Origin of the sequence: Streptomyces sp. TP-A0874 (assembly GCF_001748085.1) — a bacterium.
Lineage (GTDB): Bacteria > Actinomycetota > Actinomycetes > Streptomycetales > Streptomycetaceae > Streptomyces.
This window is the reverse complement of record NZ_BBZK01000007.1, coordinates 395670-451344: the sequence shown is the minus strand read 5'-3', so window position 1 is coordinate 451344 and position 55675 is coordinate 395670. Positions and strand designations below refer to the sequence as shown.

Here is a 55675-nt window from a genome sequence, read left to right as displayed (position 1 = left end):
CGTGAACTGCTTGTGCATGTTCTTCATCAGCAGCCACACCGCCCCGGCGATCAGTGCGAAGACGACGAAGCCGAGGATTCCGGGGGTCACACTGTACTTGTCCAGCTCCTCGGCGAGCGGGACGAGGGGCGCCATACCGAGATCAGTGGTCGCGATGGTCATGCTGTCAATCCTCCCGGATGCCTGCGAAGAGGTCGTCCTCGGGGAGGGTGGTCTCCACGAGCGACTTCGCGAGCTCGTACTCCTCGGTCGGCCAGATCTCCTGCTGGACGTCGAGCGGCACCTGGAACCAGCCGCCGTCCGGATCGATCTGGGTGGCGTGCGCGATCAGCGCCTTGTCCCGGATCGGGAAGAACTCCGCGCACGGTACGTGGGTCGTCAGCTTCCGGTCGGACCGCCCACCGCTCTTCCAGCGCTCCAGCCACTCCCCGTACGGCGACTCCAGGCCGCGTGCCACCAGGCCGTCGTGGAGCGCCTGGGTGCGTTGGCGGTTGAAACCCTGGTTGTAGTAGAGCTTCAGCGGCTGCCAGGCCGGCCCCGCCTCCGGGTAGCGTGCGGCGTCGCCCGCGGCCTCGAACGCCACCATCGAGATCTTGTGCGTCATGATGTGGTCGGGGTGGGGATAGCCGCCGTTCTCGTCGTACGTGGTGATCACGTGCGGCTTGAACTCCCGGATCAACCGGACGAGCGGGCCGGCCGCCTCCTCGACGTCCTGCAGCGCGAAGCAGCCGTCCGGCAGCGGCGGCAGCGGATCGCCTTCTGGGAGGCCGGAGTCGACGTAGCCGAGCCAGGCCTGCTTCACCCCCAGGATCTGCCGGGCCTCGTCCATCTCCTTCGCCCGCACCTCGTGAATGTGCTCCTCGATGTACGGGTCGCCCTGGAGCTTGGGGTTGAGGATGGAGCCGCGCTCCCCACCCGTGCATGTCGCGACCAGCACGTCCACCCCCTCGGACACGTACTTCGCCATGGTCGCCGCACCCTTGCTCGACTCGTCGTCGGGATGGGCGTGGACTGCCATCAGTCGCAGTTGCTCGGTCAAGACTCGGTCCTCAGTCACTTGGTCGGGCCCCCTCGACCCAGTTGGCCCCCTCGCCCCGGTTGGGGAGGGCGCCTTCTATAGTGACCGAAAGCAGGGGCCGATTGATTCCATGGCCCCGATTCCAGGAGGTTCGTCCATGACCGCCACGCGCGAGGGCTTGCCTGAGGGTCGCTACGGGAGGTCGGCCGACGAACGGTCGGACCGCACACTGAAGATCGTCGGCGCGGTGCTCGGCGCGGTCTTCCTCGGAGTGATCGCCTGGATCGGCATCTCGTATGTGAGCGGCCAGACGGTCAGCGGCGAGTTGATCAAGTTCAAGGTGGTCTCGGACGAAACCGTCGAGGGCCATCTGGAGGTCCGCAAGGACGCCGGCGCCCCCGGTGTGTGCACCGTACGGGCCCTGGCCTCCGGGGACGTGGTCGGCCGCAAGGATGTCCGTTTCGAACAAAAACAAGGTAGGCTGGACGCAATCGTCACCGTTCGCACCACCGAACGGGCTGACGCCTTGGAACTGGTCGGCTGCAAGCCCGCGACGGAGAGCTGACCTACTCACTCATCCCACGGCCTGAGCATCGGCCCAGGTGAGGCGGGTGCGGAGGTTTTCCTCCTCCCCCTTTTCCACCGGAATTGTTAGGCTCGTGGTTTCGCCCACCCGTGAAGGCGCATCCTTCTGGGTAGGGCGTACTTTGTATCCCAGTACGGAACGAGGAGCACCTGTGACCCAGACCAGCGACAACGTCACCTGGCTCACCCAGGAGGCGTACGACCAGCTCAAGAACGAGCTGGAGTACCTGTCGGGTCCCGCGCGTATCGAGATCGCCAAGAAGATCGAGGCGGCCCGGGAAGAGGGTGACCTGCGGGAGAACGGCGGCTACCACGCCGCCAAGGAGGAGCAGGGCAAGCAGGAGCTTCGAGTGCGCCAGCTCACCCAGCTGCTGCAGCACGCGAAGGTCGGCGAAACCCCGCCCGACGACGGTGTGGTCGAGCCCGGCATGGTGGTCACCATCGCGTTCGACGGGGACCCGGACGACACCACCACATTCCTACTGGCATCCCGGGAGTACGCGACCGGGGAAATCGAGACGTATTCTCCGCAGTCACCGCTGGGCATCGGCGTGAGCGGAAAGAAGGTCGGCGACAACGCCGAATACGAGCTGCCGAACGGCCGCACCGCGACGGTCAAGATTCTTGAGGCCAAGCCGTACAAGGGCTGAGCGCCCGATACCGCGAGGAGAGACCCCCGGCGTTCACCGGGGGTCTCCTGCATGGTGGAGCGGAAACGGCCGCCCGGGGCCGGTGGGGCTCAGGCAGCGGGCGAGCGGGACCTGTGCACCGCCCAGCTCCGGAAGACCCCGGTGATCAGAGCCGGCCAGAGGACCGAGGCCAGCACGAGGTGCCGCATCGGCCACGCGTCCGAGACGGCCGTCGCGGCACCGGGGCCGGCGAAGAGTTCGCGTCGGGCCGCGGCCACGACGGTAGACAGCTCCCGGCATGGATCTCCCATTTCCCAACGGACGGGTACGAATGTCCCGAGAGCCCCAGGTCGGGAATCGTAGGCGTCGGCCGGGCCGAGGGGCATGGCGGCGAACATTTCACGGTATGACCGTGTAGTCCGCCTCCTCCAGCGCCTTCCGCACCTCTGCGCAGTGCTCCGGCCCCTTGGTCTCCAGCCGCAGCTCCACCTCGGCCTCCGCGATGCCCAGCCGCGGGTCGGTGCGCACGTGGCTCACGTCGAGGACGTTGGCGTCAACCGCCGACAGCACCTTCAGCAGGGTGGCCAGCGCGCCCGGCCGGTCCGTCAGCCGCAGCCTGAGCAGCAGGTAGCGGCCCGCGGCGGCCATACCGTGCCGCAGGATCCGCTGCATCAGCAGCGGATCGACGTTCCCTCCCGAGAGCACCGCCACCACCGGCCCCCGGAACGACTCGGGCGCCGACATCAGAGCCGCCACCGGGCTCGCCCCAGCCGGCTCCACGACCATCTTGGCCCGTTCCAGGCAGAGCAGCAGCGCGCCGGCGAGGGCGTCCTCGGAGACCGTGCGCACCTCGGTCACCAGCTCGTCGATGACGGCGAACGGCACGTTCCCGGGCCGGCCCACCAGGATGCCGTCGGCCATCGTGGACATCTTCTCCAGCGTCACCGGTCCCCCGGCCGCCAGCGACGGCGGGTAGGCCGCCGCCCCCGCCGCCTGCACCCCCACCACCCGCACCTCGGGACGGAGCGCCTTGGCGGCGAGCGCGATGCCCGCCGCCAGCCCTCCGCCGCCGACGCCGACCACGATCGTGGCCACCTCCGGGCACTGCTCCAGGATCTCCAGGCCCACCGTCGCCTGCCCGAGCACCACGTCCCGGTGGTCGAAGGGGTGGATGAAGACGGCACCCGTCTCCGCCGCGTACCGCTGCGCCGCCTCCAGCGACTCGTCGACCACCTGCCCGTGCAGCCGCACCCGGGCGCCGTAGTCCCGGGTCGCCGCGATCTTCGGCAGCGGCGCCCCGACCGGCATGAAGACCGTCGACTCCACACCGAGCAGCGAGGCCGCGAGGGCGACCCCCTGGGCGTGGTTCCCCGCGCTGGCGGCGACCACCCCCGCCGAGCGCTCCGCGACGCTCAGGCCGGCGATGCGCACATAGGCCCCGCGGATCTTGAACGAGCCGGTGCGCTGCAGGTTCTCGCACTTGAGATGGACCGGGGCGCCGACGAGCCCGGTCAGGTACCGGCTCCCCTCCAGCGGAGTGGTCCCGGCCACTTCGGAGAGCATGTCCCGCGCCGCCCGCATGTCGTCCAGGGTGATGGGCGGGAAAGCAGCGGGTCGGCGGTCGGCGGTGGGGCCTGAGGTGTCAGCCATGACGCCAGTCTGGCAGCTCGGTCCCCGGCCCCCGCGGAGCGCGTCGGCACATCGCCTGCCGCCCGCAGGGGGGCACCGGGCGCTCCGGGGAGTAGGGTGAGGCGGTCCGAAAGCTGGTAGCCGGAGGGCTCCCGGGCACGTCGGACGTCCCCGTGGCGCATCCGACGCACCACGGTCGCACCGCCACGGACGCGGCGTGACGCCCGGTGTCCACCCGGTGCCGCCTCCCACCGACACCACGGAGATAGCTCAGGCCATGGCCCCCACCGCGGACATGACGAGTGGACCCGACAACCGACTGCTCGACGATCTCCAGCACCAGGTAGCGGTATTCGCCCGACGCGCGGAGCAGACCCGGCTCGGCGGTGTGGGCCAGGCCCGCAATTCCATGGATCGGGCCGCCTACCTGCTCCTCAACCGTCTGGACCAGGAAGGCCCGATGGGGGTCAAGGCGCTCGCCGCGGGCATGGGGATCGACTCATCGACCGTCACCCGGCAGGTCGCCCCGCTGGTCGAGGGCGGCCTGGTCAGCCGGGAGTCGGACCCGCAGGACGGCCGCGCCGTCGTCCTGGCCCTCTCCGAACTCGGTCGGAGCCGGCTGCTCGAAGTACGCTCCTCCCGGCGCCAACTCATGGCGCTGTTGACCGAGGACTGGGCCGCTGACGAACGTGAGGCCTTCTGCACGCTGCTGACGCGCTTCAACTCCGCCCTCTCCGCCCGGCAGGCCGCCGCTCCGGCGCCCGGGAAGCCGGGCTCCGCCCCGGAGGCCGACCGCCCCGGCTCCTGAGCGTCGCGCGCCCTTTCCCCGATCGGCCCGGTACACCCCCTTGACCCGCTCCACTCCGCTGCCGTCCCATTTCTGTGCGGGAGCTCGGAAGCACTGAAGCTCGGAAGCACTGGAGCTGGGGGAGGCGCGGTGCAAGGGCGGCTGGCAGCGCGGAACCACCATCGGGCCCGGGAGTTCGAGGCGTTCGTCGCGGGCTCGGGCGGCCGGCTGCTGCGCGTCGCCACCCTCCTGACCGGCGATCCGGCAGCAGCCGAAGGCCTGCTGGTCGCCGCGCTGGCCGACACCTACGCCGCCTGGGACCGCCGCGCCGCGGAGGACCCTTACGCCCACGCCCGCGAGCGGTTGGCCAACCGCTTCGCCGGCACCGCCTGGCGCCACCGTGCCCCGGGCGGCGGCCTGCTGGGCGGTCTCACCGCGAGGGAGCGGCTCGTCCTGGTGCTCCGTGTCTACGAGGGGGTGGCCGAGGAGCAGGCGGCGGCCCAGCTGGGCGTGGCGCCGGACCGGGTCAACGCGGCCTGCCTGCGGGCGATGGCCGCCCTGCGCAGCCGGGGCGGAGCCGCCTCGTGACCCCGCCGGACCGCAAGGAGACGGAGGTGCGGCGGATGCTCGAAGGGCCGTACCCCCCGGTGCCGGCGGATCTGGTGGCGCGGGCGGTGGCCCGCGGCGAGCGACTGCTGGTCCGCCGCCGGGTCGCCCTGGCGGCGCTCTGCCTGCTGCTCGCCGTCGGCCTCGCCGCCTTGCTGGTGTGGGCGCTGCGGGCCCACCCGTGGGAGGTGCCGGCCGACACCACTCCGCCCGTGGACACCTGGTGACACGCCGACGCCCACGGGCGGAGCCCGGCAGCGGTCAGCCGAGCGCGGCCGACAGGTCGGCGAGCAGGTCGTCGCAGGCCTCGATGCCGACCGAGAGCCGGACGAGGTCGGCCGGCACCTCGAGCGCCGACCCGACGACCGAGGCGTGCGTCATCCGTCCCGGGTGCTCGATCAGCGACTCGACACCCCCCAGCGACTCGCCCAGGGTGAACAGCTCGGTCCGGTCGCACACCTCGATCGCCGCCTGCTCGCCCCCGGCGACCCGGAAGGAGACCATGCCGCCGAAGGACCGCATCTGCTTGGCTGCGACCTCGTGGCCGGGGTGCTCCGGCAGACCGGGGTAGTAGACCTCGGCAACCTTCGGGTGCGCGGCCAGCATCTCGGCGACCCGGGTCGCGTTGGCGCTGTGCCGGTCCATCCGGACGGCGAGCGTCTTCACGCCCCGCATCACCAGCCAGGCGTCGAAGGGGCCGGCGATGGCGCCCATCGCGTTCTGGTGGAAGGCCAGCTCCTCACCGAGCTGGTCGTCGCCGACCACCAGCGCACCGCCGACCACGTCGGAGTGGCCGCCCATGTACTTCGTGGTGGAGTGCACCACGGCGTCCGCGCCCAGCGCCAGCGGCTGCTGCAGGTACGGGCTGGCGAAGGTGTTGTCGACCACCAGCCGCACGCCCGCTCCCCGGGCCACGTCGGCGAGCGCGGCGATGTCCGTGATCCCGAGCAGCGGGTTCGACGGCGTCTCCACCCAGATGACCTTGGTACGGCCGTTGATGGCCTCGCGGACCGCGACCGGGTCCGAGGAGTCGGCGACCGACCACTCCACCCCCCAGCGCTCCACCACCTTGGCGAACAGCCGGAAGGTGCCGCCGTAGGCGTCGTTCGGGATGACCACGTGGTCACCGGGGGACAGCAGGGTGCGCAGGAGGCAGTCCTCGGCCGCCAGTCCGGAGGCGAAGGCGAGTCCCCGGCGGCCGCCTTCGAGGGCTGCCAGGTTCTCCTCCAGGGCGGTGCGGGTGGGGTTCGCCGAACGGCTGTATTCGTAACCGCCTCGGAGGCCGCCGACGCCGTCCTGCTTGTAGGTGGACACTTGGTAGATCGGCGGCACGACGGCACCGGTACTGGCGTCCGCCTCCTGACCCGCGTGGATCGCCAGAGTCTCGAAGCTCTGGTGGGCATGCTGCTGGTGCTGATCGCTCATGAGGCCCGAGAGTAGTACCACTCGGCGCGGAACTCTTCCGTGCGCCGGGCAGTAGAACTGGTGGGAGGCGAACCCCGCCGCGGCCGTGCCACCGGACCGACACCCATCCGCACGAGAGACGACACAGGACACCTCCATGGAGCTACTGATCATCCTGCTCGGCCTGACCATCATCGGGGGCGTTCTGATCCTGCCCGCCCTGCGCAGGATGCGTGCCGGGCAGGCGGCCGCACGGGGCCACCGGGCCACCGTCGACCCGCAGCAGTACGGCTTCGCGCCGGTGGACCGGCTCGACGTACGGCTCCCCGGCCCGGATCCGGAGCTCATGGAGGCGCTGGAGGAGGTCCACCGGACCCAGGACTGGCGGCCTGCCGCCCAGTTGCTCGCGCTCACCGTCGACGACCGGGAGCTCCGGTGGCAGCGGGTGCAGACCCTGGCCGGGGCCGCCGCCGTGGAACTGGCGCAGACCCCGGGCGAGGGCGGCAGATGGCTGCGGAACTGGCGGATGGAACAGCCGAAGGAGGCCGGCGGCGCGGTGGTGCACGCCGAGTTCCTGGTCCTCCAGGCACGTCAGACCGCCGCCCGGTCGGGGACCGGCTCGGACGAGCACCGGATCATCCTGGAGGAGGCGGACTCGGTCTGCGCCACCGCGGCGCTGCTCGCCCCCGGAGACCCGACGCCGTACGTGGTGCGGCTGGGTGTGGCGCGCGGACTGGGGTACCCGCAGGAGGACTTCCAGGCGCTGTGGAACGAGGTCGCCAAACGGGCCCCCGGCCACATGGGCGCGCACCTGGCGGCGCTGCACTACTGGTGCGAGAAGTGGCACGGGTCGAAGGAACTCGCCGAGGGGTTCGCGCAGGCCGCCGCCGGCTCGGCGCCGCCGGAGAGCCTGCTGCCCGCCCTCCCGCTCTTCGCGGTCTACGAACACCTCCCCGAGGCGAACCTGGTCAGCGGCCTCTACCAGAGCGAGGTGGTGACCCGGGCGATCGAGGGTGCCCTGTACGCGGTGCACACCGCCCCCGTGGACCACCCGGTGCTGCCGCACGTCCGCCATCTGCTGCTCTGCTTCCTCGTGCGGGCCGAGCGCTACCCGGAGGCGATGGAGCAGCTGAGCATCGTCGACGGTCATGTGGGCGCGGTGCCGTGGTCGTACAGCTCGCGTCCCGCCGCGGAGTACGCCGCCTACCGGGCCCTGGCGGTGGCCGGCTGGGAGCGCCAGGGCGGCAGCCCGGCGAGCATGCCCCGCTGACCGGCCGCCGGGCCGCTGGCCCGTCCGGCGGCCCGGGCGGGAATCCCGGCACGGCCCCTCGATGTTCCCTTCACGGGTCCTGTATCCCTTGCCCAGACCCTTGTCCGACACGTGAACTCACGGAGATCTCATGTTCCCCAACCGCCACCGGAACCGACTTCCGACCGCGGAGGAGGCCCTCCCGGGCCGGGCCGCTCCGGGGTTCTCACTGCCCGACCGCCACACGGTGCTCGACACCCCGCTGGCCGGTCCCTACCCGCAGGGGCTGGAGGTCGCCGACTTCGCCCTCGGCTGTTTCTGGGGCGCCGAGCGGAACTTCTGGCAGACCCCGGGGGTGTGGACCACGCTCGTGGGCTACCAGGGCGGACACACCCCGAACCCGACGTACGAGGAGGTCTGCAGCGGGCTGACCGGCCACACGGAGGCCGTCCGCGTGGTCTTCGACCCGGCGAAGCGCTCCTACGAGTCGCTGTTGAAGGTCTTCTGGGAGTCGCACGACCCGACGCAGGGTTTCCGGCAGGGCAACGACGTCGGCACCCAGTACCGGTCGGCGATCTACACCCACTCCCCCGAGCAGCGGGCGGCGGCCGAGGCGTCCCGGAACGCCTACCAGTCGGTGCTCACCGAGGCGGGCTACGGCGCCATCACCACCGAGCTGCGGCCGGCTGAGGAGCGGCCCTTCTATCCGGCTGAGCCCTACCACCAGCAGTACCTTTCGGAGAGCAAGAACCCGAACGGCTACTGCGGCATCGGCGGGACGGGCGTCTCCTGCCCGGTCGGTGTCGCCCCCGCCCAGGAGTAACCGGTCTCAACGCCCTCCCGGCAGCGAAACCCGCGAAGCCCCGAGCCCCGGCGCTCGGGGCTTCGAGGCTTTCCAAGGGCGGTCCCGGGCTAGGCCAGAAGCCCCGGCTCCGGATTGCGTACTTATATAAGCTGCCTATACATTTAGGTGGTGGATACATCTAGCGAGCCCGGGGCACCCTCCGGGTCTGCCGGGAACAACCCCGCTCTCGCCGAGCTGAGCGTGGCGTTGGAGCGGACCACCAGCTGGCTGCGGCGCATCACCCCGCGCGGCGAGTTCAACAGTGTCGCCATGTCGACACTGGACGCCGTGGTGTCCGAGGGCCCCCAGCGCGTCTCCGACCTCGCGGCGCGCGAACGGATCAGCCAGCCCGGGATGACCGGACTGGTCACCCGGCTCGCCGAAGCGGGCCTCGTCGAACGGCGCTCCGACCCGCTGGACGGCCGGGTGGCGCTCATCGCCGCGACCGATACCGGCCGCGCACATCTGCGCAGGCGGCGCGCGGCCCGCGCGGCGGTCCTCGCCGAGCACATCGCCCGGCTGCCGGAGGAACGGCAGCAGGCGCTCCTGGCCGCCGTCGACGCCCTCACCGCGCTGCCGACGGATCCGCCGCCCGACCCCACGCCTCCCGCGCCCCCGACCGAAGCCGGAGTCCCCGGCAGCCCCCGCCCGACCGCTGACCGGCCGACCGGCCGTCCCGCAGCCCCGAAGGGAACCCCCGCATGAGTCGATCGGAGACCGACATGTCCGAAGGAGCACCACCGGCCGAGCAGGTGGTCGAGAGCCCGCCCGCAGCGGCCCCAGCGAGCCCCTTCCGGCAGCCGAAGGCCGTCTGGGCGGTGGCCTTCGCCTGCGTGATCTCCTTCATGGGCATCGGCCTGGTGGACCCGATCCTGCCCGCGCTCTCCAGTCAGCTGGACGCCTCGCCCAGCCAGGTCACCCTGCTGTTCACCAGCTACCTGGTCGTCACCGCCGTGGCGATGCTGGTGACGGGCTGGGTGTCCAGCCGACTGGGAGCCAAACGGACCCTGGTGAGCGGCCTGGTGCTCATCGTCGTCTTCGCCGCCCTGGCCGGCTCCAGCAGCGGAATCGGCGGGATCATCGGCTTCCGGGCCGGTTGGGGGCTCGGAAACGCCCTGTTCATCGCCACCTCGCTCGCCGTGATCGTCGGATCGGCCAGTGGCGGGTTCGCCGGCGCGATCGTGCTGTACGAGACGGCGCTGGGGGTCGGCATCGCGACCGGGCCGCTCCTGGGCGGGCTGCTCGGCGAGGTCAGCTGGCGCGGGCCGTTCTTCGGCGTGGCCGCCCTCATGCTGATCGCACTGGTCGCCACCGTGGTCCTGCTGCCCGCCACCCCGGGATCGGAGCGCCCCGAGTCGCTGCGGGAGCCGCTGCTGGCGTTGCGCCACCGACCGCTCGCGGTCACCAGCGTCACGGGGCTGCTGTACAACTGGGGCTTCTTCACCATGCTCGGGTACGCGCCGTTCCTGATGCACCTCTCGGCGCTCGAACTCGGCTGGGTCTTCTTCGGCTGGGGACTGCTGGTCGCCTTCTTCGCGGTGTTCGGCGCCCCGGCCCTGCGCCGCTGGTTCGGCACCCCCCGCACCCTGTACGGAAACCTGACCCTGATGGCCGCCGACCTCGCGGTGATCGGCATCTTCCCGGACCACCAGGCGGTGGTCGTCGGCGCGGTGATCCTCGCCGGCGCCTTCATCGGGGTGAACAACACGCTGGTCACCACGGCCGTGATGTCGATCGCCCCGGTGCCCCGTCCCGTCGCCTCCGCGACCTACGGCTTCGTGCGCTTCATCGGCGGCGGGCTCGCACCGTTCGCCGCGGGCAAACTGGCCGAGCACTACAACGTCCATGTGCCCTTCCTGCTGGGGGCGGTGGCGGTGGTCGCCGGAGCCGTGCTGCTCTCCACCGCGCACCGCGAGCTCGACCTCGCGGACCGGGCCTGACCCCCTTGGGAAGCCTGCGGTGCCCACCCACCCGCAGGGACCGAAAGTCGCCCTGCGGACCGCGGCCCCCAGCGGGCCGCGGTCGGTGGGGCGTCCAGGGTGAGACCGCCGGCCAGACAAGCTGCCGATGCGACATAACACCCGCTCGGCGTAATGGCCGGCGGAACAGGGTTACCCATGGGCCATTCGGGCGTTGTCGTCAGCATGGAGCCCCGGGAGTGGTGGGACCGAAACACCGTCTTGGCAGAAGCGTTTTGCCTCAGCGATGAACAGGTGCGTTCAGCGCAGAGCGCGCTGGACGAAGCGCAGGCGCACCGATCGCGGCTGCTGGCCGCCTTCGCGGTCACGGTGGGCAGCGACGGCGCGGTGGCCGGCGTGCTCGGTCTGCCGGAGCGGGAGGTGCGCCTGGCACGGCGCACCGTCGGCAAGGAGGACGCCCGGAACGTCGCGGACGAACTGCTCTCCGCCGCCAGCCGTTTCGCGGTCGACGACGGATCGGACCCGCAGGCGTCCTCCACCGCCTCCGAGCAGTCGGCCGGCTACCACGCCTCGCAGTTCGACTCCGCCGGTTCCCCGGAGGGCGCGACGGCGAAGGGCTCGGAGTCGCGGACCGGCCGCGAGCCGAGGTGGACCGGGGCGATGGACGCGCTGCTCGTCGGCAGCTGGCAGACCGGGGTCGACCTCCAGGTGGTGGCCGCGGAGTTCGGACTCGACCTGATGAGGCTGGTCTCCCGGGCCCAACAGCTGTCCGCGGAGGGGCGTCTCTCCCCTCCGTGGGCGGCCCAGAGCCCGGCCACCGAGCCCCGTTCCGGCCGCCACCGCCGCAGCCCGAACGACATGGACTACCCCTACGACTTCTACGACTGCTACGGCGGGCACCCCGCCTCGGGCAGCAGCTGGGAAGTGCCCTCCACCGTCCCCGAGGACATGATCAACTCGATGCCGCAGCAGCACTCCTGGCCGCAGTACACGACCAGCGGGTCCTGAGCAGACTCCCCCCGATACGCCGATCGGCGGCCGGTGGGCACCGGCCGCCGATCAGGGCGGGGAGGGCGGGAGAACCGTCCGACTGCGGTGGGCGCGTGTCGTCCCCGGTCAGCCCGGGACGACACGGGACCGGGCGTCAGCCGCCGACGGCGCTACCGGCGATCCACTGGTCCCAGTTGAGGTTCCAGCCGTTGAGGCCGTTGTCCGCCTTTATCGTCTGGTCCGGCGAGTTCTTCACGATCACCACGTCGCCGATCAGGGAGTTGGAGAAGAACCAGGCACCGTCCTGCTTGCCGTCGTTGGCGCCCTTGACGTCCCGCAGCCCGATGCAGCCGTGGCTGGTGTTGGCGTTGCCGAAGGCTCCGCCGCCCCAGTAGTTGCCGTGGATGAAGGTGCCCGAGGTGGACAGCCGCATCGCGTGCGGCACGTCCTTGATGTCGTACTCGCCCTTGCCGTCGTCATCGGTGAAGCCGACGGTCGCGCCGTTCATCCGGGTCTCCTTGAACTTCTCGGAGATCACCATCTGACCGTTGTAGGTCGGGGTCTGGTTGCTGCCGGCCGTGATCGGGATGGTCTTGACCGTCTTACCGTCCCGCTCAACCGTCATCTTCTTGCTCTTGACGTCGACGGTGCTGACCTGGCTACGACCGATCTTGAACGTGATGCTCTTCTGCTGGACACCCTTGATCCCCGGCGCGCCCTCGACCCCGTCGAGCCGGAGGTCGAGGGTGACCGTGGAACCGGCCTTCCAGTAGTCCTTGGGGCGGAAGTCGAGGCGGTTCCCGTTGAACCAGTGGCCGACGACCTGCTGGCCGCTGTCCGAGCTGACCTTGATCGCGGACTCGACTTCCTTCCGGTTGCTGATCGCCTTGTCGAAGTTGATCGTCACCGGCATGCCCACGCCGACCGTCGAACCGGCCTCAGGGGAGAAGTTTCCGATGAAGCTGTGCTCCGGCGAGACGGTGGTGAAACTGGAGTTCTCGGTGGCGCCGCGCCCCTTCGCGTCCTCCGCCTCCGCCATCAGCTTGTACTTCCGGGAGCGCTGGAGCTGCCCGTCGGGCTTCCAGGACTTCCCGTCCGCGGAGGTGGTGCCGGCCACCTCCGAGCCGGTCACGGTGTCCGTCATGGTCACCTTGATGAGCTTGCCGCCGGCGACGGAGACCTTGACGTCGCTGAGGATGCCGGTGTTGTCGGCACCGTTCTTCGGGGTGATGGTTATTCGCGCGTCGGAGGCGTCCTTCGCGGCGGCTTCGTCCACCTTTGCCTGGGAGTTCTCCTTGCCACCGGGCTTGTCGTCGTCCTGGCCGCTCTCCCCGCCGCACGCCGAGAGGGTCAGCACTCCCCCCAGCAGCGCGGCCAGCACCGTCAGGCGCTTGCGCCGCTTACCGTCCGTCATCACAGGCTTCTCCATTGCCTACTGCCCCCCTGCCCTGGGCCGGGGAGCCGAGCATCAGCACTCCCAGCTCAGTGGAGGACCTCTCTGCGTGCCCAGCGGTTCCACCGTGGGAAAAATTGTGGTGAAGACCACTGCGAGTGAGGCGTCCCGACGGGGTCTCGCCGTGTGCGCGCCAAAACTCCGCGGGCCCTCCGAAGCCGCCCGGGCGAAGGGCTGCCCGACGCGGGGCGCCGTCCGGCGACCCTGCCGGCCGGACCCCGGTCGACCGGGCGGTTCCTGCGCTCGCTTCCCTCATCTGCCCAGTCACGCCGTCTTCATCCACCTCGCGGGCGCCGTTTCCGCTCATCGCCCGCTCCCGTCCGTGCGTCCCCCTGCCCAAGGAGGCCGTACCGCCCGCGCGGACCATCATCCCCCCGCCCCCGAGGACGTCGGCACCCGGGGGCGGCCCCGAGCACCAGACGATCTTAAAGCGCGTGGAACCAGGATGTTTCCGAAGTGTTCTCAGCGCAGAGTTTGACGTGCTCCCTCGTCTAAAGTCCAGGGATTCCGCCTGGGTCCTCTGACGCTTCCGGGCTTCGCCGAGCCAGGCGCTCGGTTCGCTTGGTCTGGGTGACGCGAAGCCGGGATGAAGGAGTTCGGCGCGCGAACGCGGTCACGTCCACCTCCTGGTGCACTACCGCCCCAAGGTCGCCGTCTCGAAGCCGGCCAACAGTCTCCAGGGTGTTCCCGCTCGCCGGATACGGCTAGGGGGGGCAGCTCCCGGCCGAAGGCGAGGGGAGAGTTCACCGGCCAGGTCGACCGCGCCGTCATGCACGGGCACCCGTGGTCCGCCCGCGCACTTCTCCGCATCGTGCGGCCACGGAGCACCGTTGACGACCGTCCACCAGCACCTCGATCAGTAACGACCTCCACTCTGAAGTGCCCGTCAGCGCACTCCCGAGACGCACTCACCCCTGGCACGCACCCCGGGGCCTTCCGCAAGACCGGTAAGGGGCGAATCACCCAGGTCTTTTCCCTGGACCACAGGTGTTACTAACATCTGGTCCGACAGCCAATCCGCCTGCGCCACAAGGGGGTCCGGGACGTGTCCGCACGCCGACCACTGCTCACAGCCTCCGCCGCCGGGACCCTGCTGTGCGCACTGTGGTTCATGCCCTCCGCCAACGCCGCCCCGGAGCCGGCGGACGGCGGTTCCGCCGAGCGGCAGGAGCAGTCGGCCGAAACCGGGCCGGCGCCGTCCGACCCGCGGCCGGCCGCCGAGACCGACGGGGACCCCGTCCTGGCCAACACCGGCAGTATGAACACCACTCCGTACCTGCTCGGTGGTGCGGCGTTCCTCGGCTGCGGCGCCGGACTGGTCGCGCTGGCCGCGCGCCGGGCCCGCGAGACCGCCCGCTGAGGAGCGACCGCCCGGCCCGCCTCAGCGCGAGCCGGGTGCGCTGAGCACGGCGCGAGGACGAAGCCCCCGCGGGGCTCCCCGTCCGCCGGGCCGGGTGCGGGCCCTCAGGCGAGCGGTCCGGTCACCGACTCCGCCGCCGCCACCAGCCCTCCGGAGCTGACCAGCGCTTCCGCGGCCGCCAGGTCCGGGGCGAGGAAGCGGTCCGGCCCCGGCCCGCCGACCCCGGCCTCACGGGTGGCCGTGAGCACGGCCCGGGTGGCCGGCGCGGGGGTCAGACCCCGGCGCAGCTCGATCGCCCTGCTCGCGGCCACCAGCTCGATGGCGATGACCCGGGCCAGGTGGTCCAGGCCGGTACGGAGCTTCCGCGCCGCCGACCAGCCCATCGAGACGTGGTCCTCCTGCATCGCGGAGGACGGGATCGAGTCGACGGAGGCCGGGACGGCCAGCCGCTTCAACTCGCTGACCAGCGCGGCCTGGGTGTACTGGGCGATCATCAGCCCGGAGTCCACGCCCGGGTCGTCGGCGAGGAAGGGCGGCAGGCCGTGCGAGCGGTTCTTGTCCAGCAGCCGGTCGGTGCGGCGCTCGGCGATGGAGGCCAGGTCGGCGACGGCCACGGCCAGGAAGTCGAGGACGTAGGCCACGGGCGCGCCGTGGAAGTTGCCGTTGGACTCCACCCGGCCGTCGGGCAGGACGACCGGGTTGTCCACCGCGGCGGCCAGCTCCCGCTCCGCCACCAGGCGGGCGTGCGCGAGGGTGTCCCGGCCGGCGCCCGCGACCTGGGGCGCGCAGCGGACGGAGTAGGCGTCCTGGACCCGCGGCGCCTCGTCCAGGTGGTGCCCGGTGAGACCGGAACCGGCCAGCACCCGCAGCATGTTGTCGGCGCTGGCGGCCTGGCCGGGGTGCGGGCGGATGGCGTGCAGTTCCGGGGCGAGCACCCGGTCGGTGCCGAGCAGGGCCTCCAGCGAGAGCGCGGCGGTGATGTCGGCGGAGCTGATGAGTCGGCCGAGGTCGGCGCAGGCCATCAGCAGCATGCCGAGCATCCCGTCGGTGCCGTTGAGGAGCGCCAGCCCCTCCTTCTCCCGCAGTTCCACCGGCTCGATGCCGTGTACGGCGAGCAGTTCGCCGGCCGGGCGGACGGTGCCGTCCGGCCCCTCCGCCTCCCCTTCGCCGAGCAGGGTCAGCGCGCAGTGCGACAGCGGGGCGAGATCCCCCGAGCAGCCGAGGGAGCCGTACTCGTGGACGACCGGGGTGATCCCGGCGTTGAGGACGGCCGCGATCGTCTGGGCGACCTGCGGGCGCACCCCGGTGTGGCCGGAGGCCAGGGTCTTCAGGCGGAGGAACATCAGGGCCCGGACGACCTCGCGCTCCACACGGGGCCCGGTGCCCGCCGCGTGCGAGCGGACGATGTTGCGCTGGAGGCGGCCGCGGAGGTCCGGGTCGATATGGCGCACGGCGAGGGCACCGAAGCCGGTCGAGACGCCGTAGACCGGCTCGGGCTTGGCCGCGAGGGCGTCGATGACCTCGCGGGCGGCGGCGAGGGCGGTGAGGGCGGCCTCGGAGAGCTCCACCCGCGCTCCGTCGCGCGCCACGGCGACGACGTCCGCGGCCTGCAGACCGGTCGGCTCCACCACCACTGTTTGCATATTCATATTCACGGACCCTAGACACTGAATGGTTCTGCTGTCATCACTGGCACCCCGCCGGGATCCATCGCCGCCCCGCCGAGCCGGCGGCGGCAGTACCTCGACCGAGCCGCCGGGGCGCGCACCAGGGGCTCACTCCCGTCCCCGGAAACGGCGGCGCTCCCCGGGCGGCGGCGGTGCGGCGTCGGCCAACCGCACCACCGGGTCGTCCGGACCCTCCCGGCCGGCGACCACCGGTGACCTCGCCCCGGCCGCCTTCGCCCGGTACTGGGCGGCGTCCGCGAGGCGGAAGAGCCTGCGCGCCGACCGCACCGGCCCGATCGGCTCGTCCGTCGAGGCGACCCCGCAGGCCACCCCGTCGCCCAACTCCAGCGCCGCGGCCCGCTGGCAGAGCTCCTCGGCGGCCCGGATCACCTCCTCGACCGGCGGTCCCACCGCGAGCAGGCAGAACTCGTCACCGCCCAGCCGGGCGGCCAGCGCGTCCGAGAGCATCGCCCCGCACATCGAGAGCACCGAGCCGAAACGTTCCAGCAGCCGGTCGCCGACCGAGTGCCCCCAGGTGTCGTTGACGCGCTTGAGGCCGTTGACATCACAGACCACCAGGCTCACCACCACCGCCTCGGCCCGGTGCCGCTCCAGTGCGCAGTCCAGCTGGATGTCCACCGCCCGGCGGTTGGCGAGTCCGGTGAGCGGGTCGGTGAAGGCCAGTCGCCGGGCCTCGGCCAGCCGCTCGGTCTGTGCGATCCCGGCTGCCGCCACGGCGGCCAGCACGGTGGCGAACTCGGCGTCCGCCCGGTCGAAGACCGGCCGCCCCACCCTCCTGGCCACGTACAGCTCGCCCCAGGCCCGCCCGTGCAGCACCAGCGGTGCCACCACGCAGCAGCCGCGGCCGCGCCGGCGCAGCGCCGCGACCCGCTGGTGCCGGTAGGCGCCGTTCTCGTCCCCCCCGGCCGTCTCCACCCAGGCGCTCGGTTCCCCGCCGCCGGTCCAGCTCTGGTGGAGGAAGTCGGCGATCTCCGGGAAGTCCCGCACCGGGTACGACTCGTCCTCGGGGAACTCCTCCTCCCCCGGCGCCAGCTCTCCGACGTTGACGAGCACCCGCAGCCGGCCCAGTCCCCGCTCCCACTCCGAGACCGCCGCGAAGTCGCCGGACAACGCCCGGCAGGCGCCCAGCGCGGCGGCCCGCCCGGACTCCCGGGGGCTCTGTGCGGCCGCCATCGCCCGGGTCAGCGCCACCACGGCGGTCATCCGGGCGTCCTCGCCGTACCGGACCTGGCCTGCCACCTGGCACCTCGCAGCCCTCGCCGTGTGCACGTAAGTGAGCACAGCCTAAGGGCTGTCCCGTGTTCACCGGCGGGGACGCAAGGCCGGTTAGGGCCATTCGCGGCTCCGCCGAGTTGGCCGGGCCCCACTGGGGAGGCGGGGCCCGGCGAGGGCCTCGACGTCGAGGGGCGGAGTGCGGGATTCACTCCCCCGGCCAGTCCGGGGTCCGCTTCTCGTTGAACGCGGCAACCCCCTCGGCCCGGTCTCCGGAGAAGGCGACCGCCCGCCAGGCGGCGTCCTCCACCTCCAGACCGGTGGGCAGGTCCTTGCCGTGGCCCAGGCGCAACGCCCGTTTGGCGGCCCGCAGCCCCACCGGCGAGTTCGCCGCGATCCGCCCGGCGAGCGCCAGCGCCTCCGCGGTGTCCGCTCCCTCGCCGACCAGTACGTCGACCAGACCGAGCCCGGCCGCCTCCTCGGCGGGCACCCGGCGTGCGGTGAAGATCAGCTCCGCCGCGCGGGCCGCTCCGACCCGGCGGGGCAGCAGTTGGGTTCCGCCGCCGCCCGGGATCACCCCGACCGACACCTCGGGCAACCCGACCACGGCCGTACGGTCGGCGACGATCAGATCGCACGAGAGCGCGATCTCGAACCCGCCGCCCAGGGCGAAGCCGTGCACCGCGGCGACGGTCGGCATCGGCAGTTGCAGCACCCCGGTGTACGCGGCGCGCGCCTGCGGGCGCTGCCGGACGAGCTCGGCGTCGCTCAATGAGTTCCGCTCCTTCAGGTCGGCCCCCACGCAGAAGGCCCGCGGGTGGGTGGAGGTCACCACCACCGCGCGGACCGAGGGGTCGGCGCCGAGCGCGGCACAAGCCTCGGCGAGGCTCAACGCCATCCCGGTCGACACGGCGTTCATGGCCTTGGGCCGGTCCAGTACCAACTCGGCCACATGGCGCTCGGGCCGCCGCACCACGACCCACTCGCCGTACCGGTGCTCCGCATCGCTCACGCTCTTCGCCCTCCGTCGGATCGACAACCGTGCAGCGATCATGCCAACGCGACCGGGTCCGGCAAAGGGCACCGGCCCGGCCGGAGCGCGGCCGGGGCGCTCAGCCTCGGTGGGTGAGCAACCAGGGTTCGACCATGCCGAGGCCGCGCACCGGCCGCTGCCACATCGGCTGGAGCGCGAAGCGGTACGGGGTGGCGGGCCCCTCGCCCTCCTTCTCCGCCGCCGCGGCCTGGGCCTCGGACTCGGGCGCCTCGCCCGAACGCATCAGCTCTTCGGCGAAGGCCTCGTCGACGAGCACCGCGTTCCTCGGGGCGATGGAGGTGAGCCGGCTCGCCAGGTTGACCGTGGTGCCGAAGACATCCCCCATCCGGGTGGTCACGGTGCCGAAGGCGAGGCCCACCCGCAGCTCCGGCATGGTCTCGTCGTTGCTCATGGTCTCTATCAGCCGCAGCCCGATCTCGGCCGCGGTACCGGCGTCGTCGGCCGCGTACAGCACCTCGTCGCCGAGCGTCTTGATCAGCCGTCCGCCGCGCGCGGCCACCAGGTCGGCGGCGGTGGTCTCGAAGGCCTCCACCAGCTCGCCGAGCTCCTCCTCCTCCAGGCGGCGGGTCAGCCGGGTGAAGCCGACCAGGTCGGCGAAGCCGACCGCCAGCCGCCGGTCCACCATCTCCTCGTCGTCGGCCGCCTGCACCACCCGGCCGGTGGCGGCCGCCAACTGCCGCCGCCACACGTAGACCAGGAACTCCTCCAGCTCCGGCAGCAGCAGCTCCACCAGCGGATAGGCGACCTCGGTGCGGGTCATTCCCGGCTCGGGCGGCTCGGTCAGCCCCTCGAGGAAGGAGTCGATCTGCCACTCCGCGAGGCGCGCCGTGGTCTGGCCGGTGGACCGCGCCACCTGCACCGCCATCGGTTCGCTCAGCAGACCGGCCTCCACCAGCCCGGCGAGCCGCCGCAGCGCCAGCACGTCGGCCTCGGTCAGCGCCTTGGCCTGGCCGATGTCGGCGAAGCCCATGGCACGCCAGAAACGGGCGGCCAGCTCCATCGGGACGCCGGCGCTCCGGGCGGCCTGAAAGGGGGTGTAACGCCGCTCGGCGCCCAGGATCAGCTGCTCGATCCGGATCGCCAGTGGGTCGTCGTCCTCGGCGCCCGCCGCACCGGCCGGTTCCTCGCCGGCCGCGCCCGTTCTCCCGGGCCCGGGCGGTCCCGCCGGATCGGGGCGCGAGGACGCGCCGGAGCCAGAGTCTTCGACGGTCACTGGCCGCCCCCTGTCCGATCCCTGCGCACAACCCTTCCGATCACTTCTCGTCCCGCGGCTCCGGGCCGGAGCCGCGAGGTGGGCTCCGGTCGGCACAACGATACGGCAGGTGTGCCCTATCTCACTCTTCCGTGCCGGGGCGCAGGTGGACGATGTCGCCCGCGCCGACCGCCCGCCGTTCGCCGTCCGCGAGAGCCAACACGAGCTGCCCCGATCCGTCGATCGCCTCCGCCTCGCCCACCAGCGCGCGACCCGCGGGCAGCTCCGCTCTGACCGTCCTGCCGAGGGTGGCGCAGCCGGCCGCGTAGGCCTCCTGGAGCCGGCCGGCGGCGGGGTCCCCGTCGGCCGCCCGCCACTCCTGGTACCGCTGCTCCAGCGACCGCAGCACGGCCCTCAGCAGCGGGTCCCGGTCGAGGGAGCCGGCGCCGGCCAGCGCCAGCGACCCGGCGCTCGGCACCGGCAGCTCCTCGGCGCGGAGCGACACGTTCACCCCGATGCCGACGACCGCGGCGTCCCCGACCCGCTCGACGAGGATGCCGCCGGCCTTCCGCTCCTCCCCGTCCATCCGCAGCAGCAGGTCGTTGGGCCACTTCAGCGCGGTGTCCACCCCGGCGGTCCGGGAGAGGGCGGTGGCCGTCGCGACGCCCGCGAGCAGGGGCAGCCACCCCCAGCTTTCGACCGGCACCGAACCGGGCCGCAGCAGCACCGAGAAGAAGATCCCGGAGCGCGGCGGCGCCGACCACCTGCGGTCCAACCGGCCCCGGCCGGCGGTCTGCTCCTCGGCGATCAGCACGGCACCCTCGGGGGCGCCCTCCGCCGCCCGGCGCGCCAGATCGCCGTTGGTGGAACCGGTGGCCGGGACCACCTCCAGCGAACTCCAGAGCCCTTCCGGCCGCACCAGCGCGCGCCGCAGGGCCGGGGCGTTCAGCGGCGGGCGTTCCAGGTCGGACCAGGGGCCCGGCGGCGTCCCGGGCTGCTTCGACGGGGGTGTCATGGGACAACCCTATGGTTCACGGCGGAACGGGCATCCCGCGCACCCCGGCCGGGTACCCACGCAGGGGGACGGCCCGCCGGGAGTCCAGCACGCCGCGATGTGGTCAACGACGCACTGCCAGTGCGCAGTGGCGCCGATACGCTACGACTCGGTAGCCCCCACCCGAGGACGAGCAGGAGCCGCATCCCGTGTCCGAGCCGGAAATCGCCACCCCCGACCACCCGAGCAGCAGCCACACCACCGCCGGAAAGATCGCGGACCTACGGCGACGGCTCGGCGAGGCCACCCACGCCGGCTCCGCACGCGCGGTGGAGAAGCAGCACGCCAAGGGCAAGCTGACCGCTCGCGAACGCGTCGACCTGCTGCTGGACGAGGGCTCGTTCGTCGAGTTGGACGAGCTGGCCCGGCACCGGTCGACCAACTTCGGCATAGAGAAGAACCGTCCCTACGGCGACGGTGTGGTGACCGGCTACGGGACCGTGGACGGTCGCCCGGTCTGCGTCTACTCGCAGGACTTCACCGTCTTCGGCGGCGCGCTCGGCGAGGTCTACGGCGAGAAGATCGTCAAGGTGATGGACTTCGCCTTGAAGAACGGCTGTCCGATCATCGGCATCAACGACGGCGGCGGGGCGCGCATCCAGGAGGGCGTGGCAGCGCTCGGCCTCTTCGCGGAGATCTTCCGGCGAAACGTCCACGCCTCCGGGGTCGTCCCGCAGATCAGCCTGATCCTCGGCCCGTGTGCGGGGGGCGCGGTGTACTCCCCCGCCATCACCGACTTCACCGTGATGGCGGACCAGAGTTCGCACATGTTCATCACCGGCCCCGACGTCATCAAGACGGTCACCGGTGAGGACGTCGGCTTCGAGGAGCTCGGCGGCGCCCGGACGCACAACTCGACATCCGGTGTGGCCCACCACATGGCCGGCGACGAGAAGGACGCCATCGACTACGTCAAGTCCCTGCTCTCGTACCTCCCGTCGAACAACCTCAGCGAGCCTCCGGCCTTCCCCGAGGAGGCGGACCTGACGGTCTCGGAGGAGGACCTGGAGCTCGACTCGGTCATCCCGGACTCCCCGAACCAGCCGTACGACATGCACCGGGTCGTCGAACTCGTACTCGACGACGGCGAGTTCCTGGAGACCCAGGCGCTGTTCGCACCGAACATCATCACCGGGTTCGGCCGGGTCGAGGGCCATGCGGTCGGCATCGTCGGCAACCAGCCCATGCAGCTCGCCGGCTGTCTGGACATCGACGCCTCGGAGAAGGCCGCGCGTTTCGTCCGCACCTGCGACGCCTTCAACGTGCCGGTGCTGACCTTCGTGGACGTGCCGGGGTTCCTGCCCGGGGTGGACCAGGAGTACGGCGGCATCATCCGCCGGGGCGCGAAGCTGATCTACGCCTACGCCGAGGCGACCGTGCCGCTGATCACCGTCATCACCCGGAAGGCGTTCGGCGGCGCCTACGACGTCATGGGCTCCAAGCACCTCGGCGCCGACCTCAACCTCGCCTGGCCCACCGCCCAGGTGGCGGTGATGGGCGCGCAGGGCGCGGTGAACGTCCTGCACCGCCGCCGGATCGCCGCCGCCGGGACGCCGGAGGAACAGGAGGCGCTGCGGCAGGAGTTGATCGAGGAGTACGAGGAGACGCTGCTCAACCCGTACTCCGCCGCCGAGCGCGGCTACGTCGACTCGGTGATCGTGCCCGCGGAGACCCGCCGGCACATCGTCCGGGGGCTGCGCACCCTCCGCACCAAGCGGGAGGCGCTGCCGCCGAAGAAGCACGGGAACATCCCGCTGTAGGCCGCCGTGGATTCCGGGGAAAGGAGCCCGAGCGTGTTCAGGGTCGTACGGGGCAACCCGTCCGCAGAGGAGTTGGCCGCCGCACTCGCGGTGGTACGGGCCCGGGCGGCGGCGGCCTGGTCCAGCGCACCGGCGCCGCAACCGCTGGACGAGTGGGCGGACCCGGCGCGCAACGTGCCGCGCCGGGGGCTGCCGCATCCCGGCCCCAAGGCCTGGCGGAGCACCTACTGGCCGCGCTGAGGCACCGGCCGCCGCGCGGTGGTCGGTGGGCGGGTGGCCGGCGGGCTTCTATACGCTGACGGCATGCCGACCAGCCAGCCCGCCGCCCGCCGCAAGCTCGTCCTCGCCTCCGCCTCGCCGGCCCGCCTGGGCCTGCTCCGGCAGGCCGGCCTCACGCCCCAGGTGCTGGTGAGCGGTGTGGACGAGGACGCGCTCAGCGCGGACTCACCGGAGCAGCTGGCGCTGCTGCTGGCCGAGGCGAAGGCCGAAGCCGTGGCCGGGCGCCCGGAGGCCGCCGACGCGCTGGTGATCGGCTGCGACTCGGTGCTGGAACTGGACGGGCAGGCGCTGGGCAAGCCGCTGGACGCCGCGGAGGCCGAAGCGCGTTGGAAGTCCATGCGGGGGCGCTCCGGGGTGCTGCGCACCGGCCACTGCCTGATCGACACCGCCGACGGCCGGCGGGCCTCCGCGACCGCCTCCACCACCGTCCGCTTCGGTGAGCCCTCCGACGCCGAGGTCGCCGCGTACGTGGCCAGCGGCGAACCGCTGCACGTCGCCGGGGCGTTCACGCTGGACGGCCGCTCGGCGCCGTTCGTCGACGGGGTGGACGGCGACCCGGGCAACGTCATCGGGCTCTCGCTGCCGCTGCTGCGCCGACTGCTCGCCCAGGTGGGGACGGAGATCACCGCGCTGTGGAGCTGACCGGGCGGGCGGGCGCGACCTGAGCCGCCGCGCTCAGGCGGGGTCGGCCTCCGGGCCGACGGCGGGTGCGGGGGCCCTCGTGGACGTCCCGCGGTGCCGGCCGCCGGTGCGGCCGGGCAGCCGCTCGTCGTAGCCGACCAGCACCAGCACCAGAAGGGCCAGCACGACCATCATGAACCCGTAGACACCCCAACCGACCAGACTCGCCGTCAGCGCACCGAGCAGCCCGTGCAGCACCGCGCAGCCGATCAGGACCCACCGGCCGAGCCGGCTCGGTGCGCGGTCCCGCATCCCGGAGCGCAGCAGCAGGCCGGCGCAGAACAGCAGGAAGAGGCCGACGAGCCCGCCCAGCACCTTGGTCCCGAGGGAGGTCGCGTGCGGGTCGAGCCCCGCCAGGGACATCCGCTGCCGGTCCACCACCGCCCCGAGGACCCAGTGAATCGCCGCCATGCCCACGGCTTCCAGGATCAGGACGACCGCCGCCACCACGGCCACCGGTCTCCGTCCCACCGCTCCCACCTCGCTTCGACTGGTCGAGGCCAGCACAGAAGTCCACCCGGCAGGCTACTAGCGGGTAATCTCACCGACAAGAGGCTGGTCACCGGTTGCCGCCCCCGCGCAGGCCCGACCGGCAAACTTTCCGCCCTCGCTTCGTAGGGATTCCACAAAGAACGGCTGCTTCCGCACGGCTGCCCTGGGGCGGGCGCCAGACGGTGCCGACTTGTTGCCAAACAGCCGTCAAACCCGGCGTACCGTGGAGCCACAGAGACTTTCGACCCTGGGGTCAGGACCCGACCGACGCTCCGTGTGGGGAAGGTCACCACCGAGGACCGCTCGGCATGTCGTGTCGGCTGTCCCTAAACTCGCCTTGTTCCAAGGAGGGAGCCATCGTGCGCAAGGTGCTCATCGCCAACCGCGGCGAAATCGCTGTCCGCGTTGCCCGTGCGTGCCGAGATGCCGGAATCGCGAGCGTAGCGGTATACGCCGATCCGGACCGGGACGCTCTGCATGTCCGCGCGGCCGACGAGGCCTACGCACTGGGCGGCGACACACCGGCCGCCAGCTACCTGGACATGGCCAAGGTCCTCAAGGCCGCGGCCGACTCCGGTGCGGACGCGGTCCATCCGGGCTACGGCTTCCTCTCGGAGAACGCCGACTTCGCCCAGGCCGTGTTGGACGCCGGGCTGATCTGGATCGGGCCGCCGCCCCAGGCGATCCGCGACCTCGGCGACAAGGTGGCCGCCCGGCACATCGCCCAGCGGGCCGGCGCCCCGCTCGTCGCGGGAACCCCCGACCCGGTCAGTGGTGCGGACGAGGTCGTGGCCTTCGCCGAGGAACACGGCCTGCCCATCGCGATCAAGGCAGCCTTCGGCGGCGGGGGCCGCGGGCTCAAGGTCGCCCGCACCCTGGACGAGGTGCCCGAGCTGTACGACTCCGCGGTGCGCGAGGCGGTCGCCGCCTTCGGCCGCGGCGAGTGCTTCGTCGAGCGCTACCTGGACAAGCCGCGGCACGTCGAGACCCAGTGCCTGGCCGACCGCCACGGCAACGTCGTGGTCGTCTCCACCCGGGACTGCTCGCTCCAGCGCCGCCACCAGAAGCTCGTGGAGGAGGCCCCGGCACCGTTCCTGACGGCAGATCAGAACGCCGAGCTGTACGCCGCCTCCAAGGCCATCCTGAAGGAGGCCGGCTACGTCGGCGCGGGCACCGTGGAGTTCCTGGTCGGCGCCGACGGCACCATCTCCTTCCTGGAGGTCAACACCCGCCTCCAGGTGGAGCACCCGGTCACCGAGGAGGTCACCGGCATCGACCTGGTCCGCGAGATGTTCCGGATCGCCGACGGCGAGGAGCTCGGTTACGACGACCCCGCGGTCCGCGGTCACTCCTTCGAGTTCCGCATCAACGGCGAGGACCCGGGCCGGGGTTTCCTGCCCGCCCCGGGCACCGTCACCGCCTTCGCCGCTCCGAGCGGGCCGGGCGTGCGGCTGGACGCGGGTGTGGAGTCCGGCTCGGTCATCGGCCCGGCCTGGGACTCCCTGCTCGCCAAGCTGATCGTCACCGGCTCCAGCCGGGAGCAGGCCCTGCGGCGGGCGGCGCGGGCGCTGGCCGAGTTCCGCGTCGAGGGCATGGCCACCGCCATCCCCTTCCACCGCGCGGTGGTGGTCGACCCTGCCTTCGCACCGGAGCTGACCGGCTCCGAGGACCCCTTCACCGTCCACACCCGGTGGATCGAGACCGAGTTCGTCAACGAGATCCCGCCGTTCGCCCCGGCCGGGGCGGACGAGGACTCCGAGGCCGAGGCCCGGGAGACGGTCGTCGTCGAGGTGGGCGGCAAGCGCCTGGAGGTCTCCCTCCCCTCCTCCCTGGGGATGCCGCTGGCCCGCGCCGCGGTCGCCGGTGGCGCCCGGCCCAAGCGGCGGGCCGCGAAGAAGTCCGGTCCCGCCGCCTCCGGAGACGCCCTGGCCTCACCGATGCAGGGGACCATCGTCAAGGTGGCGGTCGAGGACGGCCAGCACGTGGAGGAGGGCGAACTCGTCGTCGTGCTGGAGGCGATGAAGATGGAGCAGCCGCTCAACGCCCACCGTTCCGGCACCGTCAAGGGCCTCTCCGCGGAGGTCGGCGCCTCGGTCACCTCCGGAGCCGTGATCTGCGAGATCAAGGACTGACAGGCCCAACCCGCGAGCCCTTCCGCTCACCGGGACCGCACCTCGGGACGCCCCGGCCGGACTCCTCCGGCCGGGGCGTCCCGGCGCCTGGAGTCCTACCCCGAAACCGGTCCCCGCCAGATGGCAAGACGATCACACGCCCGCTGCCGGCCGCCTATCCGCCCTTCTTCGTGCGCCTAGTGCCACGCGCGTCCTACGTCGACGCGAACAGCAGGCTCAGCGCCAGCCGGTCGGCGTCGCACGTCGCCGGCCCGGCCATCGGCGGCGTTCTGGTCCAGGTGCTGACGGCACCCGTCACCCTCCTCCTGGATGCCGTGACCTACGGCATACGGCTCCCGCCGGGGCCGTCGTCGGAGGGCTGCTCGCCACCCTCGTCGGGCTGAGGACGACCCTCCTCATCGCCGCTGTCGGCGGAGCCTTGTCGCTGCTCTGGTTGCTGCCCTCGTCGATACCCCGCGTCCGCTCCCTGACCGGGAACAGCACTGCCGGAGCAGCCGCCGGCACGGAGGACGACAACCATCCGGTACCGAGTTGACCCGGCGCCGGCCGCCGAGCCTTGCGCGCTCCTCCCCCGCCGAAGCGGCCGGAGCAGCGCCGATTCCGGGCCCGCCGTCCCCGGTGGCATGCTGGTAGTCACGGGCCGTGGAGAGTGAGGAGGGCCGATGACCACCGGAACAGCCCAGTCGTCCGAGCGGCCTCTGCGCGCCGACGCACGCCGCAACCACCAACGGCTGCTCACCGAGGCCCGTATCGCGTTCACCCGGTGCGGCACCGAAGTCGCCCTGGAAGAGGTGGCCCGCCGGGCCGGTGTCGGAGTGGGCACCCTCTACCGCCACTTCCCCAGCCGTCAGGCGCTGATGGCCGCCGTCTTCCAGGACGAGGTCGACTCCCTGCTGGCCCGCTCCGAGGAACTCCTCAAGGCCGACCGGCCCTGCCGGGCCCTGATCGACTGGCTGCGCGCGATCATCGGCCACACCAGCACCTACCGCGGTCTCTCCCTGGCCCTGATAGGCGCCGCGGACGACGAGGCCTCCGGACTCTCCCACTGCTGCCGCACCATGCACGCCGCGGGCGGCGCGCTGCTGGAGCGGGCCCAGCGCACCGGCGCGGTCCGTCCCGAGATCGACATCGACGACCTGATGCGGCTGACGAAGGCCATCGCCCTGGCCGTGGAGGAGACCCCCGAGGACCCCGGTGTGGCCGATCGGCTGCTGATGCTGGCCGTCACCGGGCTGCTCGTTGACCGCGGGCCGGGGCACCCGGCCCTTCGGTCATCTCCGGCGCAGGTCGGCGATCCGGCCACCGCCCGCTGACTGCTCGGTGAGAGCGGGGCCGCGCAGCGGCCCGCCGCCGGTGCCCGGCTGAGGGCCACGGCGCTGGCCGGGCAGCGGCACTTCCTCACCGGCCTGCGGCGGGGCCGCCCGTCGCTTCCGGGCGGCCTGCCCGGAGTCTCCGCCGGCCCGCCGGGCGGACACCGCCCCCGGCACCGCGACCGCGATCTCCACCCCCTGGTCGGCGAGCGCCCGCAACTCCTCGGCGGCCCGGTCGGCCTGCGCCGGCGGCTCGTCGGTGACCAGCCTGGTGATCGCCTCGGTCGGCACCGTCTGGAACATCGTGTCGGTACCGAGCTTGGTGTGGTCCGCGAGGACGACCACTTCAGCCGCGGCCTGGACCAGAGCCCGATCGACGCTGGCCGAGAGCATGTTGGAGGTGGACAGGCCGCGCTCCGCGGTGAGCCCGCTGCCGGAGAGGAAGGCGCGGGAGACCCGCAGCCCCTGGAGGGACTGCTCGGCTCCGCTACCGACCAGGGCGTGGTTGGAGCCGCGCAGGGTGCCGCCGGTCATGACGACCTCGACCCGGTTGGCGTGTGCCAGCGCCTGGGCCACCAGCAGCGAGTTGGTGACCACGGTCAGTCCCGGGACCCGGGCGAGCCGCCGGGCGAACTCCTGGGTGGTGGCCCCGGCCCCGACGACGATCGCCTCGCCCTCCTGGACCAGGCTGGCCGCGAGGTCGGCGATCGCCGTCTTCTCCGCGGTCGCTAAGTGGGTCTTCTTCGGAAAGCCCGACTCCCGGGTGAACCCCCCGGGCAGCACCGCACCACCGTGCCGACGGTCGAGCAGCCCCTCTGCCTCGAGCGCCCGCACATCCCGCCGTACGGTCACTTCCGAGGTCTGGACGACACGGGCGAGCTCACGGAGCGACACCGCTCCGTTCGCGCGCACCATTTCAAGGATCAGTTGGCGACGTTCTGCAGCGAACACAGAACAGACAGTAACCCTCTCGACCGTCTGGTTTCAGCGGTTTGCGCTGATTAACAGAAGTTGTTCGCGAAAGGGCCCGCGGAGTGCTATACGGGACGATCAGCTCTCGTTCTGGATCTTGCGAGTGTGGAGCTGCCTGGCCACCTCGGCGATCGATCCGGACAGCGAGGGGTAGACGGTGAAGGCGTTGGCGATCTGCTCCACCGTCAGTCGGTTGTCCACCGCCAGCGATATCGGGTGGATCAGCTCGCTCGCCCGCGGCGCCACCACCACACCCCCGACCACGATCCCCGTCCCCGGTCGGCAGAACATCTTCACGAACCCGTCTCGGATGCCCTGCATCTTGGCCCGCGGGTTCCGCGCCAGCGGCAGCTTCACCGCCCGGGCGTCGATCTTCCCGCCGTCGATGTCCGCCTGGCTGTAACCGACGGTGGCGATCTCCGGGTCGGTGAAGATGTTGGCGCAGACCGTACGCAGGTCGAGCGGGCTCACCGTGTCGCCCAGGTAGTGGTACATGGCGATCCGGCCCTGCATCGCGGCTACCGAGGCCAGCGCCAGCACCCCGGTGCAGTCACCCGCCGCGTAGATGCCCGGCGCGCTGGTGCGCGAGACCCGGTCGGTCTTGATGTGGCCGGACTCGCGGAGGACCACCCCGGCCTCCTCCAGGCCCATGTCGGCGGTGTTCGGGATCGACCCCACGGCCATCAGGCAGTGCGATCCGTTGATCACCCGCCCGTCGGACAGGGTCACCTCCACCCCGTCACCGGCGCGTTCCACCGCCGCGGCCCGGGAGCGCGCCATGACGTTCATCCCGCGCCGCCGGAAGACGTCCTCCAGCACCGCGGCGGCGTCCGGGTCCTCGCCGGGCAGCACCCGGTCCCGGCTGGAGACCAGGGTCACCCGGGAGCCCAACGCCTGGTAGGCGCCGGCGAACTCCGCGCCGGTCACCCCGGAGCCGACGACGATCAGCTCCTCCGGCAGCTCCTCCATGTCGTAGACCTGGGTCCAGTTGAGGATGCGTTCGCCATCGGGGAGCGCGTCCGGGATCTCCCGCGGGTGCGCCCCGGTGGACACCAGGATCGCGTCGGCGACCAGGGTCTCCTCAGAACCGTCCGCGGCCCGCGCGATCACCTGGCGGGAACCGTCCGGCGCCTGGTTCGGCGCCACCCGGCCGCGACCGCGCACCACCCGGCCCCCGGCCCGGATCACGGCGGACGAGATGTCGTGCGACTGGGCCAGCGCCAGCCGCTTGACCCGTCGGTTGACCTTCCCCAGATCCACCCCGACCACCCGGGCGCTCCGCTCCAGCGGCGGGGTGTCGTCCTCGACGATGATCCCCAGCTCCTCGTAGGAGGAGTCGAAGGTCGTCATCACCTCCGCCGTGGCGATGAGCGTCTTGGACGGCACGCAGTCGGTCAGCACCGACGCCCCGCCCAGACCGTCGCGGTCGACGACGGTCACCTCCGCGCCGAGCTGCGCGGCCACCAGCGCCGCCTCGTAGCCGCCTGGTCCGCCGCCGATGATCACGATCCGAGTCACGAGTCCCATTCTCTCACCCGCCACACCACGCGCCGGGGACCCCCTCGTCCCCCGTACGGCCGCGCCCAGGGGCCTGCCGGCCGGTCCTCCCGTACCCTCGTCCCATGTCGCTCTATGCCGCCTACGCCGGGAACCTCGACGCTCGGCTGATGTCCCGCCGCGCCCCGCACTCCCCGCTGCGCGGCACCGGCTGGCTGACGGAGTGGCGGCTCACCTTCGGCGGGGAGCAGATGGGCTGGGAGGGCGCGCTGGCCACCCTGGTCGAGTCGGCCGGCACACAGGTCTTCGTGGGGCTCTACGACATCGCGCCTATGGACGAGGACGCCATGGACCGCTGGGAGGGGGTCGGGCTGGGCATCTACCGCCGGACCCGGGTCCGGGTGCACACCCTGGAGGGCGACGTGGCCGCCTGGACATACGTGCTCAACGGCTACGAGGGCGGGCTGCCCTCCGCCCGCTACCTCGGGGAGATCGCCGACGCCGCGGAGTCGGCGGGCGCCCCGCACGACTACGTGATGGAGCTGCGCAAGCGCCCCTGCTGAGCGGCGCGTCCGCCGTCCGAACCAGCGGCCGGCGGCTCCGGACCACCTGCCTCCACCGTCCCCCTGCCGTCCTCCGGCGGGCTCGGCCGATCGCCGGCGCCACCTCGACGGGAGCCCGCCCCGGGAGAAAGGCGGGGCGAGACGGGGGTGCGCTCTACGCGCGTAGGCAAAGAGGGGTTACCCTCGTCCGGTGAATCCTTCTGCCGCACCGGGCATCCCCGGCACCCCCGACGCTGACGCTGCCGCCAACCGCCTCCGTGAGCTCACCGGTACCGCCAGCCACGACGTCGCCCTGGTCATGGGTTCCGGCTGGGTCCCCGCGACCGAGGCGCTGGGCACACCCGAACACGACCTGCCGGTCACCGACCTGCCCGGCTTCCCGCCCCCCGCGGTCGAAGGCCACGCCGGCAGGATCCGCTCCTACCCGATAGGCGACAAGCGCGCCCTCGTCTTCCTGGGCCGCACCCACTTCTACGAGGGCCACGGCGTGGCCGCCGTCGCCCACGGCGTCCGCACCGCGATCGCCGCCGGCTGCAAGACCATCGTGCTCACCAACGGCTGCGGCGGGCTCCGCCCCGGCATGCGGCCCGGCCAGCCGGTGCTGATCAGCGACCACATCAACCTCACCGGCTGCTCCCCGGTGGTCGGCGCCAACTTCGTCGACCTCACCGACCTCTACTCCCCGCGCCTCCGCGCGCTCTGCAAGGAGATCGACGGCAGCCTCGAAGAGGGCGTCTACGTGCAGTTCCCCGGCCCGCACTACGAGACGCCGGCGGAGATCAACATGGTGCGCGGCTGGGGCGCCGACCTGGTCGGCATGTCCACCGCGCTGGAGGCCATCGCGGCCCGCGAAGCAGGCGCCGAGGTGCTCGGCATCTCGCTGGTCACCAACCTCGCCGCCGGTATGACCGGGGAGCCGCTCAGCCACGAGGAGGTGCTCCAGGCCGGACGGGACTCCGCAGGCAGGATGGGCACCCTCCTCGCCCGGGTGCTGAGCCGAATCTGATCCGTATGGATCAACCGGTGCCGGCTGCCGGATAGTCGGGCCGTGAGCCGGGCAGAGGACGACCACGAGCCCACCACGTCCGGGCGGAGCGCACACGAACGGCGCGGAGCCGTGCCCTGCCGCGCCCGGTGCGCCCCCTCACCACACAGGAGCATCACCGTGCCGAGCGAAACAGCGGACCTGATCCGCCGGGCCCGCGTCTGGCTGGACGAGGACCCCGACCCGGAGACCCGCGCGGAGCTGGCCCGGCTCATCGAGGCCGACGACGCCGAGGCGCTCTCCGAACGCTTCGCCGGAACCCTGCGGTTCGGTACCGCCGGGCTCCGCGGCGAGCTCGGCGCGGGGCCGATGCGGATGAACCGCGCGGTGGTGATCCGCGCCGCCGCGGGTCTCGCCGGCTACCTCACCAAGCGGCCCGAAGGGGCCGGCGGCATGGTCGTCATCGGGTACGACGCCCGCTACCGCAGCTTCGACTTCGCACGGGACACCGCCTCGGTGCTGGCGGGGGCCGGCCTGCGCCCCGTGCTGCTCCCGCGCCCGCTGCCCACCCCCGTGCTCGCCTTCGCCATCCGCCACCTCGGCGCGGTCGCCGGGGTGGCCGTCACCGCCAGCCACAATCCCCCGCGGGACAACGGCTACAAGGTCTACCTCGGCGACGGTTCCCAGATCGTGCCGCCGGCGGACACCGGAATCGCCACGGAGATCGCCGCCGTCGGCCCGCTGTCCGGCGTACCGATGCCGGAGTCCGGCTGGGAGACCCTCGGCGAGGAGATCGTCGAGGCGTACCTGGCCCGCGCGGGCCAGGTACTCACCGCCGGCTCCCCGCGCGGCGTGGAGACCGTCTACACCCCGCTGCACGGAGTCGGCCGGGACACCCTGCTCGCGGCTTTCGCCCGGGCCGGGTTCCCCGCGCCGACCGTCGTACCGGAGCAGGGCGAACCTGACCCGGCCTTCCCCACGGTCGCCTTCCCCAACCCGGAGGAGCCGGGGGCGATGGACCTCGCCTTCGCCGCCGCCCGCAGCCGGGGCGAGGCCTCGGCCCCCGACATCGTCATCGCCAACGATCCGGACGCCGACCGGCTGGCGGTGGCCGTCCCCGACCCCTCGGCCGAGGGCGGCTGGCGCATGCTCCGCGGTGACGAGGTCGGCGCCCTGCTCGCCACCCACCTGGTCCACAAACGGGCCGGCGGCACCTTCGCGGCCAGCATCGTCTCCTCGTCCCTGCTGTCGCGCATCGCCGCCGCGGCGGACCTCCCCTACGACGAGACACTCACCGGCTTCAAGTGGCTGGCCCGGGTGGAGGGGCTGCGCTACGCCTATGAAGAGGCGCTCGGCTACTGCGTCGACCCCGAGGGGGTCCGCGACAAGGACGGCATCACCGCCGCGCTGCTCTTCGCCGAACTGACCGCCGAACTGAAGGCCACCGGCCGCACCGTGAGCGACCTGCTGGACGACATCGCCGTCGAGTACGGGCTGCACGCCACCGACCAGCTCTCCGTCCGGGTCGAGGACCTCGCGGAGATCACCGCCGCCATGCGGCGGCTGCGTCAGGAGCCGCCGATCACCCTCGCCGGCCTCTCCGTGGTCTCGGCCGAGGACCTCACCCACGGCACCGACCGGCTGCCACCCACCGACGGCCTGCGGTACACGCTGGGCGAGGACACCGGTCGCTCCGGTCCTGGGGCCGAGCACAGCGTCCGGCAGGCGAGGGTAGTCGTCCGTCCCAGCGGCACCGAGCCGAAGCTCAAGTGCTACCTGGAGGTCGTCGTCCCCGTCGCCTCGGGTACCGAGTTGGCCGAGGCCCGGCAGACCGCGGCCCGGGCGCTCCAGGCTCTGCGGAGGGACCTGGGTCGGGCCCTCCGGCTGTGAACCCGGCCCGCGCCCACCACCTCCGGCCCGCTCCGGCGCTCCTCGGCTACCTCGCCGTACGGCTGCTCGCCGTCGCGGTCCTGGGGGTCTGGGCAGCGCGGAGCGGGCACGGGCTCTGGACCGAGCTCACCGGCCGGTGGGACTCCCTCTGGTACCGGTCGATCGCCACCGGCGGCTACGACACGGCGGCGGCCGTCGGTGACGGCTACACCAACCTGGCGTTCTTCCCGCTCTACCCCGGCCTGACCCGCTTCGCCGATCAGCTCCTCCCCGGGTCCGCGGCGGGCGCGGGCCTGGCCGTGTCCGTCCTCGCCTCGCTCCTCGCCGCCTGGGGGATCTTCGCGGTGGGCGAGCTGCTCTACGGGCGCCGGGCGGGCGTCGTACTCACCCTGCTGTGGGCCGTCGGACCGGTCGCCGTCATCCAGTGGACGAACTACACCGAGTCGCTGTTCACGGCGCTGGCCGCCTGGGCGCTCTACGCGGTGCTGACGGGGCGGTGGCTCTGGGCCGGGGTACTGGCGCTGCTGGGCGGGCTGACCCGGCCGACCGGCATCGCCATCGCGGCCGCCGTCTCGGTGACCGCCGTTCTCGCGGTCCTCCGGCGCCGGGCGGGTCGGCGGGCCGCCGTGGCCGCCGTCATCGCACCGTTGGGCTGGGTCGGGTTCATCGGCTGGGTGGGCTGGCGCGTGGGGCGGTGGGACGGCTACTTCTCGGTGCAGCGCGCCTGGTCGAGCCAGTGGGACTTCGGGGCGAAGACCGCGCGGTCCGCGTGGGCCTCCCTCACCGGGGCCGGCCCCTCGGCCTACCTGATCGTGGTGACCGCCGTCCTCGTCCTCTCACTGGTGCTCTACGCGCTCTCCCTGGCGCAGCGGCAGCCGTTGCCGCTGCTCGTCTTCAGTGGGGTCCTGCTGCTGCTCGTGCTGGGCGACGGCGGTTACTACGCCCCCCGGGCGCGCTTCCTGATGCCCGCCTTCCCGCTGCTGCTGCCGCTCGCCACGGCCGTCGCCGCACGGCCGCGGGCGGCGGCGCTGGCCATCGCCCCGGCGGCCCTGGGCTCGGCGGCCCTCGGCGGGTACCTGATGTTCGTCTACCCCGGGGCGCCCTGAACCGCCTCCCCAGGGGCGCCGCGCGCCCTCCGGCGCGACGCGCGGCCGGCGGCCGGCCGTCAGATCACGGCGAGGACCACGAACAACACCAGACCCACCACGCTCGGCACGATCACCTCGTAGGACCACCGCACCTCGGGCTGCCCCTGGGCCGCCTCGTCTGACCGGTGCCGCTCGGCCAGCTCGCGCAACTCGGCCACCGCCTGGTCCGCCGGGGCGCGGCGAGCGGCGTCGGTGACGTCCGGGCTGACGGAGGTGCGGTTGGAGAAGTCCTCCACCGCGGCCCGGGCCGCCTTGCGCGAGGCCTTCTTACGGGCCCTCAGCGACACCGGGATGGACCAGAGCTGGTACTTGTCGCTGTCGGTGAAGACCTCGCTGGTGTAGCTCGCCCGGACGTCCTCGACCGCCCCCCAGGGGAGCGTGATGACCCGGAAGGGGTTCCGGATCCGGAGCCGTTCCGCTCCGGCGAAGACCGCGGGCCGCAGGGTGAAAGCGATCAGCAGCGGCACCACGCACAGCAGGCCGGCCAGCGCCAGCCAGGGCACCCGCCCGGTGCCGCGCACCACCGCGTCCCCACCCAGCCAGCCGGCCAGCACAAGCAGCGCCACCCCGCCCACCAGGGCGGACGGCGAGCGGTAGACGCGGTCGTCGTAGGTCGGCTCGGGGGAGTTGTCGGGGCTCGTCATGGGGCCGATTCTGCCCGACCTCCGAAGACCGCGACGTTGCGGTCCGGCATCGATCGGGGCCCGCGCCGGAGAGCCGGGGCCGCCCCGGCGGCTACCATGAGAGCGGTACGGGGGGATGACAGCTTGCTACGCGCGTAGATACACTCCCAAGGTGACCATGCCCACTGTTCCCGCATACGGCAGCGAAGCCGCCGAGCGCCTGGCGTCCATGGCGGACGTGACCGCCTCGGACGCCGCGCTGCGCCGCTTCCTGCACGGCCTGCCGGGCGTCGACGCGGTCGGTCTGCAAGCCCGTGCAGCCGCCCTCGGCACTCGCTCGATCAAGACCACGGCGAAGGCCTACGCCATCGACCTGGCGATCTCGATGATCGACCTGACGACCCTGGAGGGCGCGGACACCCCGGGCAAGGTCCGGGCACTCTGCGCCAAGGGCGTCCACCCCGACCCGGGCGACCGCTCCGTACCCAGGGTCGCCGCCATCTGCGTCTATCCGGACATGGTGGCCACCGCCAAGGAGGCCCTCGCCGCAGCCGGCGGGGCCGACGTCCAGGTGGCCTCCGTCGCGACCGCCTTCCCGGCCGGCCGAGCGGCCCTTCCGGTCAAGCTCGCCGACACCCGGGACGCCGTCGCCGCGGGCGCCGACGAGATCGACATGGTCATCGACCGCGGTGCCTTCCTCGCCGGCCGCTACCTCTCGGTCTTCGAGGAGATCAGGCAGGTCAAGGCGGCCTGCCGACGGCCGGACGGCAGCACCGCGCACCTGAAGGTGATCTTCGAGACCGGCGAGCTCCAGACCTACGACAACGTCCGCCGGGCCTCCTGGCTGGCGATGCTGGCCGGCGCCGACTTCATCAAGACCTCCACGGGCAAGGTCGCGGTCAACGCCACCCCGCCGGTCACCCTGCTCATGCTGGAGGCGGTGCGCGACTTCCACCAGAGCCTGGGGGTGCGTGTCGGGGTCAAGCCCGCCGGCGGCATCCGCACCTCCAAGGACGCGATCAAGTACCTGGTCATGGTCAACGAGACGCTGGGCGACGGCTGGCTGACCCCCGACTGGTTCCGGTTCGGCGCGTCCAGCCTCCTCAACGACCTCCTCATGCAGCGCCAGAAGCTGAGCACCGGGCGCTACTCCGGTCCCGACTACACGACGGTGGACTGACGCCCGATGAGCCAAACGAATCAGATGAGCACCGACAAACAGGCATTCGAGTACGCCCCGGCGCCCGAGTCGCGGTCGATCGTCGACATCGCCCCCTCCTACGGGCTGTTCATCGACGGCGAGTTCCGGGAGGCGGCGGGCGGGCAGGTCTTCAAGACCGTCTCACCCGCCTCCGAGGAGGTGCTCGCCGAGGTCGCCCTGGCCGACGCCGAGGACGTGGACGCCGCCGTCCGCGCGGCCCGGAAGGCCTTCACCAGCTGGTCGGCGCTGCCCGGCGCGGAACGCGCCAAGTACCTCTTCCGGATCGCCCGGATCATCCAGGAGCGCTCCCGCGAGCTCGCGGTCCTGGAGTCGCTGGACAACGGCAAGCCGATCCGCGAGTCGCGGGACTCCGACCTCCCGCTGGTGGCGGCCCACTTCTTCTACTACGCGGGCTGGGCCGACAAGCTCTCCTACGCGGGCTACGGCCGCGATCCGCGACCGCTGGGTGTGGCCGGGCAGATCATCCCCTGGAACTTCCCACTGCTGATGCTCGCCTGGAAGATCGCCCCGGCGCTCGCCACCGGCAACACCGTGGTGCTCAAGCCCGCCGAGACCACTCCGCTCTCAGCGCTCTTCTTCGCGGACATCTGCCGTCAGGCCGGGCTCCCCCGCGGTGTCGTCAACATCATCACCGGAGCCGGCGCCACCGGTTCCCAGTTGGTGGAGCACGAGGGCATCGACAAGATCGCCTTCACCGGTTCGACCGGGGTGGGGAAGAGCATCGCCCGGGCGGTCGCCGGCACCGACAAGCGGATCACCCTCGAACTGGGCGGCAAGGCGGCGAACATCGTCTTCGACGACGCCCCCCTGGACCAGGCCGTCGAGGGCGTCGTCAACGGCATCTTCTTCAACCAGGGGCACGTCTGCTGCGCCGGTTCCCGACTGCTGGTGCAGGAGTCGGTGGCCGAGGAGTTGCTGGACTCCCTCAAGCGGCGGATGGCCACCCTGCGCGTGGGTGACCCCCTGGACAAGAACACCGACATCGGTGCCATCAACTCGCCGGAGCAGCTGGCCCGGATCCGGGCGCTGGCGGAGGCGGGCGAGGCCGAGGGCGCCGAGCGCTGGTCCCCGGCGTGCGAACTGCCGTCCACCGGCTACTGGTTCGCGCCCACCCTCTTCACCGGTGTGACCCAGGCGCACCGGATCGCCCGGGAGGAGATCTTCGGCCCGGTGCTCTCCGTGCTGACCTTCCGCACCCCGGCGGAGGCGGTGGAGAAGGCCAACAACACCCCGTACGGGCTGTCGGCCGGTGTCTGGACGGAGAAGGGCTCACGCATCCTGTGGATGGCGGACCAGCTCCGGGCCGGCATCGTCTGGGCCAACACCTTCAACAAGTTCGACCCGGCCTCGCCGTTCGGCGGCTACAAGGAGTCGGGCTTCGGGCGCGAGGGCGGCCGCCACGGTCTGGAGCCCTACCTCGCCCCGGCGAGCCGAGAGGCGGCCGAGAAGTGACTGCGAACGACCGTTTGAGTGTGCTGAAGACCTACAAGCTCTTCGTCGGAGGGAAGTTTCCTCGCTCCGAGAGCGGACGGGTGTACGAGGTGAGCGACAGCAAGGGCAGGTGGCTCGCCAACGCGCCGCTGTCCTCCCGCAAGGACGCCCGGGACGCCGTCCGCGCCGCCCGCAAGGCGTTCGGGGGCTGGTCGGGGGCGACCGCGTACAACCGCGGCCAGATCCTCTACCGGGTCGCCGAGATGCTGGAGGGGCGCCGCGAGCAGTTCACGGCCGAGGTCGCCGACGCCGAGGGGCTGTCGAAGGCCAAGGCGTCCGCGCAGGTGGCGGCCGCCGTCGACCGCTGGGTGTGGTACGCGGGCTGGTCGGACAAGCTCGCGCAGATCGCCGGCTCGGCCAACCCTGTCTCCGGCCCGTTCTTCAACCTCTCAACCCCCGAACCGACCGGCGTGGTGGCGCTGCTGGCACCGCAGCGTTCGTCCTTCCTCGGGTTGGTCTCCGTCCTCGCACCGGCGATCGTCACCGGCAACTCGGTGGTGCTGGTCGCCTCCGAGAGCTCTCCGCTGCCGGCGCTCTCGCTGGCGGAGGTGCTGGCCACCTCGGACGTGCCGGGCGGGGTCGTCAACGTGCTCTCGGGCCGGACGGCGGAGGTGGCGGCGCCGCTCGCCGCCCACCAGGACGTGAACGCGATCGACCTGGCCGGGGCCGCTGAGGACGCCGAGCTGGCCAAGGAGTTGGAGACGGCGGCGGCGGACAACCTCAAACGGGTGCTGCGCCCCTCCGCCACCGACTGGTCCGCCGACCCGGGCACCGAGCGGATGCTGGCCTTCCTGGAGACGAAGACCGTCTGGCACCCGCTGGGGATCTGAGCGGCGGACGCGAGCCGGTGCGGGGGCGGCCCGACCCAGGGCCGCCCCCGCACCGGTGTCTCACCGCGGTCGCCGACGCGGCGACCCGGGTCAGCCCGGCAGCAGCCCGGCCACCGACTTCACCAGCGGCAGTTCGTCGACCGCGGCGCCGTCGGCCAGCGGCTGGGTGACGAGTTGGGTGCCCACCGCGGGGAGGTCGGCCACCTGGGTGCCGACGGAGTTGCTGAGCGGGTCAACTCCGGTACCGGCGAGCGGATTGGGCCGCAGGTGCTTGACCGGACCGAGGGCACCGCCCAGCACGTGCGGCAGCGCCCCCGTCACCGTGCTCGTCGGATCGTTCAGCATCGCGCCGTCCAGTTCGCCCACCGGCGTCCGGATCGGTTCCGCCGCGGTCGCGGCGGGCTCGGCGGTCGCCGCGCTGGCGGCCCCCGCCGTGCCGAGCGCGGCCCCGGTCGCGGCCACGAACAGCCCCGCGCGCAGGAGCGCTCGGGGGAACTTCGATGCCTTGGGTCGAGCGTGGGAGGGCATGTTGTCCACCTGCCGTCGGTTTGCTGGCTCATCGTGTTCGGACGGACACGGATCGTAGCCGAGGCCGGCGGGGCAAATCCAATGCCGTACCCAGCGGGTCAAAACCCCTCGGGGATGCCCGACAATGGTTTCCCGTGAGTTCCCAACGCTCCCCCCTCGTCATCCTCCTGGCCGGCCCATCCGGCTCCGGCAAGTCATCTCTCGCCGAGCGGACCGGGCTTCCCGTGCTCCACCTGGACGACTTCTACAAGGACGGTGACGACCCGACCCTCCCGGAGCTGCCGGACGGCTCCGGCGCGGACTGGGACTCGGCCCGCTCTTGGGACGCGGAGGCGGCCGTCGAGGCCATCGAGACCCTCTGCCGCGCCGGCCGGGCGACCGTTCCCCGCTACGACATCTCCGTCAGTTCCCGGATCGGGGAAGAACTTCTCGACCTCGGCCGCGCACCGGTGTTCGTGGCCGAGGGCATCTTCGCCGCCGACATCGTCGACGCCTGCCGGGAACGCGGGCTGCTCGCGGACGCCCTGTGCCTGCGCGGGCGTCCGTCCACCACCTTCCGCCGGCGGCTGCTGCGCGACCTGCGGGAGGGACGCAAGTCCGTCCCGGTGCTGCTGCGGCGCGGCTGGCGGCTGATGCGCTCGGAGCCGGGCATCGTGGCCCGGCAGACCGCGCTGGGGGCCCGCCCCTGCGGCAAGCGGGAAGCTCTCGCACGGATAGCGGCCGCCCGCCCCGCCGACGCCCCCACGGCGATCCCCGGCCCCCGGAGCGGGCTGCGGGAAGGCGGTCGCCCGGTGGAAACCGCGGACGGCGGCCGGGACAGCCGTGCCGAGCGGGCCGGAGGCTCGGTACCGGCCGACGCCTGAGGCGCCCGGAACCGGTACGCCCGCACGGCGAGAGCGGGATCGAACAGACCCCCCCGGCCGTTCGATCCCGCTCTTCCCCCCGTGCGCCGCCCCCGACGGCGCCCCCCGTTGCCTCCCCCGTCCCCCCGGACCTTCAGGCGACCAGTTCGCCGAAGGACTCCTCCCGGTCACGGCCGCGGCTGAGCACCTCGTCGTCGCGCAGCCTGCGCAGCGAACGCCAGATGCTGCTCTTGACCGTTCCGACGCTCATATTGAGAATGTCCGCGATCTCCGGGTCCGTACGTCCCTCGTAGTAGCGCAACACCAGCATGGTGCGCTGGAGTTCGGGTAGCCGGGCCAGCGCCTGCCAGAGCACGGCGCGCAGTTCCGTGCCGCGCATCGCGTCCTGGTCGCCGGCTGTCTCCGGCAGCTCCTCGGTGGGGTACTCGCTGAGTTTCCGCCGCCGCCAGGCGCTGATGTGGAGGTTGGTCATGGTGCGCCGCAGATAGCCGCCGACCGCCGCCTTGTCGCTGATCCGCTCCCACGCCCGGTAGGTGGAGAACAACGCGCTCTGCAGCAGGTCCTCGGCCTCGAATCGGTCCCCGGTCAGGTGGTAGGCGGTCGCGTACAGGGAGGCGCGACGCTCCCTGACATAGGCGGTGAACTCCGCCTCGGTCAGGCTGCCCCGCTCCTCCCGGTACGCACCTCCCCCGTGCCCCCCGGCCTTTCCGCCCTTCCCCTCCGCCACCGCGTCAATCGCCACCACGTAGGGCTGGCGCTGACGCCCGGTGCCGCGAGCGCACCCCCGCCCGCTCACGGCACCGGACTTCTCCGGGCTCCGCCCCGTCGAGCAGGGGCGCACATGAAGAACTGCGCTGGTCTTGCCGGTGTGCAGTGTGTTCATCCCGCGCCCCCGTCGCTGGAGCCTGTCGCCTAGCTCTCCGGACCCCTGTCCATCCGGTGCGATACAGACTGCCGCCCCAGTTTCATCGGGCTGTCAGACGCCTGTCACAGGCCTGTCACAGGCGTAGGCCCGGTCCGGCTGTCGAACTCGAAGGCCTCTTGGGCCAGAATGACCCCCGTGCCTTCCCTGTTGCTGATTGAGGACGACGACGCCATCCGTACGGCCCTCGAACTCTCCCTGACCCGCCAGGGCCACCGTGTGGTGGCCGCGGCGACGGGCGAGGAGGGCCTGAGCCTGCTGCGCGAGCGCAGGCCCGATCTGATCGTGCTGGACGTGATGCTTCCGGGGATCGACGGGTTCGAGGTGTGCCGCCGGATCAGGCGCACCGACCAGCTGCCGATCATCCTGCTGACCGCGCGCAGCGACGACATCGATGTCGTGGTGGGGCTCGAGTCCGGGGCGGACGACTACGTGGTCAAGCCCATCCAGCCGCGGGTGCTCGACGCCCGGATCCGCGCGGTCCTGCGCCGCGGCGAGCGGGAGTCGAACGACGCGGCGGCCTTCGGCAGCCTGGTCATCGACCGGTCGGCGATGACCGTGACCAAGAACGGCGAGGAGTTGCAGCTGACGCCGACCGAGCTGCGGCTGCTGCTGGAGCTGAGCAGGCGGCCCGGGCAGGCGCTGTCCCGGCAGCAGTTGCTGCGGCTGGTCTGGGAGCACGACTACCTGGGGGACTCCCGGCTGGTCGACGCCTGTGTGCAGCGGCTGCGCGCCAAGGTGGAGGACGTGCCGTCCGCGCCGACGCTGATCCGCACCGTCCGCGGCGTCGGCTACCGGCTGGACGCCCCGCAGTGACCAGACGCCCCGGCCGGGTCCTGCGTTGGAGCGGCGGACTGCTCCGGCTGACGAGCCTCCGGCTGCGCCTGGTGGCCGTCTTCGCCCTCGTCGCGCTGACCGCCGCCGTGTCCGCCTCGGGCATCGCCTACTGGCTCAACCGGGACGCGGTGCTGACCCGCACCCAGAACGCCGCGCTCAACGATTTCCGCAAGTCCCTCGCCGACAACGCCGGCTCGCTCCCGATACGGCCGCCCTGCGGGCAGCTGAAGGCCGCCGCCCACCGGATGGCGGGCACCACCCAGCACTACGAGGTGCTCCTCATCGACCGGCAGGAGAACGGCAGCGACTGCGCGGCGCCCTCCAAGGCGGCGAAGTTCTCCCTCCGGACCGTTCCCCGGACGCTGCGCATCGCGGTGAACAAGCGGCGTTCGGCCGATGACGACGGCGGGGACGGACTGCCCTACCACCTGTACTGGCAGCGGATCGTTCTCGACGACGAGCCGTACCTGGTCGGCGGGGCCAAGGTGATCGGCGACGGCCCGACGGGCTACATGCTGAAGTCGCTCGCCTCCGAACGGGACGATCTGAACTCGCTGGCCTGGTCGCTGGGGATCGCCACGGCGCTGGCGCTCATCGGCTCGGCGCTGCTCGCGCAGGCCGCGGCTTCGACGGTGCTGCGCCCGGTGCAGCGGCTCGGCGAGGCGGCGAGGCGGCTGGGCGAGGGGAAGCTCGACACCCGGCTGCAGGTCTCCGGCACCGACGAGCTCGCCGACCTTTCACACACCTTCAACAGCGCCGCCGCCTCCTTGGAGAAGCGGATGGAGGTGCTGAGCGCCCGGGAGGAGGCGAGCCGTCGCTTCGTCGCCGACATGTCACACGAGTTGCGGACCCCGCTGACCGCGATCACCGCGGTGACGGAGGTGTTGGAGGAGGAGTCGGACAACCTCGACCCCATGATCGAGCCCGCGGTGCGGCTGGTGGTGGACGAGACCCGGCGGCTGGGCGACCTGGTGGAGAACCTCATGGAGGTCACCCGCTTCGACGCCGGCACCGCCCGACTCGTCCTGGACGACGTGGACATCGCGGACATGGTGACGGCCTGCATCGACGCCCGCGCCTGGTTGGACGCGGTCGAGCTCGACGCCGAACGCGGCATCGTCGTCCGGGTCGACCCCCGCCGGCTCGACGTCATCCTGGCCAACCTGATCGGGAACGCGCTCAAACACGGCGGCTCCCCGGTGCGGGTCTCGATCCGCACCGACGCGGAGTCGCTGCGGGTGGAGGTCCGGGACCACGGCCCGGGTATCCCGGAGGAGGTCCTGCCGCACGTCTTCGACCGCTTCTACAAGGCCAGCGCCTCCCGGCCGCGTTCCGAGGGGAGCGGCCTCGGCCTGTCCATCGCCGTGGAGAACGCGCACATCCACGGCGGCGAGATCACCGCGGCGAACTCGCCCGAGGGAGGCGCGGTCTTCACCCTGCGACTGCCGTTGGACGCCTCCCCACTCGAACTCGGGCCGACCCGGAACGACCAGAAACAGGACCCGCAGTGAACACCCCAATCCGACGCCGAAGGCCGCAGCGCTCGGGCCGGCTGGTGGCCGCCGCGGCCTCGGCGCTCCTCCTGGCCACGGCGGGCTGCGGGATACGCGGCACGTCGATGCCGGTGGACGCCGGCCCCGCCCCCTCCCGGGTGTCCTGCGACACGCCCGAGGACGACCTCTCGACCCCCCTCCCGCCGAAGGAGGCCCGGATCAAGGTCTATCTGGTGTGCAGTGCGCAGCTGCGGCCGGTGCCGCGGGCGGTGCGGCTCCCCGAGACCGGCTCCACCGGGCAGGAGCGAATACGGACCGCGCAGACCCTGCTGGCCACCCTGAAGGACCGCCTCACCGAGGATGAGGACCGCGGCGGCTTCACCTCCGAGGTACCGCTCGACCTCGCGGTGGCCGGCCCCGCGGAGCAGGACCCGCCGGGTACCCTCCGCCTGAACCGGCTGCCGGACGATCTGCCGCCCTACGCACTGGGCCAGCTGATATGCACCCTCAGCGGCACGGCCGCCTCGGCGGACGGGTCCACGGTGGTGCTCGGCGGCCCCGATGACAGCGCTCCGGAGGAGTACTCGTGCAGCGAGCAGCTCCGGTTCCACCCGGAGACGGCCGCGTCCCTGGGGCGGTCGGTGGGCTGACCGGCGTCCGGCGGTTCGGAGAGTGACCCGCGCAACAACAGGTTCCGCGGTGGCGCAGGAACCGGCGGCTCCGCGGAGGGCGTCCATGTTGGCGTGCAGCGTCATGGCTCCGGCGATAGTGCCACCTTCCACTTCCGCGCGGCGGGCTCCGTCTTCCTCCTCGCGCATCTGCTGTTCGTCGGCTGGCTGACGCTGCGGCCACTGTCGGTGCCGTGGGTGACGGCGACGAATCTGCGCCCGCTCGCCACCATCCAGGCGGAGCTGGAGCTGGGCCCCTGGACCGCGCTCCGCCACCTGGGCGGGGATCTGCTGCTCCTGGCACCGCTCGGCGTGCTGCTGCCGATGGCCGCCGGACGGCTGCTCAACCGCGGGCCGGCCCTCTTCCTGCGCACCGTGCTGCTCGGCGCACTGGTGTCACTCGGCACGGCGGTACTCCACGTCAACGTCGCGGGCCGGACCTTCGACGTGGACTCGCTTCTGCTGAACACCGCCGGGGTGGCGCTCGCCCACCTGCTGCTCATCCCACCGGCCCGGGCCTGGTTCCGGGCACGGCTGCGCCGCTCGGAGCAGCGCGGCGGAGCCCGCTCCCGGGAGGAGCCGGCCGGCGAGGCGACGACACTGCCCAGCATCGGGCTGGCCCCCTGAGCGCGCCCCGGCGACAGCGCGCGGGCACGGATCGGCGCCCGGCGGCGGATCCGCCACCGATCCTCCAGAATGGATGACGGAGGACGGAAAGCGACATTTCCCCTGCGGTTGCCGAAGGAGCCCTCATGACTGCTCTGGCCCGTCCGAGAGAAGGCCGCATGATCGGCGGTGTCTGCTTGGCGCTCGCGGAACGCTTCGACGTTCCCGTCACGACGGTACGGGTGGCCTTCCTCGTCTCGTGCCTGCTGCCGGGGCCACAGTTCCTGATCTACATCGCGCTGTGGATCCTGCTGCCCTCCGAGCGGCGGTGAGGCGGCGAGGGTGAGGCGGCGACGACGCCCCCGCCGCAGCTCAGGCCTTCGCCAGCTTGGCGAGTTGCTTGTCCAGCAGGGACTGGGGCAGATCGGCCGGCTTACCGTCGGCGCCGCTCCCGACGAAGACCGCCACGGTCGAGCCCGCGCGTGCGACGACCACCTTCAGCGCCCACTCGGAGTCCTTGCCGTCGACCGTCGCGGTGTACGCCATGGTCTCGTCACCCGTGGTGTGCGCGTCGGCCGGGCTGATCTCGCTGTACCGGCTGGTCTCCCCTTCGGCGGAGACCTCGAAGCCGTCGGCGCACTTCGGCACGGCCGCCTTGAGGTCGCGGAGCAGTTCCACACTTCCGCCGCGGGTCGCGAGGAGTGCCACGGACACCGACTGCCCCGGCTTGGCACCGGCCACCGGCCGTAGCGTCCTACGGGTGACGTTCCGGGTGTCCTTGATGGGCCGCTCGACGCCGGCCACCAGGATCGAGGCGCACTCAGCACGGTCGGCCTTTGCCTTGGGGGCCGGCCGCCACTCCGCCTCCGACGGCTCGTCCGCGTCGCCCTCCTCGCCCTCCGTCTCGTCCTCTTCGGCCGCTCCCGGGGGCTCCACCGTGAAGCCCTTGAGCTCTCCCTCGGCGATGATGGCCTTCTCCAGCTGCGCGGTGCTCAGCACCGGCCCGCTCTCCTTCAGCCCGTTCCGGGCCCGGTCGGCCTCCGCTCCGGGCTCCTCGCCGGAGTCCGAGCCACCGCCACAGGCCGCGGCCAGGAGCAGCGCCGGAACGGCGAGGAAGACCCGGAGCCTCGATGCCTTGTTCCGCATGTGCAAGTTCCCCCAGCGTGTCTGCGCGCTTGACCACTGACGTGATCGTGGCACACCACGCTACGGGGAGCGCATCCGGATCCGGATGCGCTCCCCGTACGATCGGTCCGGCCTGGCGGCCGTCCAGTGCCCTCAGCCGAGCAGGCCGCCCACCGGAAGACCCCCCAGCAGCCCGCCGAGCAGTTCCTGCGGCCCTCCGCCCTGCCCTCCGAGCAGTCCGTCCAGCGGCCCGGCCGCCGGCAGCCCGCCGTTCTCCTGCTGGGCGGCGGGCAGCAGGGCATCGGTGGCGCTCCCCGGCGTCGACTGGCCCTCGCCCAGCGCGCTCGCCTCCCCCACCGGCAGGGTCTTGTTCAGCTCGGCCGGCAGCGTGCGGACGGTGTCGGCGGGTGCTGCTGCGGCTGCGCCGGCGGCGACGATGGTGAAGGCGGCACCGAGAGCGGCGGCACCCAGAATCCTGACGGTTCCCTGCTTCATCGAACGACATCCTCGTAGTGGGGGATACGGAGCGGCGCCACGGCCAGCACTCCGACCAGAGCGTGACCGTGGATCACCGAACGTAGTCATACGTCTCGGTATGCCGCAAACATCCGCCTTCCCGGCGGCGGCCGCAGGGAGTCGGGCCGCCACCGCCCGGCGTCAGCTCTGCGCGCCCCCGGAGTCGCTGGTCACAGCGGTCCGCCGGAACAGCCAGGCCGATTTCAGTTCCGCGTAGCCGGGCTTGATCACGTTGTTGATCATCGCCAGACGTTCATCAAAAGGAATGAAGGCGGATTTCATCGCATTGACGGTGAACCACTGCATGTCATCGAGCGTGTACTTGAACGTCCGCACCAGGTGCTCGAACTCCGCGCTCATGCTCGTACCGCTCATCAGCCGGTTGTCCGTGTTGACGGTGGCTCGGAAGTGCAGCCTCCGGAGCAGCCCGATGGGGTGCTCGGCGTAGGAGTCGGCCGCACCGGTCTGGAGGTTGGAGGTCGGGCAGAGCTCCAGCGGGATCCGCTTGTCCCGCACGTAGCCCGCGAGCCGGCCGAGCTTGACGCTGCCGTCCTCGGCGACCTCGATGTCGTCGATGATCCGGACCCCGTGCCCGAGCCGGTCCGCCCCGCACCACTGGAGCGCCTGCCAGATGGACGGCAGCCCGAAGGCCTCACCGGCGTGGATGGTGAAGTGGTTGTTCTCCCGCTTGAGGTACTCGAACGCGTCGAGGTGCCTGGTGGGCGGGTAGCCGGCCTCGGCGCCGGCGATGTCGAAGCCGACCACTCCCTGGTCCCGGTACTGGTTGGCCAACTCGGCGATCTCCAGCGCCCGGGCGGCGTGCCGCATGGCGGTCAGCAGCGCACCGATCCGGATCCGATGGCCGCTCTCCCAGGCCCGCCGCTCCCCTTCCCGGAAGCCCTCGTTGACCGCCTCCACGACCTCCTCGAGGCTGAGGCCGCCCTCCAGGTGCTGCTCGGGGGCGTACCGCACCTCCGCGTAGACGACGCCGTCGGCCGCGAGGTCCTCCGCGCACTCCGCGGCGACCCGGAACAGCGCGTCCCGGCTCTGCATGACCGCACAGGTGTGGGCGAAGGTCTCCAGGTACCGCTCCAGGGACCCGGAGTCCGCGGACTCACGGAACCAGCGGCCCAGTTCTCCGGCGTCGTAAGAGGGGAGGGCGCTGTAGCCGGACTGCTCGGCCAGCTCCACGATGCTCGCCGGCCGCAGGCCGCCGTCGAGGTGGTCGTGGAGCAGGACTTTCGGCGCTCGGCGGATCTGCTCACTGTCCGGGGTGGGGAGAATCTGGCTCGTCATCTCCGGAACTCTACCCTCCTACGCGCGTAGATCACCTCCCCGCGGAGCCGATACGGAAAGGTGATCGACGAGTGCGGTGTGGTCTCGACCACCTTCTGAGATCGTTTGCCCATGGCTGAGCGAGCAGTGCCGACGGCGGCGGCCCGGTTGGGCCGGCCACTGGGGGACGTGGTGAGCGCGGACGGGGTCCGCGGCGTGGTGCTCCTACTGCCCGGCGGGGAAGCCGCCGGCACCCGACCGCCCTCCGCTCTCGCCCTGGCCGCCGCCCGCCCGCTCGCCCGCCGACTGGCCCGGGCCGGCCGCGAGCACGGTCTCGTCGCCCACGTCGTCCACTACCGCCACCGCGGCTGGAACGCCGACCACCCGGTGGCCGACGCCGCCTGGGCCGCCGACGAGGTCGCACGGCGCTACGGCTCCGTCCCCGTCTGCCTCGCCGGTACGGGCATGGGCGCCCGGGCCGCGCTCAGAGCGGCGGGGCACGCCTCGGTCCGCTCGGTACTCGCGCTGGCCCCCTGGCTGACCGCCGGCGAGGAGCCGGTGAAGCAGTTGGCCGGCCGGCGCGTCCTGATCGCCCACGGCACCGACGACGAGCGGACCGACCCGGAGTTGTCCTACCGGCTCGCGGAGCGCGTCAAGAAGATCAACCAGGACGTCTGCCGCTTCGAGATCCACACCGACACCCACCGGCTGCGCCGGTACCGCTCGGAAATCGCGGCGCTGGCGGCCGACTTCGCCCTCGGCAGCCTCTTCGGCCGCCCCTTCTGCCGACCGGTGTCCGATGCCCTGGCGGCCGCTCCGCCGCTGGGCCTCCGCATGCCGCTGGCCCAGGGTTTCGGCACCACGCTGCACGGCTGAGGCACGCTCAACGCGGCAGCAGCCGACCCCGCCTGGAGAGCAGGAACTGCTTGAAAGCCGCCACCGGCGGGGTGTCCGGATGCCCGTCCAGCCACGCCACCCCGATCTCCCGGACCGCCCGCGGCGCGGTAACCGCCAACTCGACCACCCCCGGCCTCGGCGCCGTCGGCGGCGGCAGCAGCGCGACCCCGAGGCCGGCGGCCACCAGGCCCCGCAGCGTCTCCGCCTCCTCCCCCTCGAACGCGATCCGCGGGGCGAACCCGGCCTCCCGGCAGAGCGCGTCGGTGATCCGCCGCATCCCGTAGCCCGGCTCCAGGGTGACGAAGGACTCCTCGGCCGCCTCCGCCAGCCGCACCCGCTTGCGGCCGGCCAACCGGTGGTCGTCCGGTACCACCAGCCGCAGCCGCTGCTCGTCCAGCCGGCGCGCGACGAGATCGGGATCCTCCGGCAGCGGAGAGGTGAGACAGAGGTCCAGACTGCCCTCGCGCAGCCGCTGGAGCATCGCCTCACCGTAGTTCTGGATGAGTTGGAAACGGATGCGCGGGTGCTCCGCCCGGAAGGCCCGGATCAATCCGGGCACCATCTCCGATCCGAGGGTGTGCAGGAAGCCGAAGGCCACCTGCCCGCCGGCCGGGTCCGCGTCCGCCCGCACCTTCTCGGCCGCCCGCTCCACCTCGGCCAGCGCCCGCTCGACCGAACCGAGGAAGGTACGCCCGGCCGGGGTGAGTGAGACGGTGCGGCCGTGGCGGGCGAAGAGCGCCACCCCGAGGTCCTCCTCCAGCCGCGCCATGCCCCGGCTCAGGGTGGACTGCGGCACACCGAGGTCGCCCGCCGCACGGGTCACGTGCTCGTGCCGGGCCACCCCGGCGAACTGCGCCAGTCGCGGCGCCAACAGAGCCGACCAGGACTCGGCGTCCAGTTCCGCCCTGGAGCGCGGCCGGCTGTCCCGCACACCGTTCCCCGATGTGGTGGAGTTGTCTTTTTCGTTGCGGTTCAGTGACAGGCCCTTCCGTGAACTGGGATCATGCGCCCTTGGAACGATTATGCCAAGTTCATGCATTGGACGCATGAAACGGCAACCTCTTACCTTCGTCGCATGCCTTCTGTTGATACCGGGGCGTCCACCAGCCATGTGGGCGCCTCCTCCGCCTCCGTCCCTCCGAACGACCCCGAGGCAACCAAGCTGCGCCCGGGCGGCCCCGGCTACCGCCGGATGACCTTCGCCCTCTTCGCGGCCGGAGTCGTCACCTTCGCACTCCTCTACTCCACCCAGGCCCTGCTGCCGGCGATCTCCGCCGGCCTCGGAGCCACCCCCGACCAGGCCAGTTGGACGGTCTCCGCCGCCACCGGCGCGCTGGCCCTCGCCGTACTGCCGCTCAGCGCGCTCTCCGAGCGCTTCGGACGGCGCCGGATGATGACCCTCTCGCTGACCGCCGCCACCCTCGTCTCCCTCCTCATGCCGTTCGCACCGGCCCTCGGCTGGCTGGTCGCCCTGCGTGCCCTGCAGGGCCTCGCCCTCGCCGGTGTCCCCGCCTCCGCCATGGCCTACCTGGCGGAGGAGGTACGGACCCGGGCCCTCGTCGGAGCGGTCGGACTGTTCGTGGCCGGCAACAGCATCGGCGGCATGTCGGGCCGCGTCCTCACCGGCTGGGTCTCCCAGGCGTGGGGCTGGCGGGTCGCCCTGGGCACGGTGGCCGTCCTGGCCGTCATCGCCACCATCGCCTTCCGCCTGCTGCTGCCGCAGGCGCGGCACTTCTCCCCTGCCTCCGCCAGCCCGCGCTCCCTGGCGCGCACCGTCGCCGGACACCTCTCCGACCCGCTGCTCTGCCGGCTCTACGCGATCGGCGCCCTCTTCATGACCGTCTTCGGCGCGGTCTACACCGTGATCGGCTACCGCCTGGTCGGCGATCCCTTCCGGTTGCCGGAAGGCGTGGTCGGATCGATCTTCCTGGTGTACGTGGTGGGCACCGCCTCCTCGGCCGCGGCGGGCAAGCTGGTGGCCCGGCTCGGCCGGCGCGGCGCCCTGTACGCGGCGGTGACGACCACCGCGGCCGGGCTGCTGATCAGCCTCGCGGACTCGGTGACGGCGGTGCTGGCCGGACTGGTGCTGATCACGGGAGGGTTCTTCGCCGGGCACGCCGTGGCCTCCTCCGCGGTGAGCCGGACCGCCAAGCACGGACGGGCGCAGGCCTCGGCGCTCTACCAGTCGGCGTACTACATGGGCAGCAGCCTCGGCGGCACGGTGGGAGCGCTCGCCTTCCACCGTGCCGGCTGGGAGGGGACCGTGCTGCTCGGCCTCGTGGCCGTGCTGGGAGCCGCGGGCGTCACCCTCTACGCGACCCGCCGCGCCATCGTCGAGCGGCGGGCCAAGGTCACCGAACGGGCCCCGGTGCTCTCGGCCGGCTGAGCGCGGGCGAGCCTGCGCGGCGGATGGCTGCTTGGCGGTGGGTTGCTATTGCTGCTGGTGGGTTGCCGGGTGGGTGGTGCGGGGGCGGGTCCTGCGTGGGTGGGGGTGCCGCGACCGTCTATTTACGGGGCCGTCCGGGCCGGTGGGCAGCCTCTCGGTTGGAGAGCCCCGCAAATACACGGCAGCGTCCCGGCACCCCCACCCACTCCGGCCCCACCCCCTCCCGCCGTCGTCCGGCCGCTCCTTGGCCGATCCGTCGCACTCCCAGAACAGGCGGCTCCTCGGACCGCCACCGGCCTCTCGGTCCGAATCTGGGGGAAGTCGATGACGGAATCACCCTGATCGACGCGCGGGAACTGCCCGAGGACCGGATCGACGAGTCCCTCGCCACCGGCGGGAGCGCGTCGGCCTCGTCCACACCGCGCCCGGTTTCCGCAACGCGACCGCAGACTGCTGCACTGGGAGACAGACACGACGGCAGGCACGGACTTCCGAAAGGGCATGGGCTCGACGCCCACACGACCCTGAAAGTCCATGCCTGCCGTACGCTCCGGCCCCGCATCAGTACGACACGCTCAACATGTGACTACGCCGAAGTCCTGTGCGTGACCCCGCAGGTTCTTGCGCCCGTCACCAGTCCTTGCAGGCGGTCCCAAAGATCTGTTGGTTGTCCATACGCTTGATCGACCCGCAGCTTCTGATTCCGACTCCGCCCGCGTACGTGGCGTTGATGCTGAATTTGTGGGTGCAACTGTTACCCGTGCTGCTGCCGCCGCAGATCATCGTGTACGTCTTGGTTGGCGAGGTGGTGGCATAGTAGACGAACTGGTACTCAGCGGGACCTTGGAGTTCCGGGACCCCGTGGATCGTAACCGAGTCGACCTTGTAGCCGCTGCCGAAAATGATCATTTCGACGTTGCCGTCCCGGACCGCGGTGTCGGCGGATGCCGGTGCGGATGCCAGGGCCGCCATCGCCATTGCTCCGATGACGGTACCGATCAGTCGCTTGGCCTTCAATTGCCCACCTCTCGGTTGACCATCAGACGCCGCTTCTCATGAAGGGGCTCGACGAAATTGGACAGTACATGACCGTGCCGGTTTGGGCAGCCGGCAATGGACGAATTCTGGACGCCTTTTTGGCCGCGCCGCTCCGCAGCCGCCGGTCATATGCCTCTGGAATGCCTGCAGTCCTTCCACATGGCCAACCGAGTCCGATTACTGACACATGGTCGCGTTGGGCAGGTTCCGACACAGGACAGGCGTGGACATCCGCAATCGTGGAATTCTCCACGCTCTGCAATCCGGAGAGCCCGTGCGTGCCGACTTCTCCGACCTCTCTTGTTTTGATCAGATCAGACCGCATTCGGAAGATTCGGGGCACAGCCTGCCTCACTACCATTTTTGGAAAAGCAGAATTCCGAGCGGCCGGGCCCTCGATCAGGTGACCCGATAACCCGACGCCCTGAGCACTGTCGGCGATCCGCCCGTGGCGCACCATCCCCGTTGGCGGCACTGCGTCAGGTTTGCGCACTGCACAGCGGAGGGGCATCCGGGTCTGCGCATAACGGGATGTTCCGCAGCGCCGAGATACCGTAGTCGCCATCGTGCACCTGCCAAAAATGACGGGACAACCCTTAAGGTGCGGAGGTGGCTTCAGACAACTACCTCTCGGACCTGTTCTCCCTGGACGGCCGGACCGCTGTGGTGACCGGCGGCAGCTCCGGCATCGGACGCGCCATCGCCGGTGCACTCGCCCGCGCGGGAGCACAGGTCGTGATCGTTGCGCGCAGGGAGACGGACCTGGTCGACGCCGTCGGCGAACTCGTGGCCGACGGCTGTCAGGCGGCCTGGGCGAGTGGCGACCTGAGCACCCGGCAAGGCGTTCGCACGGTGGCCGAGGAGGCCGTCGCCGTGTTCGGCGAACCCGACATCCTAGTCAACTCGGCGGCGATCAACCTGCGGCCGCCGATGGGCGAGCTGAGCGAGGAAGTATGGGACACCACCATGGCGGTGAATCTGGATGCCCCCTTCCTGCTCGGGCAACGCTTCGGTCCCGGGATGGCCGAACGAGGATTCGGACGCATCATCCACATCACCTCCCAACAGGCCCACCGGGCGTCGGTCCAGAGCGGCGCCTACGGGGCCTCCAAGGGTGCGTTGGAGTCACTGGCGCGTTCTCAAGCAGAGGCATGGTCGCCCCACGGTGTCACCTGCAACACACTCGTCCCGGGTTTCGTGAAGACGCCGCTCAACGCCCGGCTGTCGGGCGACCCCGGGAAAGTGGCGGAACTGGCCGCGCGCACGCTGGTGGGGCGTAACGGTCTGGCGGAGGACTTCGCGGGCGCCGCGGTGTTCCTCGCCAGTGCGGCCTCGGCGTATGTCACCGGGCAGTCGATCTTCGTCGATGGCGGTTTCTCGGTTCACTGAGTGCCCTCGTACCCGGCCAGCATCACCCCACCAACCGACGAGGGTCGGTGGATCAGAAGCCAATTCCCCGAATGCCTGCTCATCGACGCGAAGGAGCCGAGCACCCGGCTGTCGACCGCGGGTGGGAGAGCCGCCGCACTGGCCAAGGAGGCATGACGGCCGGACCGGGGCAATTTTTAACGACGGGACGGCGGGACCGGGGCACGACGACGGGACCGAGGCGGGACGACGGGAGGGGGTGGCGCCGGAGTGGGTGGGGGTGCCGGGACGCTGCCGTGTATTTGCGGGGCTCTACAACCAGAAGGATGCCCACCAACCCGCACGGCCCCGTAAATAGACGGTCGCGGCACCCCCACCCACGCAGGAGCCACCCCCGCACCACCCACCCCGCAGGAGCCACCCACCACCAGCAGCAAGCAGCCCCAGTGGAGGGTGGGTTACTCGTTCCTCAGGCGAGGCGGTCCAGAACGATCGGCGACGGCCGGAAATCCGTCCCGGCCGGGGCGATCCGCACCGCGTCGGTGAGCGCTTCGACGGCCAGCGGGAACCTCTCCGGGGTGTCCGTGTGCAGGGTCAGCAGCGGCTGCCCCGCCGTGACCGGATCGCCGGGCTTGGCGTGCATCTCGACCCCCGCCCCCGCCTGCACCGGGTCCTCCTTGCGCGCCCGCCCCGCGCCGAGGCGCCAGGCCGCGACCCCCACCGCGTAGGCATCGAGCGTGGTGAGCACTCCGTCGCTGTCGGCGGTGACGACGTGCTGCTCCCGGGCGCGTGGCAGCGGTGCGTCCGGGTCGCCGCCCTGGGCGCTGATCATGCGGCGCCAGTGGTCCATCGCCGAGCCGTCGGCGAGGGCCTTCTCGGGGTCGGCGTCCGGGAGCCCGGCCGCCGTGAGCATCTCGCGGGCCAGCGCCAGGGTGAGCTCGACGACGTCCTCGGGCCCGCCGCCGGCGAGCACCTCGACGGACTCCCGGACCTCCAGCGCGTTGCCGGCGGTCAGCCCCAGCGGGGTGGACATGTCGGTGAGCAGCGCCACGGTGCGCACCCCGTGGTCGGTGCCGAGGCCGACCATGGTGGCCGCGAGTTCCCGGGCGTCCTCGATGTTCTTCATGAAGGCCCCGGAGCCGACCTTCACGTCCAGGACGAGGGAACCGGTGCCTTCGGCGATCTTCTTGGACATGATGCTGCTGGCGATCAGCGGGATGGCTTCGACCGTGCCGGTCACGTCGCGCAGTGCGTAGAGCTTCTTGTCCGCGGGCGCGAGTCCGTCGCCGGCCGCGCAGATGACGGCACCGACGTCGCGCAGGACGCCCATCATCTCGTCGTTGGAGAGGAGTGCGCGCCAGCCGGGGATCGACTCGAGCTTGTCGAGGGTGCCGCCGGTGTGGCCGAGGCCGCGGCCGGAGAGCTGCGGGACGGCTGCGCCGCAGGCGGCGACGAGCGGGGCGAGCGGGAGGGTGATCTTGTCGCCCACCCCGCCGGTCGAGTGCTTGTCGGCGGTGGGGCGGGTCAGTGAGGAGAAGTCCATCCGCTCACCGGACTCGATCATGGCCGCAGTCCAGCGGGCGATCTCGCCCCGGTCCATGCCGTTGAGGAGGATCGCCATGGCGAGCGCGGACATCTGCTCGTCCGCCACCTCGCCTCGGGTGTAGGCGTCGATGACCCAGTCGATCTGGGCGTCCGTCAGCCGGCCCCGGTCGCGTTTGGCACGGATTACGGAGATGGCGTCCATCAGTTCTTTCCCTGGCGGTTGAGGTCTTCGGCGCCGAAGGCGTCCGGCAGCAGTTCGCTGAGCGGGCGGATCCCGCTGGCGGTGTCCATGAGCAGATCCGGCCCGCCGTGTTCCCACAGCAGTTGTCGGCAGCGCCCGCAGGGCATCAGCAGGCCCCCGTCGCGTCCGCAGCAGGTGAAGGCGGTGAGTCGGCCGCCGCCGGAGGCCACGAGTTCCGAGACCAGACCGCACTCGGCGCAGAGCGCCACCCCGTAGGCGGCGTTCTCGACGTTGCAGCCGCTCACCGTGCGCCCGTCGTCGACCAGTGCGGCCGCTCCCACCGGGAAGCCGGAGTAGGGGACGTAGGCGCGGGTCATCATGGATCGAGCCGCCGCGCGGAGCGCGTTCCAGTCGACGGTCACTTGCCCTGGCCCTTCCGGTAGGCCTTACCGATCGCGGCAGGGAGGCGGAGGCGCTGCGCGAAGAGGGCGAGCACGAGCAGCGTCGTGATGTACGGCGCGGCGCGCACCAGCTCTCCGGGCAGTTCGTCGGTCATCACATACCAGAACACGAGGACGGCGCCGATCCCGGCATTGACGGCGGCGATCGCGTAGCGCTTCCGGTACAGCTTCCACACCGCCAGGCCGAGCGTCACGACGGCCAGCAGGAGCAGCAGCGCGTGCAGCGAGGAGCCGCCGCCGCGGAGTTGGAGGGCGTCGGTGAAGCCGAAGAGCCCGGCGCCCATGGCGAGCCCGCCGGGCCGCCAGTTGCCGAAGATCATGGCGGCTAGGCCGATGTAGCCCCGGCCGCCGGTCTGCCCCTCGTTGTAGATGTGGATGGAGACCAGCGAGAGGAAGGCGCCGCCGAGCCCGGCCAGGC

General features: G+C 71.9%; 58 protein-coding genes (2 of these 58 only partly in view). 33 read left to right on the top strand and 25 right to left on the bottom strand.

Annotated elements, in window-relative coordinates:
• A protein-coding gene (locus BGP73_RS14325) for a hypothetical protein (RefSeq protein WP_069814718.1) crosses the window boundary here: on the bottom strand, nucleotides 1–162 show its 5' portion. Its footprint begins 99 nt before the window's first position; 162 of the gene's 261 nt are visible here — the first part of the coding sequence; its start codon is at nucleotides 160–162; the stop codon falls past the left edge of the window.
• 4 nt (nucleotides 163–166) lie between these two features.
• Nucleotides 167–1039 (bottom strand): mycothiol conjugate amidase Mca, encoded by an 873-nt coding sequence (mca, locus tag BGP73_RS14320; protein ID WP_069814717.1) that lies wholly within the window; start codon nucleotides 1037–1039, stop codon nucleotides 167–169.
• 136 nt (nucleotides 1040–1175) lie between these two features.
• Between mca and BGP73_RS14315 the strand changes: the two genes are divergently transcribed.
• Nucleotides 1176–1583, top strand: coding sequence for a DUF4307 domain-containing protein (locus BGP73_RS14315; protein ID WP_069814716.1), 408 nt, complete (start codon nucleotides 1176–1178; stop codon nucleotides 1581–1583).
• A 172-nt stretch (nucleotides 1584–1755) separates the two neighbouring features.
• On the top strand, nucleotides 1756–2253 hold the full coding sequence (greA, locus tag BGP73_RS14310) for a transcription elongation factor GreA (RefSeq protein ID WP_069814715.1): 498 nt from the start codon (nucleotides 1756–1758) through the stop codon (nucleotides 2251–2253).
• 89 nt (nucleotides 2254–2342) lie between these two features.
• Here greA and BGP73_RS23140 read toward each other — a convergent pair whose 3' ends face one another.
• Both BGP73_RS23140 and ilvA read right to left on the bottom strand, forming a co-directional pair.
• Nucleotides 2343–2510: a hypothetical protein gene (locus BGP73_RS23140; RefSeq protein ID WP_170837835.1), complete on the bottom strand. Its 168-nt coding sequence runs from the start codon at nucleotides 2508–2510 to the stop codon at nucleotides 2343–2345.
• Between the two features lie 121 nt (nucleotides 2511–2631).
• Entirely contained in the window at nucleotides 2632–3882 is a 1251-nt protein-coding gene (gene ilvA / locus BGP73_RS14305) for a threonine ammonia-lyase (RefSeq protein ID WP_069814714.1), read from the bottom strand.
• Between the two features lie 256 nt (nucleotides 3883–4138).
• Between ilvA and BGP73_RS14300 the strand changes: the two genes are divergently transcribed.
• The 3 genes from BGP73_RS14300 (at nucleotide 4139) to BGP73_RS22690 (ending at nucleotide 5481) form a co-directional block, all read left to right on the top strand.
• Nucleotides 4139–4669 carry a MarR family winged helix-turn-helix transcriptional regulator gene (locus tag BGP73_RS14300; RefSeq protein ID WP_244501192.1) on the top strand — a complete coding sequence of 177 codons (531 nt, stop codon included), beginning with the start codon at nucleotides 4139–4141 and terminating at the stop codon, nucleotides 4667–4669.
• Between the two features lie 129 nt (nucleotides 4670–4798).
• Nucleotides 4799–5236 carry a sigma factor-like helix-turn-helix DNA-binding protein gene (locus tag BGP73_RS22695; protein WP_069814713.1) on the top strand — a complete coding sequence of 146 codons (438 nt, stop codon included), beginning with the start codon at nucleotides 4799–4801 and terminating at the stop codon, nucleotides 5234–5236.
• On the top strand, nucleotides 5233–5481 hold the full coding sequence (locus BGP73_RS22690) for a hypothetical protein (RefSeq protein ID WP_069814712.1): 249 nt from the start codon (nucleotides 5233–5235) through the stop codon (nucleotides 5479–5481). Before BGP73_RS22695 ends, BGP73_RS22690 begins: the two co-directional genes overlap by 4 nt.
• Before the next feature lie 34 nt (nucleotides 5482–5515).
• On the opposite strand, the gene BGP73_RS14285 is transcribed toward BGP73_RS22690, so the two are convergent.
• Nucleotides 5516–6679: a cystathionine gamma-synthase gene (locus BGP73_RS14285; RefSeq protein WP_069814823.1), complete on the bottom strand. Its 1164-nt coding sequence runs from the start codon at nucleotides 6677–6679 to the stop codon at nucleotides 5516–5518.
• Nucleotides 6680–6815: 136 nt separating this feature from the next.
• On the opposite strand from BGP73_RS14285, the gene BGP73_RS14280 reads away from it, so the two are divergent.
• The 5 genes from BGP73_RS14280 to BGP73_RS14260 all read left to right on the top strand — a co-directional run bounded on the left by BGP73_RS14280 (nucleotide 6816) and on the right by BGP73_RS14260 (nucleotide 11678).
• Nucleotides 6816–7928 carry a hypothetical protein gene (locus BGP73_RS14280; RefSeq protein WP_069814711.1) on the top strand — a complete coding sequence of 371 codons (1113 nt, stop codon included), beginning with the start codon at nucleotides 6816–6818 and terminating at the stop codon, nucleotides 7926–7928.
• A gap of 130 nt (nucleotides 7929–8058) precedes the next feature.
• On the top strand, nucleotides 8059–8730 hold the full coding sequence (gene msrA, locus BGP73_RS14275; protein ID WP_069814710.1) for a peptide-methionine (S)-S-oxide reductase MsrA: 672 nt from the start codon (nucleotides 8059–8061) through the stop codon (nucleotides 8728–8730).
• Nucleotides 8731–8880: 150 nt separating this feature from the next.
• Nucleotides 8881–9456, top strand: coding sequence for a MarR family winged helix-turn-helix transcriptional regulator (locus tag BGP73_RS14270; RefSeq protein WP_139134568.1), 576 nt, complete (start codon nucleotides 8881–8883; stop codon nucleotides 9454–9456).
• The gene (locus BGP73_RS14265; protein WP_306303455.1) at nucleotides 9453–10691 is read left to right on the top strand and encodes an MFS transporter; all 1239 of its coding nucleotides are present in this window, start codon (nucleotides 9453–9455) and stop codon (nucleotides 10689–10691) included. Before BGP73_RS14270 ends, BGP73_RS14265 begins: the two co-directional genes overlap by 4 nt.
• 273 nt (nucleotides 10692–10964) lie before the next feature.
• Nucleotides 10965–11678, top strand: coding sequence for a hypothetical protein (locus BGP73_RS14260; protein WP_069814708.1), 714 nt, complete (start codon nucleotides 10965–10967; stop codon nucleotides 11676–11678).
• Nucleotides 11679–11814: 136 nt separating this feature from the next.
• Here the strand turns inward: BGP73_RS14260 and BGP73_RS14255 are convergent, their stop codons facing one another.
• Entirely contained in the window at nucleotides 11815–13089 is a 1275-nt protein-coding gene (locus tag BGP73_RS14255) for a L,D-transpeptidase (protein WP_069814707.1), read from the bottom strand.
• Between the two features lie 653 nt (nucleotides 13090–13742).
• On the opposite strand from BGP73_RS14255, the gene BGP73_RS23975 reads away from it, so the two are divergent.
• Complete coding sequence (locus tag BGP73_RS23975; RefSeq protein ID WP_374701146.1) at nucleotides 13743–13976, top strand: hypothetical protein; 234 nt, start codon at nucleotides 13743–13745, stop codon at nucleotides 13974–13976.
• A 182-nt stretch (nucleotides 13977–14158) separates the two neighbouring features.
• On the top strand, nucleotides 14159–14473 hold the full coding sequence (locus BGP73_RS14250; protein ID WP_069814706.1) for a hypothetical protein: 315 nt from the start codon (nucleotides 14159–14161) through the stop codon (nucleotides 14471–14473).
• Nucleotides 14474–14577: 104 nt separating this feature from the next.
• Here the strand turns inward: BGP73_RS14250 and hutH are convergent, their stop codons facing one another.
• The 5 genes from hutH to BGP73_RS14225 form a co-directional block, all read right to left on the bottom strand.
• On the bottom strand, nucleotides 14578–16116 hold the full coding sequence (hutH, locus tag BGP73_RS14245; protein WP_069814705.1) for a histidine ammonia-lyase: 1539 nt from the start codon (nucleotides 16114–16116) through the stop codon (nucleotides 14578–14580).
• A gap of 132 nt (nucleotides 16117–16248) precedes the next feature.
• A complete protein-coding gene (locus BGP73_RS14240) occupies nucleotides 16249–17364 on the bottom strand; it encodes a GGDEF domain-containing protein (protein WP_069814821.1) in 1116 nt (371 codons plus the stop codon).
• A 217-nt stretch (nucleotides 17365–17581) separates the two neighbouring features.
• Complete coding sequence (locus BGP73_RS14235; RefSeq protein ID WP_374701145.1) at nucleotides 17582–18385, bottom strand: enoyl-CoA hydratase/isomerase family protein; 804 nt, start codon at nucleotides 18383–18385, stop codon at nucleotides 17582–17584.
• 100 nt (nucleotides 18386–18485) lie between these two features.
• Nucleotides 18486–19640, bottom strand: a complete 1155-nt coding sequence (locus BGP73_RS14230; RefSeq protein ID WP_069814703.1) for an adenylate/guanylate cyclase domain-containing protein — start codon at nucleotides 19638–19640, stop codon at nucleotides 18486–18488.
• A gap of 121 nt (nucleotides 19641–19761) precedes the next feature.
• Entirely contained in the window at nucleotides 19762–20634 is an 873-nt protein-coding gene (locus tag BGP73_RS14225; protein WP_069814702.1) for a biotin--[acetyl-CoA-carboxylase] ligase, read from the bottom strand.
• A gap of 188 nt (nucleotides 20635–20822) precedes the next feature.
• On the opposite strand from BGP73_RS14225, the gene BGP73_RS14220 reads away from it, so the two are divergent.
• The 3 genes from BGP73_RS14220 to BGP73_RS14210 all read left to right on the top strand — a co-directional run bounded on the left by BGP73_RS14220 (nucleotide 20823) and on the right by BGP73_RS14210 (nucleotide 23354).
• Entirely contained in the window at nucleotides 20823–22433 is a 1611-nt protein-coding gene (locus BGP73_RS14220; RefSeq protein ID WP_069814701.1) for an acyl-CoA carboxylase subunit beta, read from the top strand.
• Nucleotides 22434–22466: 33 nt separating this feature from the next.
• Nucleotides 22467–22673 carry an acyl-CoA carboxylase epsilon subunit gene (locus tag BGP73_RS14215; protein ID WP_069814700.1) on the top strand — a complete coding sequence of 69 codons (207 nt, stop codon included), beginning with the start codon at nucleotides 22467–22469 and terminating at the stop codon, nucleotides 22671–22673.
• A 63-nt stretch (nucleotides 22674–22736) separates the two neighbouring features.
• Complete coding sequence (locus BGP73_RS14210; protein WP_069814699.1) at nucleotides 22737–23354, top strand: Maf family protein; 618 nt, start codon at nucleotides 22737–22739, stop codon at nucleotides 23352–23354.
• 33 nt (nucleotides 23355–23387) lie between these two features.
• Here the strand turns inward: BGP73_RS14210 and BGP73_RS14205 are convergent, their stop codons facing one another.
• Nucleotides 23388–23864 carry a hypothetical protein gene (locus BGP73_RS14205; protein ID WP_212732813.1) on the bottom strand — a complete coding sequence of 159 codons (477 nt, stop codon included), beginning with the start codon at nucleotides 23862–23864 and terminating at the stop codon, nucleotides 23388–23390.
• Between the two features lie 380 nt (nucleotides 23865–24244).
• On the opposite strand from BGP73_RS14205, the gene BGP73_RS14200 reads away from it, so the two are divergent.
• On the top strand, nucleotides 24245–26017 hold the full coding sequence (locus BGP73_RS14200) for an acetyl/propionyl/methylcrotonyl-CoA carboxylase subunit alpha (protein WP_069814697.1): 1773 nt from the start codon (nucleotides 24245–24247) through the stop codon (nucleotides 26015–26017).
• A 662-nt stretch (nucleotides 26018–26679) separates the two neighbouring features.
• Nucleotides 26680–27330 carry a TetR/AcrR family transcriptional regulator gene (locus tag BGP73_RS14195; RefSeq protein ID WP_069814696.1) on the top strand — a complete coding sequence of 217 codons (651 nt, stop codon included), beginning with the start codon at nucleotides 26680–26682 and terminating at the stop codon, nucleotides 27328–27330.
• Here BGP73_RS14195 and BGP73_RS14190 read toward each other — a convergent pair.
• Together BGP73_RS14190 and BGP73_RS14185 are read right to left on the bottom strand one after the other, a co-directional pair.
• Nucleotides 27289–28242 carry a DeoR/GlpR family DNA-binding transcription regulator gene (locus tag BGP73_RS14190; protein ID WP_069814695.1) on the bottom strand — a complete coding sequence of 318 codons (954 nt, stop codon included), beginning with the start codon at nucleotides 28240–28242 and terminating at the stop codon, nucleotides 27289–27291. The two genes, BGP73_RS14195 and BGP73_RS14190, sit on opposite strands and share 42 nt — an antisense overlap.
• A 135-nt stretch (nucleotides 28243–28377) precedes the next feature.
• Entirely contained in the window at nucleotides 28378–29826 is a 1449-nt protein-coding gene (locus tag BGP73_RS14185) for an NAD(P)H-quinone dehydrogenase (protein WP_069814694.1), read from the bottom strand.
• Nucleotides 29827–29921: 95 nt separating this feature from the next.
• On the opposite strand from BGP73_RS14185, the gene BGP73_RS14180 reads away from it, so the two are divergent.
• The 4 genes from BGP73_RS14180 (at nucleotide 29922) to BGP73_RS14165 (ending at nucleotide 34340) form a co-directional block, all read left to right on the top strand.
• Nucleotides 29922–30359: a gamma-glutamylcyclotransferase gene (locus BGP73_RS14180; RefSeq protein WP_069814693.1), complete on the top strand. Its 438-nt coding sequence runs from the start codon at nucleotides 29922–29924 to the stop codon at nucleotides 30357–30359.
• A gap of 190 nt (nucleotides 30360–30549) precedes the next feature.
• Nucleotides 30550–31365, top strand: a complete 816-nt coding sequence (locus BGP73_RS14175) for a purine-nucleoside phosphorylase (RefSeq protein ID WP_069814692.1) — start codon at nucleotides 30550–30552, stop codon at nucleotides 31363–31365.
• Between the two features lie 159 nt (nucleotides 31366–31524).
• Complete coding sequence (locus BGP73_RS14170; protein ID WP_069814691.1) at nucleotides 31525–33234, top strand: phospho-sugar mutase; 1710 nt, start codon at nucleotides 31525–31527, stop codon at nucleotides 33232–33234.
• Nucleotides 33231–34340: a glycosyltransferase family 39 protein gene (locus BGP73_RS14165; protein ID WP_069814690.1), complete on the top strand. Its 1110-nt coding sequence runs from the start codon at nucleotides 33231–33233 to the stop codon at nucleotides 34338–34340. The genes BGP73_RS14170 and BGP73_RS14165 overlap by 4 nt, the downstream gene beginning before the upstream one ends.
• A gap of 59 nt (nucleotides 34341–34399) precedes the next feature.
• Here the strand turns inward: BGP73_RS14165 and BGP73_RS14160 are convergent, their stop codons facing one another.
• The gene (locus BGP73_RS14160; protein WP_069814689.1) at nucleotides 34400–35026 is read right to left on the bottom strand and encodes a PH domain-containing protein; all 627 of its coding nucleotides are present in this window, start codon (nucleotides 35024–35026) and stop codon (nucleotides 34400–34402) included.
• A 157-nt stretch (nucleotides 35027–35183) separates the two neighbouring features.
• Between BGP73_RS14160 and deoC the strand changes: the two genes are divergently transcribed.
• Genes deoC through BGP73_RS14145 form a run of 3 tightly spaced genes read left to right on the top strand, consistent with a single transcriptional unit; the run spans nucleotide 35184 to nucleotide 38548 of the window.
• The gene (gene deoC, locus BGP73_RS14155) at nucleotides 35184–36185 is read left to right on the top strand and encodes a deoxyribose-phosphate aldolase (protein WP_170837842.1); all 1002 of its coding nucleotides are present in this window, start codon (nucleotides 35184–35186) and stop codon (nucleotides 36183–36185) included.
• 24 nt (nucleotides 36186–36209) lie between these two features.
• Nucleotides 36210–37679: an aldehyde dehydrogenase family protein gene (locus BGP73_RS14150; RefSeq protein WP_069814688.1), complete on the top strand. Its 1470-nt coding sequence runs from the start codon at nucleotides 36210–36212 to the stop codon at nucleotides 37677–37679.
• 14 nt (nucleotides 37680–37693) lie between these two features.
• The gene (locus tag BGP73_RS14145) at nucleotides 37694–38548 is read left to right on the top strand and encodes an aldehyde dehydrogenase family protein (RefSeq protein WP_244501207.1); all 855 of its coding nucleotides are present in this window, start codon (nucleotides 37694–37696) and stop codon (nucleotides 38546–38548) included.
• Between the two features lie 90 nt (nucleotides 38549–38638).
• On the opposite strand, the gene BGP73_RS14140 is transcribed toward BGP73_RS14145, so the two are convergent.
• Complete coding sequence (locus BGP73_RS14140; RefSeq protein ID WP_069814818.1) at nucleotides 38639–39076, bottom strand: hypothetical protein; 438 nt, start codon at nucleotides 39074–39076, stop codon at nucleotides 38639–38641.
• A 134-nt stretch (nucleotides 39077–39210) separates the two neighbouring features.
• On the opposite strand from BGP73_RS14140, the gene BGP73_RS14135 reads away from it, so the two are divergent.
• On the top strand, nucleotides 39211–39939 hold the full coding sequence (locus BGP73_RS14135; RefSeq protein ID WP_244501191.1) for a uridine kinase family protein: 729 nt from the start codon (nucleotides 39211–39213) through the stop codon (nucleotides 39937–39939).
• 133 nt (nucleotides 39940–40072) lie between these two features.
• Here BGP73_RS14135 and BGP73_RS14130 read toward each other — a convergent pair whose 3' ends face one another.
• Nucleotides 40073–40822 (bottom strand): SigE family RNA polymerase sigma factor, encoded by a 750-nt coding sequence (locus BGP73_RS14130; RefSeq protein WP_069814686.1) that lies wholly within the window; start codon nucleotides 40820–40822, stop codon nucleotides 40073–40075.
• A gap of 177 nt (nucleotides 40823–40999) precedes the next feature.
• Here BGP73_RS14130 and BGP73_RS14125 point away from each other — a divergent pair, with 177 nt between their 5' ends.
• From BGP73_RS14125 to BGP73_RS14105, 5 genes are all read left to right on the top strand, one after another.
• Entirely contained in the window at nucleotides 41000–41677 is a 678-nt protein-coding gene (locus BGP73_RS14125; protein ID WP_069814814.1) for a response regulator transcription factor, read from the top strand.
• On the top strand, nucleotides 41575–43209 hold the full coding sequence (locus BGP73_RS14120; protein WP_079127527.1) for a sensor histidine kinase: 1635 nt from the start codon (nucleotides 41575–41577) through the stop codon (nucleotides 43207–43209). Before BGP73_RS14125 ends, BGP73_RS14120 begins: the two co-directional genes overlap by 103 nt.
• Nucleotides 43206–43841 carry a hypothetical protein gene (locus BGP73_RS14115; RefSeq protein WP_139134567.1) on the top strand — a complete coding sequence of 212 codons (636 nt, stop codon included), beginning with the start codon at nucleotides 43206–43208 and terminating at the stop codon, nucleotides 43839–43841. The genes BGP73_RS14120 and BGP73_RS14115 overlap by 4 nt, the downstream gene beginning before the upstream one ends.
• Before the next feature lie 93 nt (nucleotides 43842–43934).
• Nucleotides 43935–44486, top strand: a complete 552-nt coding sequence (locus BGP73_RS14110; protein WP_069814684.1) for a VanZ family protein — start codon at nucleotides 43935–43937, stop codon at nucleotides 44484–44486.
• Between the two features lie 125 nt (nucleotides 44487–44611).
• On the top strand, nucleotides 44612–44797 hold the full coding sequence (locus BGP73_RS14105) for a PspC domain-containing protein (RefSeq protein WP_069814683.1): 186 nt from the start codon (nucleotides 44612–44614) through the stop codon (nucleotides 44795–44797).
• A gap of 40 nt (nucleotides 44798–44837) precedes the next feature.
• On the opposite strand, the gene BGP73_RS22685 is transcribed toward BGP73_RS14105, so the two are convergent.
• From BGP73_RS22685 to BGP73_RS14090, 3 genes are all read right to left on the bottom strand, one after another.
• Nucleotides 44838–45611, bottom strand: coding sequence for a hypothetical protein (locus tag BGP73_RS22685; RefSeq protein ID WP_069814682.1), 774 nt, complete (start codon nucleotides 45609–45611; stop codon nucleotides 44838–44840).
• 132 nt (nucleotides 45612–45743) lie between these two features.
• Nucleotides 45744–46085, bottom strand: coding sequence for a hypothetical protein (locus tag BGP73_RS14095; RefSeq protein WP_069814681.1), 342 nt, complete (start codon nucleotides 46083–46085; stop codon nucleotides 45744–45746).
• A gap of 162 nt (nucleotides 46086–46247) precedes the next feature.
• The gene (locus BGP73_RS14090; protein ID WP_069814680.1) at nucleotides 46248–47402 is read right to left on the bottom strand and encodes an adenosine deaminase; all 1155 of its coding nucleotides are present in this window, start codon (nucleotides 47400–47402) and stop codon (nucleotides 46248–46250) included.
• Between the two features lie 111 nt (nucleotides 47403–47513).
• Between BGP73_RS14090 and BGP73_RS14085 the strand changes: the two genes are divergently transcribed.
• Nucleotides 47514–48257: a dienelactone hydrolase gene (locus BGP73_RS14085; protein ID WP_069814679.1), complete on the top strand. Its 744-nt coding sequence runs from the start codon at nucleotides 47514–47516 to the stop codon at nucleotides 48255–48257.
• A gap of 7 nt (nucleotides 48258–48264) precedes the next feature.
• Here the strand turns inward: BGP73_RS14085 and BGP73_RS14080 are convergent, their stop codons facing one another.
• Nucleotides 48265–49317 (bottom strand): LysR family transcriptional regulator, encoded by a 1053-nt coding sequence (locus tag BGP73_RS14080; protein WP_212732812.1) that lies wholly within the window; start codon nucleotides 49315–49317, stop codon nucleotides 48265–48267.
• Between the two features lie 36 nt (nucleotides 49318–49353).
• Here BGP73_RS14080 and BGP73_RS14075 point away from each other — a divergent pair, with 36 nt between their 5' ends.
• Nucleotides 49354–50664, top strand: a complete 1311-nt coding sequence (locus BGP73_RS14075) for an MFS transporter (protein ID WP_069814677.1) — start codon at nucleotides 49354–49356, stop codon at nucleotides 50662–50664.
• Between the two features lie 630 nt (nucleotides 50665–51294).
• On the opposite strand, the gene BGP73_RS14070 is transcribed toward BGP73_RS14075, so the two are convergent.
• Nucleotides 51295–51681 carry a hypothetical protein gene (locus tag BGP73_RS14070; protein WP_069814676.1) on the bottom strand — a complete coding sequence of 129 codons (387 nt, stop codon included), beginning with the start codon at nucleotides 51679–51681 and terminating at the stop codon, nucleotides 51295–51297.
• A 630-nt stretch (nucleotides 51682–52311) separates the two neighbouring features.
• Between BGP73_RS14070 and BGP73_RS14065 the strand changes: the two genes are divergently transcribed.
• On the top strand, nucleotides 52312–53091 hold the full coding sequence (locus BGP73_RS14065) for an SDR family NAD(P)-dependent oxidoreductase (RefSeq protein WP_069814675.1): 780 nt from the start codon (nucleotides 52312–52314) through the stop codon (nucleotides 53089–53091).
• A gap of 448 nt (nucleotides 53092–53539) precedes the next feature.
• Here BGP73_RS14065 and BGP73_RS14060 read toward each other — a convergent pair whose 3' ends face one another.
• The 3 genes in view from BGP73_RS14060 to BGP73_RS14050 are tightly spaced (each overlapping or abutting the next) and all read right to left on the bottom strand, a layout consistent with a single transcriptional unit that may run on beyond the window.
• Nucleotides 53540–54817: a thymidine phosphorylase gene (locus tag BGP73_RS14060; protein WP_069814674.1), complete on the bottom strand. Its 1278-nt coding sequence runs from the start codon at nucleotides 54815–54817 to the stop codon at nucleotides 53540–53542.
• Nucleotides 54817–55218, bottom strand: coding sequence for a cytidine deaminase (locus tag BGP73_RS14055; RefSeq protein ID WP_079127510.1), 402 nt, complete (start codon nucleotides 55216–55218; stop codon nucleotides 54817–54819). Before BGP73_RS14055 ends, BGP73_RS14060 begins: the two co-directional genes overlap by 1 nt.
• A protein-coding gene (locus tag BGP73_RS14050; protein WP_069814673.1) for an ABC transporter permease crosses the window boundary here: on the bottom strand, nucleotides 55215–55675 show its end. Its footprint extends 814 nt past the window's final position; the window shows 461 of its 1275 coding nt (coding positions 815–1275); its start codon lies beyond the right edge, outside the window; the stop codon is at nucleotides 55215–55217. Before BGP73_RS14050 ends, BGP73_RS14055 begins: the two co-directional genes overlap by 4 nt.

Coding starts and splice junctions, on each gene's coding strand:
- BGP73_RS14255 (WP_069814707.1), bottom strand. CDS start 13,089: ATGGAGAAGCCTGTGATGACGGACGGTAAGCGGCGCAAGCGCCTGACG.
- BGP73_RS14105 (WP_069814683.1), top strand. CDS start 44,612: ATGACTGCTCTGGCCCGTCCGAGAGAAGGCCGCATGATCGGCGGTGTC.
- BGP73_RS22685 (WP_069814682.1), bottom strand. CDS start 45,611: ATGCGGAACAAGGCATCGAGGCTCCGGGTCTTCCTCGCCGTTCCGGCG.
- BGP73_RS14160 (WP_069814689.1), bottom strand. CDS start 35,026: ATGACGAGCCCCGACAACTCCCCCGAGCCGACCTACGACGACCGCGTC.
- msrA (WP_069814710.1), top strand. CDS start 8,059: ATGTTCCCCAACCGCCACCGGAACCGACTTCCGACCGCGGAGGAGGCC.
- hutH (WP_069814705.1), bottom strand. CDS start 16,116: ATGCAAACAGTGGTGGTGGAGCCGACCGGTCTGCAGGCCGCGGACGTC.
- BGP73_RS14225 (WP_069814702.1), bottom strand. CDS start 20,634: ATGACACCCCCGTCGAAGCAGCCCGGGACGCCGCCGGGCCCCTGGTCC.
- BGP73_RS14130 (WP_069814686.1), bottom strand. CDS start 40,822: ATGAACACACTGCACACCGGCAAGACCAGCGCAGTTCTTCATGTGCGC.
- BGP73_RS14060 (WP_069814674.1), bottom strand. CDS start 54,817: ATGGACGCCATCTCCGTAATCCGTGCCAAACGCGACCGGGGCCGGCTG.
- BGP73_RS14190 (WP_069814695.1), bottom strand. CDS start 28,242: ATGGTGCGCGCGAACGGAGCGGTGTCGCTCCGTGAGCTCGCCCGTGTC.
- BGP73_RS14180 (WP_069814693.1), top strand. CDS start 29,922: ATGTCGCTCTATGCCGCCTACGCCGGGAACCTCGACGCTCGGCTGATG.
- BGP73_RS14240 (WP_069814821.1), bottom strand. CDS start 17,364: ATGACCGCCGTGGTGGCGCTGACCCGGGCGATGGCGGCCGCACAGAGC.
- BGP73_RS14150 (WP_069814688.1), top strand. CDS start 36,210: ATGAGCACCGACAAACAGGCATTCGAGTACGCCCCGGCGCCCGAGTCG.
- BGP73_RS14075 (WP_069814677.1), top strand. CDS start 49,354: ATGCCTTCTGTTGATACCGGGGCGTCCACCAGCCATGTGGGCGCCTCC.
- BGP73_RS14085 (WP_069814679.1), top strand. CDS start 47,514: ATGGCTGAGCGAGCAGTGCCGACGGCGGCGGCCCGGTTGGGCCGGCCA.
- ilvA (WP_069814714.1), bottom strand. CDS start 3,882: ATGGCTGACACCTCAGGCCCCACCGCCGACCGCCGACCCGCTGCTTTC.
- BGP73_RS14195 (WP_069814696.1), top strand. CDS start 26,680: ATGACCACCGGAACAGCCCAGTCGTCCGAGCGGCCTCTGCGCGCCGAC.
- deoC (WP_170837842.1), top strand. CDS start 35,184: ATGCCCACTGTTCCCGCATACGGCAGCGAAGCCGCCGAGCGCCTGGCG.
- BGP73_RS14300 (WP_244501192.1), top strand. CDS start 4,139: ATGGCCCCCACCGCGGACATGACGAGTGGACCCGACAACCGACTGCTC.
- BGP73_RS14185 (WP_069814694.1), bottom strand. CDS start 29,826: ATGGGACTCGTGACTCGGATCGTGATCATCGGCGGCGGACCAGGCGGC.
- BGP73_RS14090 (WP_069814680.1), bottom strand. CDS start 47,402: ATGACGAGCCAGATTCTCCCCACCCCGGACAGTGAGCAGATCCGCCGA.
- BGP73_RS14265 (WP_306303455.1), top strand. CDS start 9,453: ATGAGTCGATCGGAGACCGACATGTCCGAAGGAGCACCACCGGCCGAG.
- BGP73_RS14095 (WP_069814681.1), bottom strand. CDS start 46,085: ATGAAGCAGGGAACCGTCAGGATTCTGGGTGCCGCCGCTCTCGGTGCC.
- BGP73_RS14140 (WP_069814818.1), bottom strand. CDS start 39,076: ATGCCCTCCCACGCTCGACCCAAGGCATCGAAGTTCCCCCGAGCGCTC.
- BGP73_RS14315 (WP_069814716.1), top strand. CDS start 1,176: ATGACCGCCACGCGCGAGGGCTTGCCTGAGGGTCGCTACGGGAGGTCG.
- BGP73_RS14280 (WP_069814711.1), top strand. CDS start 6,816: ATGGAGCTACTGATCATCCTGCTCGGCCTGACCATCATCGGGGGCGTT.
- BGP73_RS14285 (WP_069814823.1), bottom strand. CDS start 6,679: ATGAGCGATCAGCACCAGCAGCATGCCCACCAGAGCTTCGAGACTCTG.
- BGP73_RS14080 (WP_212732812.1), bottom strand. CDS start 49,317: ATGCATGAACTTGGCATAATCGTTCCAAGGGCGCATGATCCCAGTTCA.
- BGP73_RS14210 (WP_069814699.1), top strand. CDS start 22,737: ATGCCGACCAGCCAGCCCGCCGCCCGCCGCAAGCTCGTCCTCGCCTCC.